Annotated in this window: 56 protein-coding genes, 1 pseudogene and 1 other annotated feature (2 of these 58 running past the window's edge); of the genes and pseudogenes, 32 read left to right on the plus strand and 25 right to left on the minus strand. The window is 55.7% G+C overall.

Annotation, left to right across the window (positions count from 1 at the left end; translation table 11 throughout):
• Positions 1 to 696, plus strand: partial view of a helix-turn-helix domain-containing protein gene (locus tag CRO87_RS01020; RefSeq protein WP_097161067.1) — the end only. It extends 1,623 nt beyond the left edge of the window; 696 of the gene's 2,319 nt are visible here — the last part of the coding sequence; its start codon lies off the left edge, out of view; its stop codon occupies positions 694 to 696.
• Positions 697 to 698: 2 nt separating this feature from the next.
• On the opposite strand, the gene CRO87_RS01025 is transcribed toward CRO87_RS01020, so the two are convergent.
• Positions 699 to 1,496, minus strand: coding sequence for an MBL fold metallo-hydrolase (locus CRO87_RS01025; protein ID WP_097161068.1), 798 nt, complete (start codon positions 1,494 to 1,496; stop codon positions 699 to 701).
• Positions 1,497 to 1,761: 265 nt separating this feature from the next.
• Here CRO87_RS01025 and sapA point away from each other — a divergent pair, with 265 nt between their 5' ends.
• The 12 genes from sapA to osmB all read left to right on the plus strand — a co-directional run bounded on the left by sapA (position 1,762) and on the right by osmB (position 15,151).
• Complete coding sequence (gene sapA, locus CRO87_RS01030) at positions 1,762 to 3,411, plus strand: ABC transporter substrate-binding protein SapA (RefSeq protein ID WP_097161300.1); 1,650 nt, start codon at positions 1,762 to 1,764, stop codon at positions 3,409 to 3,411.
• Positions 3,408 to 4,373, plus strand: a complete 966-nt coding sequence (gene sapB, locus CRO87_RS01035; RefSeq protein WP_097161069.1) for a putrescine export ABC transporter permease SapB — start codon at positions 3,408 to 3,410, stop codon at positions 4,371 to 4,373. The genes sapA and sapB overlap by 4 nt, the downstream gene beginning before the upstream one ends.
• Positions 4,360 to 5,250 (plus strand): putrescine export ABC transporter permease SapC, encoded by an 891-nt coding sequence (gene sapC, locus CRO87_RS01040; RefSeq protein WP_097161070.1) that lies wholly within the window; start codon positions 4,360 to 4,362, stop codon positions 5,248 to 5,250. Before sapB ends, sapC begins: the two co-directional genes overlap by 14 nt.
• Positions 5,250 to 6,242, plus strand: coding sequence for a putrescine export ABC transporter ATP-binding protein SapD (gene sapD / locus CRO87_RS01045; protein WP_097161071.1), 993 nt, complete (start codon positions 5,250 to 5,252; stop codon positions 6,240 to 6,242). Before sapC ends, sapD begins: the two co-directional genes overlap by 1 nt.
• Position 6,243: 1 nt before the next feature.
• A complete protein-coding gene (gene sapF / locus CRO87_RS01050; RefSeq protein ID WP_097161072.1) occupies positions 6,244 to 7,050 on the plus strand; it encodes a peptide ABC transporter ATP-binding protein SapF in 807 nt (268 codons plus the stop codon).
• Between the two features lie 122 nt (positions 7,051 to 7,172).
• Complete coding sequence (gene fabI, locus CRO87_RS01055; protein WP_097161073.1) at positions 7,173 to 7,961, plus strand: enoyl-ACP reductase FabI; 789 nt, start codon at positions 7,173 to 7,175, stop codon at positions 7,959 to 7,961.
• 143 nt (positions 7,962 to 8,104) lie between these two features.
• Positions 8,105 to 9,208 carry a carboxymuconolactone decarboxylase family protein gene (locus CRO87_RS01060; protein WP_097161074.1) on the plus strand — a complete coding sequence of 368 codons (1,104 nt, stop codon included), beginning with the start codon at positions 8,105 to 8,107 and terminating at the stop codon, positions 9,206 to 9,208.
• Between the two features lie 81 nt (positions 9,209 to 9,289).
• Entirely contained in the window at positions 9,290 to 11,227 is a 1,938-nt protein-coding gene (locus CRO87_RS01065; protein WP_097161075.1) for an exoribonuclease II, read from the plus strand.
• A 292-nt stretch (positions 11,228 to 11,519) separates the two neighbouring features.
• A complete protein-coding gene (pdeR, locus tag CRO87_RS01070; RefSeq protein WP_097161076.1) occupies positions 11,520 to 13,511 on the plus strand; it encodes a cyclic di-GMP phosphodiesterase in 1,992 nt (663 codons plus the stop codon).
• 196 nt (positions 13,512 to 13,707) lie between these two features.
• Entirely contained in the window at positions 13,708 to 13,890 is a 183-nt protein-coding gene (locus tag CRO87_RS01075; RefSeq protein WP_097161077.1) for a hypothetical protein, read from the plus strand.
• A gap of 18 nt (positions 13,891 to 13,908) precedes the next feature.
• Complete coding sequence (locus tag CRO87_RS01080) at positions 13,909 to 14,658, plus strand: DNA-binding transcriptional regulator YciT (protein WP_097161078.1); 750 nt, start codon at positions 13,909 to 13,911, stop codon at positions 14,656 to 14,658.
• Positions 14,659 to 14,932: 274 nt separating this feature from the next.
• Positions 14,933 to 15,151 (plus strand): osmotically-inducible lipoprotein OsmB, encoded by a 219-nt coding sequence (osmB, locus tag CRO87_RS01085; protein WP_097161079.1) that lies wholly within the window; start codon positions 14,933 to 14,935, stop codon positions 15,149 to 15,151.
• 118 nt (positions 15,152 to 15,269) lie between these two features.
• Here osmB and yciH read toward each other — a convergent pair whose 3' ends face one another.
• The 5 genes from yciH to pgpB all read right to left on the minus strand — a co-directional run bounded on the left by yciH (position 15,270) and on the right by pgpB (position 18,913).
• Positions 15,270 to 15,596, minus strand: a complete 327-nt coding sequence (gene yciH / locus CRO87_RS01090) for a stress response translation initiation inhibitor YciH (RefSeq protein WP_097161080.1) — start codon at positions 15,594 to 15,596, stop codon at positions 15,270 to 15,272.
• Entirely contained in the window at positions 15,596 to 16,321 is a 726-nt protein-coding gene (pyrF, locus tag CRO87_RS01095) for an orotidine-5'-phosphate decarboxylase (protein ID WP_097161081.1), read from the minus strand. The genes yciH and pyrF overlap by 1 nt, the downstream gene beginning before the upstream one ends.
• Before the next feature lie 191 nt (positions 16,322 to 16,512).
• Positions 16,513 to 17,682: a lipopolysaccharide assembly protein LapB gene (gene lapB / locus CRO87_RS01100; protein WP_097161082.1), complete on the minus strand. Its 1,170-nt coding sequence runs from the start codon at positions 17,680 to 17,682 to the stop codon at positions 16,513 to 16,515.
• Between the two features lie 6 nt (positions 17,683 to 17,688).
• Positions 17,689 to 17,997, minus strand: coding sequence for a LapA family protein (locus CRO87_RS01105; protein WP_097161083.1), 309 nt, complete (start codon positions 17,995 to 17,997; stop codon positions 17,689 to 17,691).
• A gap of 148 nt (positions 17,998 to 18,145) precedes the next feature.
• A complete protein-coding gene (gene pgpB, locus CRO87_RS01110) occupies positions 18,146 to 18,913 on the minus strand; it encodes a phosphatidylglycerophosphatase B (RefSeq protein ID WP_097161084.1) in 768 nt (255 codons plus the stop codon).
• A 178-nt stretch (positions 18,914 to 19,091) separates the two neighbouring features.
• On the opposite strand from pgpB, the gene ribA reads away from it, so the two are divergent.
• The 3 genes from ribA (at position 19,092) to trpS (ending at position 21,656) form a co-directional block, all read left to right on the plus strand.
• Entirely contained in the window at positions 19,092 to 19,682 is a 591-nt protein-coding gene (gene ribA / locus CRO87_RS01115; protein WP_097161301.1) for a GTP cyclohydrolase II, read from the plus strand.
• 255 nt (positions 19,683 to 19,937) lie between these two features.
• On the plus strand, positions 19,938 to 20,423 hold the full coding sequence (locus tag CRO87_RS01120; protein ID WP_097161085.1) for a C40 family peptidase: 486 nt from the start codon (positions 19,938 to 19,940) through the stop codon (positions 20,421 to 20,423).
• Between the two features lie 213 nt (positions 20,424 to 20,636).
• Positions 20,637 to 21,656 carry a tryptophan--tRNA ligase gene (gene trpS, locus CRO87_RS01125; protein ID WP_097161086.1) on the plus strand — a complete coding sequence of 340 codons (1,020 nt, stop codon included), beginning with the start codon at positions 20,637 to 20,639 and terminating at the stop codon, positions 21,654 to 21,656.
• A 31-nt stretch (positions 21,657 to 21,687) separates the two neighbouring features.
• Here trpS and acnA read toward each other — a convergent pair whose 3' ends face one another.
• From acnA to topA, 6 genes are all read right to left on the minus strand, one after another.
• Positions 21,688 to 24,363 carry an aconitate hydratase AcnA gene (gene acnA, locus CRO87_RS01130; protein ID WP_097161087.1) on the minus strand — a complete coding sequence of 892 codons (2,676 nt, stop codon included), beginning with the start codon at positions 24,361 to 24,363 and terminating at the stop codon, positions 21,688 to 21,690.
• A gap of 173 nt (positions 24,364 to 24,536) precedes the next feature.
• The gene (gene ymiC / locus CRO87_RS22810; protein WP_255252466.1) at positions 24,537 to 24,635 is read right to left on the minus strand and encodes a small membrane protein YmiC; all 99 of its coding nucleotides are present in this window, start codon (positions 24,633 to 24,635) and stop codon (positions 24,537 to 24,539) included.
• A 127-nt stretch (positions 24,636 to 24,762) separates the two neighbouring features.
• Positions 24,763 to 24,906 (minus strand): hypothetical protein, encoded by a 144-nt coding sequence (locus CRO87_RS22660; RefSeq protein WP_176504236.1) that lies wholly within the window; start codon positions 24,904 to 24,906, stop codon positions 24,763 to 24,765.
• A gap of 29 nt (positions 24,907 to 24,935) precedes the next feature.
• Positions 24,936 to 25,076: a YmiA family putative membrane protein gene (locus tag CRO87_RS01140; protein ID WP_097161089.1), complete on the minus strand. Its 141-nt coding sequence runs from the start codon at positions 25,074 to 25,076 to the stop codon at positions 24,936 to 24,938.
• Between the two features lie 344 nt (positions 25,077 to 25,420).
• Positions 25,421 to 26,395: an HTH-type transcriptional regulator CysB gene (gene cysB / locus CRO87_RS01145; RefSeq protein WP_097161090.1), complete on the minus strand. Its 975-nt coding sequence runs from the start codon at positions 26,393 to 26,395 to the stop codon at positions 25,421 to 25,423.
• A gap of 192 nt (positions 26,396 to 26,587) precedes the next feature.
• On the minus strand, positions 26,588 to 29,200 hold the full coding sequence (gene topA, locus CRO87_RS01150; RefSeq protein ID WP_097161091.1) for a type I DNA topoisomerase: 2,613 nt from the start codon (positions 29,198 to 29,200) through the stop codon (positions 26,588 to 26,590).
• Positions 29,201 to 29,624: 424 nt separating this feature from the next.
• On the opposite strand from topA, the gene CRO87_RS01155 reads away from it, so the two are divergent.
• Entirely contained in the window at positions 29,625 to 29,876 is a 252-nt protein-coding gene (locus CRO87_RS01155) for a YciN family protein (protein WP_097161092.1), read from the plus strand.
• A 46-nt stretch (positions 29,877 to 29,922) separates the two neighbouring features.
• On the opposite strand, the gene sohB is transcribed toward CRO87_RS01155, so the two are convergent.
• A complete protein-coding gene (gene sohB, locus CRO87_RS01160; RefSeq protein ID WP_097161093.1) occupies positions 29,923 to 30,969 on the minus strand; it encodes a protease SohB in 1,047 nt (348 codons plus the stop codon).
• Between the two features lie 262 nt (positions 30,970 to 31,231).
• On the opposite strand from sohB, the gene CRO87_RS01165 reads away from it, so the two are divergent.
• Entirely contained in the window at positions 31,232 to 31,990 is a 759-nt protein-coding gene (locus tag CRO87_RS01165; RefSeq protein WP_097161094.1) for a YciK family oxidoreductase, read from the plus strand.
• Positions 31,987 to 32,577 (plus strand): cob(I)yrinic acid a,c-diamide adenosyltransferase, encoded by a 591-nt coding sequence (cobO, locus tag CRO87_RS01170; RefSeq protein ID WP_097161095.1) that lies wholly within the window; start codon positions 31,987 to 31,989, stop codon positions 32,575 to 32,577. The genes CRO87_RS01165 and cobO overlap by 4 nt, the downstream gene beginning before the upstream one ends.
• On the opposite strand, the gene CRO87_RS01175 is transcribed toward cobO, so the two are convergent.
• The 7 genes from CRO87_RS01175 to rnm all read right to left on the minus strand — a co-directional run bounded on the left by CRO87_RS01175 (position 32,549) and on the right by rnm (position 40,793).
• Entirely contained in the window at positions 32,549 to 33,523 is a 975-nt protein-coding gene (locus CRO87_RS01175) for an AraC family transcriptional regulator (RefSeq protein ID WP_097161096.1), read from the minus strand. The genes cobO and CRO87_RS01175 overlap by 29 nt on opposite strands.
• A 24-nt stretch (positions 33,524 to 33,547) precedes the next feature.
• Positions 33,548 to 35,899 (minus strand): beta-glucosidase, encoded by a 2,352-nt coding sequence (locus tag CRO87_RS01180; RefSeq protein WP_097161097.1) that lies wholly within the window; start codon positions 35,897 to 35,899, stop codon positions 33,548 to 33,550.
• Between the two features lie 18 nt (positions 35,900 to 35,917).
• Positions 35,918 to 37,279 carry an MFS transporter gene (locus CRO87_RS01185; protein WP_097161098.1) on the minus strand — a complete coding sequence of 454 codons (1,362 nt, stop codon included), beginning with the start codon at positions 37,277 to 37,279 and terminating at the stop codon, positions 35,918 to 35,920.
• A gap of 173 nt (positions 37,280 to 37,452) precedes the next feature.
• The gene (gene rluB / locus CRO87_RS01190) at positions 37,453 to 38,352 is read right to left on the minus strand and encodes a 23S rRNA pseudouridine(2605) synthase RluB (protein ID WP_097161099.1); all 900 of its coding nucleotides are present in this window, start codon (positions 38,350 to 38,352) and stop codon (positions 37,453 to 37,455) included.
• 245 nt (positions 38,353 to 38,597) lie between these two features.
• Positions 38,598 to 39,125: a DUF4136 domain-containing protein gene (locus tag CRO87_RS01195; RefSeq protein ID WP_097161100.1), complete on the minus strand. Its 528-nt coding sequence runs from the start codon at positions 39,123 to 39,125 to the stop codon at positions 38,598 to 38,600.
• Between the two features lie 172 nt (positions 39,126 to 39,297).
• On the minus strand, positions 39,298 to 39,918 hold the full coding sequence (locus CRO87_RS01200; protein ID WP_097161101.1) for an L-threonylcarbamoyladenylate synthase: 621 nt from the start codon (positions 39,916 to 39,918) through the stop codon (positions 39,298 to 39,300).
• Positions 39,915 to 40,793, minus strand: a complete 879-nt coding sequence (gene rnm / locus CRO87_RS01205; RefSeq protein ID WP_097161102.1) for an RNase AM — start codon at positions 40,791 to 40,793, stop codon at positions 39,915 to 39,917. Before rnm ends, CRO87_RS01200 begins: the two co-directional genes overlap by 4 nt.
• Before the next feature lie 173 nt (positions 40,794 to 40,966).
• Positions 40,967 to 41,061, plus strand: a sequence feature (Trp leader region).
• A gap of 32 nt (positions 41,062 to 41,093) precedes the next feature.
• On the opposite strand from rnm, the gene CRO87_RS01210 reads away from it, so the two are divergent.
• From CRO87_RS01210 to trpA, 5 genes are read left to right on the plus strand one after another with little or no spacing between them, the layout of a single operon-like run.
• Positions 41,094 to 42,656 (plus strand): anthranilate synthase component 1, encoded by a 1,563-nt coding sequence (locus CRO87_RS01210; RefSeq protein WP_097161103.1) that lies wholly within the window; start codon positions 41,094 to 41,096, stop codon positions 42,654 to 42,656.
• Positions 42,656 to 44,251, plus strand: coding sequence for a bifunctional anthranilate synthase glutamate amidotransferase component TrpG/anthranilate phosphoribosyltransferase TrpD (gene trpD / locus CRO87_RS01215; RefSeq protein WP_097161104.1), 1,596 nt, complete (start codon positions 42,656 to 42,658; stop codon positions 44,249 to 44,251). Before CRO87_RS01210 ends, trpD begins: the two co-directional genes overlap by 1 nt.
• Before the next feature lie 3 nt (positions 44,252 to 44,254).
• Complete coding sequence (trpCF, locus tag CRO87_RS01220; protein WP_097161105.1) at positions 44,255 to 45,613, plus strand: bifunctional indole-3-glycerol-phosphate synthase TrpC/phosphoribosylanthranilate isomerase TrpF; 1,359 nt, start codon at positions 44,255 to 44,257, stop codon at positions 45,611 to 45,613.
• 10 nt (positions 45,614 to 45,623) lie between these two features.
• Complete coding sequence (gene trpB / locus CRO87_RS01225; protein ID WP_097161106.1) at positions 45,624 to 46,817, plus strand: tryptophan synthase subunit beta; 1,194 nt, start codon at positions 45,624 to 45,626, stop codon at positions 46,815 to 46,817.
• Positions 46,817 to 47,626 carry a tryptophan synthase subunit alpha gene (trpA, locus tag CRO87_RS01230; RefSeq protein WP_097161107.1) on the plus strand — a complete coding sequence of 270 codons (810 nt, stop codon included), beginning with the start codon at positions 46,817 to 46,819 and terminating at the stop codon, positions 47,624 to 47,626. Before trpB ends, trpA begins: the two co-directional genes overlap by 1 nt.
• 16 nt (positions 47,627 to 47,642) lie before the next feature.
• On the opposite strand, the gene CRO87_RS01235 is transcribed toward trpA, so the two are convergent.
• Positions 47,643 to 48,113: a MarR family winged helix-turn-helix transcriptional regulator gene (locus CRO87_RS01235; RefSeq protein WP_097161108.1), complete on the minus strand. Its 471-nt coding sequence runs from the start codon at positions 48,111 to 48,113 to the stop codon at positions 47,643 to 47,645.
• A 77-nt stretch (positions 48,114 to 48,190) separates the two neighbouring features.
• Here CRO87_RS01235 and CRO87_RS01240 point away from each other — a divergent pair, with 77 nt between their 5' ends.
• Complete coding sequence (locus tag CRO87_RS01240; RefSeq protein WP_097161109.1) at positions 48,191 to 49,138, plus strand: zinc-binding alcohol dehydrogenase family protein; 948 nt, start codon at positions 48,191 to 48,193, stop codon at positions 49,136 to 49,138.
• A gap of 155 nt (positions 49,139 to 49,293) precedes the next feature.
• Here the strand turns inward: CRO87_RS01240 and CRO87_RS01245 are convergent, their stop codons facing one another.
• From CRO87_RS01245 to ompW, 3 genes are all read right to left on the minus strand, one after another.
• Positions 49,294 to 50,190, minus strand: a complete 897-nt coding sequence (locus CRO87_RS01245; protein WP_097161110.1) for a diguanylate cyclase — start codon at positions 50,188 to 50,190, stop codon at positions 49,294 to 49,296.
• A 160-nt stretch (positions 50,191 to 50,350) separates the two neighbouring features.
• A complete protein-coding gene (locus CRO87_RS01250) occupies positions 50,351 to 50,935 on the minus strand; it encodes a YSC84-related protein (RefSeq protein WP_097161111.1) in 585 nt (194 codons plus the stop codon).
• A gap of 155 nt (positions 50,936 to 51,090) precedes the next feature.
• Complete coding sequence (gene ompW, locus CRO87_RS01255) at positions 51,091 to 51,741, minus strand: outer membrane protein OmpW (RefSeq protein ID WP_097161112.1); 651 nt, start codon at positions 51,739 to 51,741, stop codon at positions 51,091 to 51,093.
• A 230-nt stretch (positions 51,742 to 51,971) separates the two neighbouring features.
• On the opposite strand from ompW, the pseudogene CRO87_RS22815 reads away from it, so the two are divergent.
• From CRO87_RS22815 to yciA, 4 genes and pseudogenes are all read left to right on the plus strand, one after another.
• Positions 51,972 to 52,112: pseudogene (locus CRO87_RS22815) on the plus strand (hypothetical protein); the annotation flags it as partial.
• The gene (locus tag CRO87_RS01260; protein WP_097161113.1) at positions 52,096 to 52,839 is read left to right on the plus strand and encodes a YciC family protein; all 744 of its coding nucleotides are present in this window, start codon (positions 52,096 to 52,098) and stop codon (positions 52,837 to 52,839) included. The pseudogene CRO87_RS22815 and the gene CRO87_RS01260, both read left to right, overlap by 17 nt.
• A gap of 52 nt (positions 52,840 to 52,891) precedes the next feature.
• Positions 52,892 to 53,431, plus strand: coding sequence for a septation protein A (locus CRO87_RS01265; RefSeq protein ID WP_097161114.1), 540 nt, complete (start codon positions 52,892 to 52,894; stop codon positions 53,429 to 53,431).
• Positions 53,428 to 53,826: an acyl-CoA thioester hydrolase YciA gene (yciA, locus tag CRO87_RS01270; RefSeq protein ID WP_097161115.1), complete on the plus strand. Its 399-nt coding sequence runs from the start codon at positions 53,428 to 53,430 to the stop codon at positions 53,824 to 53,826. Before CRO87_RS01265 ends, yciA begins: the two co-directional genes overlap by 4 nt.
• Positions 53,827 to 53,862: 36 nt before the next feature.
• Here the strand turns inward: yciA and CRO87_RS01275 are convergent, their stop codons facing one another.
• Positions 53,863 to 54,399, minus strand: coding sequence for a YniB family protein (locus tag CRO87_RS01275; RefSeq protein WP_097161116.1), 537 nt, complete (start codon positions 54,397 to 54,399; stop codon positions 53,863 to 53,865).
• A 136-nt stretch (positions 54,400 to 54,535) separates the two neighbouring features.
• Between CRO87_RS01275 and hxpB the strand changes: the two genes are divergently transcribed.
• The 3 genes from hxpB to CRO87_RS01290 form a co-directional block, all read left to right on the plus strand.
• Positions 54,536 to 55,204, plus strand: a complete 669-nt coding sequence (hxpB, locus tag CRO87_RS01280; protein ID WP_097161117.1) for a hexitol phosphatase HxpB — start codon at positions 54,536 to 54,538, stop codon at positions 55,202 to 55,204.
• A 125-nt stretch (positions 55,205 to 55,329) separates the two neighbouring features.
• Complete coding sequence (locus CRO87_RS01285) at positions 55,330 to 55,920, plus strand: metal-dependent hydrolase (protein ID WP_097161118.1); 591 nt, start codon at positions 55,330 to 55,332, stop codon at positions 55,918 to 55,920.
• 131 nt (positions 55,921 to 56,051) lie between these two features.
• Positions 56,052 to 56,713, plus strand: partial view of an L-cystine transporter gene (locus CRO87_RS01290; protein ID WP_097161119.1) — the 5' end (the start) only. 730 nt of this gene lie beyond the right edge of the window; the window shows 662 of its 1,392 coding nt (coding positions 1-662); the start codon lies at positions 56,052 to 56,054; its stop codon lies off the right edge, out of view.

Below are 56,713 nucleotides of genomic sequence, written 5' to 3' on the forward strand. Positions count from 1 at the left end.
CAGGCCGCGCTTCGCCAACAGCAGCTCGCTTTGCCGCTCTGGCTGCTCTCCTGGAACACGCTGACCGGCAACACCCGTTCGACGAATGGGTGGTTTTTCCGCGGGGCGCTGCTGATGCACACGCTGCTGGGGCTCTCCGGGCAGGTGTGGCTGGCAGGATTCTGGCTCAATTCGGGGTTACAGGGCGAAGCCCGGGCCAATGACACGATTGACACCTCAAGCCTGGCATTGCAGTACCATCACGGTTTGCCGCGCCCGATTTACTGGGTGCTGTGGCTGTGGCGCAGGCTGCGCGGCGAAGTGTTGGTCAACGACAAAAACCTGCTGCTGTTGCACCATGAAGGCCGCTATCAGGTGCTGCTGCGCAACACCGTGGTGTTCAACCCCTGGCTTTCCAGTGAAGAGGCGTTTATTCAGCGTTTTCGCCAGCAGTATCGCATCGAACTTCAGGGGCTGAGCGGGCCGTGGCGTATCAAATCGCATCTCTACGATCAGCACAACGGCGCGCTCTTCCCGTTGCTGGATGCCTTCACCGTCGCCAGCGGCCCCGATGAGGAGATCTGGCGCTGGGTGCGTCACAGGGCCCGCCCGACGCTTGCCGTGCGCGACGAACAGCTGCACGACAGCTGGCAGATTGCCGATTCGCTGGAAAGCAACGCGCTGGTGCTTTATGAGCTGACGCCGCTGCGTGAATGACGTCAGCGCCGCTCAATACACTCGATGTATTTGCGCGCTGACTGCCGGACGATATCTGCGGCGTTTTCAGGAATATTTTTTCCCTCGAACGCGCCGTACAGCGCATTAAAGCGAACGTCTTTCAGCCGATGAGCGATAGCCGCCACGGTTGGCGCAGAAAGCGGCAGCATATTGGGGTAGCTCCACATAAAGGAGACGCTGCCGGCGCCTGGTGCGACCTGAATAATGTCGCCGCTGAGCAGCACGCCATTCTCAGCTTTATGAAGCAGAACGCTGCCGCCCGCGAAATGACCGCCAAGCCGCAGGAGCTGAACATGGCTGTTGAGGTCGAGGGTTTCCCCTTCCCACAAATGAATGTAAGGGCTGTCGCGCTGGATCCACTTTTTATCGTCGGCGTGCAGATAAATCGGGGCGTCGAACGCCGCCGCCCAGTCCTGCATGGTGCTGTAATAATGCGGGTGCGAAATCGCTATCGCCTTCAGCCCGCCCAGGGCGGTGATTATCGCCTGTGTGGCGTCATCAAAATGAGGAATGCAGTCCCAGAGAATATTTCCCTCTTCGCTTTGCACAATAATCGCGCGCTGCCCGATGGCAAAATTGGGCACGGTTTCGACGCTGAGCAGCCCAGGTGCGAGCTGTCGCCATTTATTTGTGTGCCCCGCGCGAAGTTCGGAAGGTGTGATCCAAGCCTGCCCGCTTGCCGGAACATATTGTCGCTCGTCCTCACAAATCGGGCAGCTTTGCGGATGCCCTGCCGTAACTTCATAAGAAGTCCCGCACGCTTTGCATAACGTTATCATCATCTTCCTCGCGTCTGCCTGTATGCTTCGAGTGATAATCGAGCATGGCACAGCGCTGTGGCGGGATGTGGTGGAAAGTGCTTAACGGTTGAATCAAGGTCCGAAGTGGAAACCTTCGGGCCTTAATTTATACCCGGGCTGACGTGTAACCTGCTTCCATACCCCCACAAAACTGATGACATTTGCAGCGGTCAGTCGCGAAGTTTGTACGAGGCCGCCCCAAGTGCGATACACTTTGCAGATCGGTCTGAAATTTGAAGAAATTATGCGCCTGAAATTCTCCTCTTTACTGGCACTCCTGGGTTGCCTGTGCGGCCATGCGATGGCGGAAACGCCCCCTGCGCTCGCCCCGAATGCCGACATTCGCGACAGCGGTTTTGTTTACTGCGTCAGCGGCCAGGTGAACACCTTTAACCCGCAGAAAGCGGGCAGCGGCCTGATTGTCGACACCCTCGCGGCACAAATTTATGACCGCCTGCTGGACGTCGATCCTTATACCTACCGGCTGGTGCCGGAGCTGGCGGAAAGCTGGGAAGTGCTCGACAACGGCGCAACTTACCGCTTCCACCTTCGCAACGGCGTGCAGTTCCAAAAAACCGCCTGGTTCAAACCCACCCGGACGCTGAACGCCGACGATGTGGTCTTTACCTTCCAGCGCATTTTCAATCGCGATCATCCGTGGCACAACGTTAACGGGCCGAATTTTCCCTACTTCGACAGCTTACAGTTTGCCGACAGCGTGGAGAGCGTGCGCAAGCTCGACGGAAACACCGTTGAATTCCGCCTGAAGCGCCCGGATGCTTCCTTCCTCTGGCATCTGGCGACGCACTACGCGTCGGTGATGTCTGCGGAATACGCGGCAAATCTCACTAAAATCGACAAACAGGAACAGCTCGATCGCCAGCCTGTTGGCACCGGGCCGTATCAGCTCGATGAGTATCGCGCCGGGCAGTATGTGCGTCTGCAGCGCCATCCGCATTTCTGGCGCGGTGAGCCGCTGATGCCGCAGGTTGTGGTTGATCTGGGCTCCGGCGGCACAGGGCGTTTATCAAAACTGCTGACCGGCGAATGCGACGTGCTCGCCTGGCCTGCTGCCAGCCAGCTCTCCATTCTGCGCGACGATCCGCGCCTGCGCCTGACGCTGCGTCCGGGCATGAACATCGCCTATCTGGCCTTCAACACCGACAAGCCGCCGCTGAATAACCCCGCCGTTCGCCACGCGCTGGCGCTGTCGATCAACAACCAGCGCCTGATGCAGTCCATTTATTACGGCACCGCCGAAACCGCCGCATCGATTCTGCCGCGCGCATCCTGGGCCTACGATAGCGAGGCTAAGATTACCGAATACGACCCGGCGAAATCACGCGAGCAGCTGAAAGCGCTGGGCCTTGAGAACATGACGCTGCGCCTGTGGGTGCCAACCAGCTCTCAGGCGTGGAACCCGAGTCCGCTTAAAACCGCCGAGCTGATTCAGGCGGATATGGCGCAGGTGGGCGTGAAGGTGATCATCGTCCCGGTTGAAGGCCGTTTTCAGGAAGCTCGCCTGATGGACATGAATCACGACCTGACCCTCACCGGCTGGGCAACGGACAGTAACGATCCTGACAGCTTCTTCCGCCCGCTGCTCAGCTGCGCGGCCATTGGCTCACAGACTAACTTTGCGCACTGGTGTAACCGTGAGTTCGACGATGTGCTGCGAAAAGCACTCTCGTCGCAGCAGCTGGCCTCGCGGATTGATGCTTATGACGAAGCTCAGCAGATCCTCGCGAAAGATCTGCCCGTGCTGCCGCTGGCCTCCTCGCTGCGGCTTCAGGCGTACCGGTATGACATCAAAGGGCTGGTGCTCAGCCCGTTCGGCAATGCGTCGTTCGCGGGCGTGTCCCGTGAAAAAGAGGAAGAGGTGAAAAAACCATGATCATTTTTACCCTCCGCCGTCTGCTTTTACTGCTGGTGACGCTGTTTCTGCTGACGTTTGTTGGCTTCAGCCTGAGCTACTTCACGCCGCACGCCCCGTTGCAGGGCGCTTCCCTCTGGAACGCCTGGCTGTTCTGGTTTAAGGGCCTGCTGCACTGGGATTTCGGCGTGTCGAGCATCAATGGACAGCTCATTTCCGAACAGCTGAAGGAAGTCTTCCCGGCCACCATGGAGTTGTGCATCCTGGCCTTTGGCTTTGCGCTGCTGGTCGGCATTCCCGTTGGTATGCTGGCAGGGATTATGCGCAACAAATGGCAGGATAACGTTATCAGCGCCTTCGCCCTGCTCGGCTTCTCGATCCCCGTCTTCTGGCTGGCACTTTTACTGACGCTGTTCTTCTCGCTGACCCTCAGCTGGCTGCCGGTGTCCGGGCGGTTTGACCTGCTGTATGAAGTGAAAAGCGTAACTGGTTTTGCGCTGATTGATGCCTGGCTCTCCGATTCGCCGTGGCGCGATGAGATGATCATGAGCGCCGCACGCCATATGATCCTGCCGGTGCTGACGCTCGCCGTTGCACCGACCACCGAAGTCGTGCGCCTGATGCGCCTGAGCACCATCGACGTGTACGACACCAACTACGTCAAGGCGGCGGCCACGCGTGGCGTATCGCGCCTGACGATTCTGCGTCGCCACGTGCTGCACAACGCTCTGCCACCGGTAATCCCACGTCTTGGCCTGCAGTTTTCTACCATGCTGACGCTCGCCATGATCACCGAGATGGTGTTCAGTTGGCCAGGCCTGGGGCGCTGGATGATCAATGCCATTCGTCAGCAGGACTACGCGGCGATTTCTGCCGGGGTGATGGTGATCGGCGCGCTGGTGATTATTGTGAACGTGATTTCTGACATTCTGGGTGCCATGGCTAACCCGCTGAAACATAAGGAATGGTATGCCCTACGATAGCGTCTATCTCGAGAAGCGCCCGCCCGGTGTGATGCGCACCGTGTGGCGTAAATTCTACGGCGATACCACCGCGATGATCGGCCTGTACGGCTGTATCGGCCTTGCTGCACTGTGCATTTTTGGCGGCTGGTTCGCGCCTTATGGCCTCGATCAGCAGTTCCTTGGCTACCAGCTGCTGCCACCATCGTGGTCGCGCTACGGCGAAGTTTCCTTCTTCCTCGGCACCGACGACCTCGGGCGAGATGTGCTGAGCCGCCTTCTGAGCGGCGCGGCGCCAACTGTGGGCGGTGCGTTTGTGGTAACGCTGGGTGCCACGCTATTCGGCCTGGTGCTGGGCGCTTTCGCAGGCTCCACGCGTGGCCTGCGTTCGGCGGTGCTTAACCACATTCTCGACACCCTGCTCTCTATTCCGTCGCTGCTGCTGGCGATTATCGTGGTCGCCTTCTCCGGGCCGCATCTGCTGCACGCGATGTTTGCCGTCTGGCTGGCGCTGCTGCCGCGCATGGTGCGCTCGGTCTACAGCATGGTGCATGACGAATTAGAAAAAGATTACGTCACCGCCGCACGTCTCGACGGCGCAACAACGCTCAATATTTTGTGGTTCGCCGTGCTGCCAAATATCGCCGCCGGACTGGTGACGGAAATCACCCGCGCGCTGTCGATGGCGATTCTGGATATTGCCGCGCTAGGCTTCCTCGACCTCGGCGCGCAGCTCCCTTCCCCGGAATGGGGCGCAATGCTCGGCGATGCGCTGGAGCTGATTTATGTCGCACCCTGGACCGTCATGCTGCCAGGTGCCGCCATCATGGTAAGCGTGCTGCTGGTGAACCTGCTTGGCGACGGCGTACGCCGCGCCATCAATGCGGGGGTGCAATAATGCCGTTACTGGATATCCGTAATCTGACCATCGAGTTTCACACCAGCGAAGGCTGGGTGAAGGCCGTCGATCGCGTCAGCATGACCCTCGCCGAAGGGGAAATTCGTGGCCTGGTGGGCGAATCAGGCTCGGGAAAAAGCCTCATCGCCAAAGCGATTTGCGGCGTCACCAAAGACAACTGGCGCGTGACTGCCGACCGCATGCGCTTTGATGATATCGACCTCCTGCGCCTGTCGAACCGCGAAAGACGCAGGCTCGTCGGCCACAACGTGTCGATGATTTTCCAGGAGCCGCAGTCCTGTCTCGATCCATCGGAGCGCGTCGGCAAACAGCTGATGCAAAATATCCCCGGCTGGACCTATAAAGGCCGCTGGTGGCAGCGCTTCGGCTGGCGAAAACGCCGTGCCATTGAGCTACTGCACCGCGTGGGTATTAAAGATCATAAAGACGCGATGCGTAGCTTCCCCTACGAGCTGACGGACGGCGAGTGCCAGAAGGTGATGATTGCTATCGCGCTGGCCAACCAGCCGCGCCTGCTGATTGCCGATGAGCCGACCAACGCGATGGAGCCGACCACCCAGGCGCAGATTTTCCGCCTGCTCACCCGACTCAATCAGAACAACAACACCACCATTCTGCTTATCAGCCACGACCTGCAAATGCTGAGTCAGTGGGCCGATAAAATTAACGTGATGTACTGCGGGCAAACCGTGGAAAGCGCGCCGAGCGAAGATCTGGTCAGCACGCCTCACCACCCTTATACCCAGGCGCTAATCCGCGCAATGCCTGACTTTGGCCGCTCGATGCCGCACAAAAGTCGCCTCAACACCATGCCGGGCGCGATCCCGCTGCTGGAGTCGCTGCCGATTGGCTGCCGCCTGGGGCCGCGCTGCCCTTACGCCCAGCGTAAATGCATTGAAAGACCGTTGCTGACTGGCGCGAAAAACCATCTGTTCGCCTGTCATTTCCCGCTCAACATGGAGAAAGAGTGACATGGTCGAAACCCTGCTCGAAGTCCGCAACCTGAGTAAGACCTTCCGTTACCGTACCGGGCTCTTTCACCGTCAGACGGTCGAGGCCGTAAAGCCGCTGAGCTTTACGCTGCGCGAGCGTCAGACGCTGGCCATCATCGGCGAGAACGGCTCCGGTAAATCGACGCTGGCCAAGATGCTGGCGGGCATGATCGAGCCCACCACCGGCGAACTGCTGATTGACGATCACCCGCTGGAATTCGGTGACTACTCGTTTCGCAGCCAGCGCATCCGTATGATTTTTCAGGATCCCTCGACGTCGCTCAACCCGCGTCAGCGCATTTCGCAGATTCTGGATTTCCCGCTCCGCCTGAACACCGACCTTGAACCGGAAGCACGGCAAAAGCAGATCATCGAAACGCTGCGGCTGGTCGGCCTGCTGCCCGATCACGTCAGCTACTACCCGCACATGCTCGCGCCTGGACAAAAGCAGCGTCTGGGCCTGGCCCGTGCGCTGATCCTGCGCCCGAAGGTGATTATCTGCGACGAAGCGCTGGCCTCATTAGATATGTCGATGCGCTCGCAGCTCATCAACCTGATGCTGGAACTACAGGAAAAACAGGGCATTTCGTATATCTACGTGACGCAGCATTTGGGCATGATGAAGCACATTAGCGACCAGGTGTTGGTGATGCACCAGGGCGAGGTGGTCGAACGTGGCAGCACCGCCGACGTGCTCTCCTCCCCGCTTCACGATCTGACCAAACGCTTAATTGCCGGGCATTTTGGCGAGGCGTTAACCGCGGATGCGTGGCGAAAAGACCGATAAAAACGGACCTTAAGTGGTCGGATTAACTCTGCGGGCAAGCTATGCTAGAATCGCCCACGTTTAACGACGGACTGCCTATAATTGATGCAGCCGCTACAACAATGACATAAGGATTAAAAGCTATGGGTTTTCTTTCCGGTAAGCGCATTCTGGTAACTGGCGTTGCCAGCAAACTCTCCATCGCCTACGGTATCGCACAGGCTATGCACCGCGAAGGCGCAGAGCTCGCCTTCACCTATCAGAACGAAAAACTGAAAGGCCGCGTGGAAGAGTTCGCTGCACAGCTGGGTTCCAGCATTGTTCTGGAATGCGATGTTGCGCAGGACGAAAGCATCGATAGCCTGTTCACTGAACTGGGCAAAGTGTGGCCGAAATTTGATGGTTTCGTTCACTCCATCGGCTTCGCGCCGGGCGACCAGCTGGACGGTGACTACGTGAATGCCGTCACCCGTGAAGGCTTCAAAATCGCTCACGACATCAGCTCCTACAGCTTCGTTGCAATGGCGAAAGCCTGCCGCGAAATGCTGAACCCGGGCTCCGCGCTGCTGACGCTGTCTTACCTCGGCGCTGAGCGTGCTATCCCTAACTACAACGTTATGGGTCTGGCAAAAGCCTCTCTGGAAGCCAACGTACGCTACATGGCGAATGCGATGGGTCCTGAAGGCGTGCGCGTCAACGGTATCTCCGCGGGTCCAATCCGTACCCTGGCCGCATCCGGTATTAAAGACTTCCGTAAAATGCTGGCACACTGCGAAGCGGTTACCCCAATTCGTCGCACCGTGACCATCGAAGACGTGGGCAACAGCGCAGCGTTCCTGTGCTCTGACCTGTCTGCCGGTATCTCCGGTGAAGTCGTTCACGTTGACGGTGGCTTCAGCATCGCCGCAATGAACGAACTGGAACTGAAATAAGTTCTTTTCCGCCCTGCGCTCGCAGGGCGGATTTCCCACCGTTATTCCACTCCGTTATTTGTTATCACGCTTCAATATTTTTATCAGCTCCCGCCTTACGTCAGGATAGCGTTCTATCAATACGACATCCCGAAGGACACTCCATGGAGCAAAGCCGCGCTCACGGCAAAAGCCATTGGTATCATGAAACGCAGGCGAGAAATCAGGCAGCCGACGTGCTCCCCCTGGTTCCGGAAGCGGCCCACTTTGCAGACCGCTTTTTGCTGGATCTGACTCTTCCCCCCTTTTCTGCCCAAACGCGACGGTGGCTCGAGCTTTCACGGCAGATTTCGGCGCACCTGTTTCCGGATTCTGCGCCCGTCACTCGCCTGAACACCTTTAGCGCTTATGAACGTCTCAGCACCGCTTTGACCGTCGCGCAGGTGTTTGGCGTTCAGCGGTTGTGTAATCACTACGCCGCTCGTCTTGCGCCACTGCCCGGCCCGGATTCATCGCGCGAGAGCAATCACCGGCTGGCGCAGATCACTCAGTACGCCCGCCAGTTGGCCAGTTCGCCTTCGGTTATTTGTGCGCAGTCGCGCGAGCAGCTTGAAGCCGTTGGTCTGACCGCGCCCGACAGGGTGCTGATCACTCAAATTGTCGGCTTCATCAGCTATCAGGCGCGCGTTGTGGCCGCCGGACAAGCTTTGCTGGGGTTGCCGGTGCGTTGGATTCCAGGCATGCCCATGCAGGACGATGCACCCGCAGCCGCTTTCTCTCCATCAGCAGGCGACTGGCAGCCAGGAATTGCGTGTCGGGGTCTTACAGACAACCCCGAAGTTCCAGAGCCATTTGCCGCTTTGCTGGCGTGGGATGAGGTGCTGTCTGAAAAACAGGCCGAACTTTTGCAGTCGCTGGAGGTTGAAACAGAGCTGTCAGAATTGGCCGCCCTGCTCTGTGCCCGCATCAATGGCAGCCTCAGCTGTTTTCAGAAAAACGCGGCCGATGCGTCACTAAAAGCGGCAACGCTTCAGGGCGATCGGGCGTTACGGCTTTGGCAGGCGGATAACGCACTGACTCAGGCGACAATCCAGGCCGTGCAACTTGTTACCCGCGCGCCAGACCGCTTTAGCGCCGCCCAATTTTCGCCCCTCACCGAACAGGGGCTTTCCGTCGACCAGGCCTTCACGCTGCTGGCCTGGAGTGGTGCTTGTGGGTGGATAAACCGCCTTAAAATCGGCCTTGGCGAGGTGTCGCCGGATGCGTAAAAGGCCTAAAGTTCGCTTGCTGCGACAGGCATAATCGCGTAAAACTGTCAGCCGCTCTTTTGGCCACGAAAATACACCATTATGCTTCAGGACAACCCGCTGCTTGCGCAGCTAAAACAGCAACTTCATTCCCAGACCCCTCGCGCTGAAGGGGTGGTGAAAGGCACCGAAAAAGGCTTTGGTTTTCTCGAAGTCGATGCCCAGAAAAGCTACTTCATCTCCCCTCCGCAGATGAAAAAAGTGATGCATGGCGATCGGATTATCGCCACCATCCACAGCGATAAAGGAAAAGAAAGCGCCGAACCGGAAGAACTGGTTGAGCCTTTCCTGACCCGTTTTGTCGGCCGCGTGCAGAAAAAGGACGATCGCCTGTCGATCGTGCCTGACCATCCGCTGCTGAAAGACGCTATCCAGTGCCGCCCTGTGCGCAGCCTGGAACACGATTTTAAAGAGGGTGACTGGGCTGTGGCAGAAATGCGCCGTCATCCACTCAAAGGCGACCGCAGCTTCTACGCCGAGCTCACTCAGTTCATTACCTTCGGTGACGACCACTTTGTTCCGTGGTGGGTAACGCTTGCACGCCACAACCTTGAGAAAGTCGCCCCGGATGGCGCGGCTACCGAAATGCAGGACGAAGGCCTTGAGCGTCGCGATCTGACCGCGCTGAACTTCGTCACCATCGACAGCGCCAGCACCGAAGATATGGACGATGCGCTGTTTGCAGAGGAAGCCGCCGACGGCAAACTGCATCTGACTGTCGCCATCGCCGACCCGACCGCCTGGATCGTTGCAGGCAGCAAGCTGGACAACGCCGCGAAAATCCGTGCGTTCACCAACTATCTGCCGGGCTTCAACATTCCGATGCTCCCGCGCGAACTGTCTGACGACCTTTGCTCCCTGCGTGCCAACGTTGTACGTCCGGTTCTTGCGTGCCGGATGATCATCGCTTCCGACGGTGCCATCGAAGACAACATCGAGTTCTTCGCCGCGAACATTGAGTCAAAAGCGAAGCTCGCCTACGACGACATTTCCGACTGGCTGGAAGGCAACGGTAACTGGCAGCCGCAGAGCGAAGCCATCGCGGCACAAATTAAACTGCTGGAGCGCATCTGCGCCCTGCGCGGCGAGTGGCGTCACAACCACGCGCTGGTGTTCAAGGACCGTCCGGACTACCGCTTTGTGCTTGGTGAGAAAGGCGAGGTGCTGAACATCGTGGCTGAGCCGCGCCGCATTGCAAACCGCATCGTGGAAGAGTCCATGATTGCCGCCAACATCTGTGCGGCTCGTGTGCTGCGCGATAAGCTTGGCTTCGGCGTTTACAACGTGCACACCGGTTTCGACCCGGCGAAGACAGAGCAGCTGTCCGAGCTGATGAAAACCCACGATGTGCATGTCGATCCGCAGGAAGTGTTGACGCTGGAAGGCTTCTGCAAGCTGCGCCGCGAACTCGATGCGATGCCAACCAGCTTCCTCGACAGCCGTATTCGCCGCTTCCAGTCCTTCGCAGAAATCAGCATTGAACCTGGCCCGCATTTTGGCCTGGGCCTCGAAGCGTACGCCACCTGGACCTCCCCGATCCGTAAATACGGTGACATGGTGAACCATCGTCTGCTGAAGGCGATCATCAAAGGTGAAACCCCGGCACGACCTCAGGATGACGCGACTATCCAGATGGCCGAACGCCGCCGCCTGAACCGCATGGCTGAACGCGACGTTGCAGACTGGCTCTATGCCCGCTTCCTGAATGACAAGGCAGGCACGGATACCCGTTTTGCAGCGGAAATTATCGACATCAGCCGCGGCGGGATGCGCGTGCGTCTGGTGGATAACGGCGCTGTGGCCTTTATTCCTGCACCGTTCCTCCACGCCGTGCGTGATGAAATGGTTTGCAGCCAGGAAAACGGCACCGTGCAAATCAAAGGTGAAACCGTCTATAAAGTCACTGACGTCATCGACGTGACTATCGCCGAAGTGCGTATGGAAACCCGCAGCGTTATTGCTCGTCCGTTCCAGGCATAACACTTAAGGGCGGCTAATCATTAGCTGGCCGCCCTTCACTCTCCCGCAATGCGACTGCTTCCACAATTTTTTTCCTGTTTTTCACCACATTCCATCAAAAGCGATCACAATAAAGTGGTGTATCGCAACGCAAAAAAATCACATGCCTGGTCGGGGCTCTTTTTTGATACCCAAGGGCTAGTATACGATTGCAGGTAAATACACGCTGTCCGGTACTCAGACTTTCGGGTGAGCTGGCTCTACCGGTTTATTCATGATTTCAGGATGCGCTAAAGCAGGTTTGGGAGAACACATGGCTGAGGAACTGGAGCAGAACCTGCTCTTTCGGTATCTGGGGACCGTCAGCCCCTGGTGGCGGTTGTCGGGTGACAGCGATGATCTGCATCTTGCCGTCAGTGAAGACACCGACAAGAGTCAGGTCGTCACGCTGAGTGCCGAGCAGGCGAACAGCATTCGCGAAATGACGGTGATCACCTCCAGCCTGACGCTGAACCTCAATGTTGACGGCAGCACCGTGCCGGTGCATCTGGTTGGCCGCAAAATCAATAAAACGCAGTGGGCCGGCAGCGCTTCCGCCTGGGATGATACCGGCTCCGTCGCTCGTGACCTGCTACAGGGGCTCTCCTTCGCTGAACAGGTCGTCTCCGAAGCCAATTCCGTTATCGTTATCCTCGACAGGCACGGCAATATTCAGCGTTTTAACCGCCTGAGCGAAGAGTACACCGGGATGAAGGAGCACGAGGTCATTGGTCAGAACGTTTTTAAGCTGTTTATGAGCCCGGCTGAAGCGGCGGCCTCCCGACGCAACATCAGCGGCTTTTTCACCAACGGCAGCTCCTACGAAGTGGAACGCTGGATCAAGACCCGCAAAGGCCAGCGTCTGTTCTTGTTCCGCAATAAATTCGTCCACAGCGGCAGCGGAAAAAACGAAATCTATCTGATTTGCTCTGGCACCGACATCACCGAAGAACGGCGCGCCCAGGAGCGCCTGCGCGTGCTGGCCAATACCGACACCATCACCGGGTTGCCCAACCGTAACGCTATCAACGACATGATAAGCGACGCCATCAATGCGCGAGGTGAGAGCCAGGTCGGCATTGTTTATCTCGACCTCGACAATTTTAAGAAGGTCAACGACGCCTACGGGCATATGTTTGGCGATCAGTTATTGCAGTCTGTGGCCTTATCCATTTTAAGCTGTCTGGAAGAAGGCCAGACGCTGGCTCGCCTCGGCGGCGATGAGTTTATCGTCCTGGCGACAAACACCTCCCAGGGCGGCCTGGAAGCGATGGCTTCGCGCATTCTTACCCGCTTACGCGATCCTTTCCGCATCGGCCTTATCGAAGTCTATACCGGTTGCTCATTGGGGATTTCTCTCGCACCGCAGCATGGCATCGATCGTGAGAGTCTGATCCGTAATGCCGACACCGCGATGTACACCGCTAAAGAAGGCGGTCGGGGCAAATTCTGCGTCTTCTCTCCGGAGATGAATCTGCGGGTCTTTGAGTATCTCTGGCTCGACACTAACCTGCGTAAGGCGCTGGATAACAATCAATTAGTCATCCACTATCAGCCGAAAATCACCTGGCGCGGCGAAGTGCGCAGCCTGGAAGCGCTGGTACGTTGGGAGTCTCCGGAGCGTGGGCTGATAGCGCCGGGGGAGTTTATCTCCTATGCCGAGGAGTCGGGCCTGATTGTCCCGCTCGGACGCTGGATCATGCTCGACGTGGTGCGACAGGTGGCACAGTGGCGTGACAAAGGCATCAACCTGCGCGTGGCGGTGAACATCTCGGCACGTCAGTTAGCGGACCAAACGCTCTTCAGTGACCTGAAGCAGGTGCTGCGCGATTTGAATTTTGAATACTGCCCGATTGACGTTGAGCTGACGGAAAGCTGTCTGATTGAGAACGAAGAACTCGCTCAGTCGGTTATCCAGCAGTTCAGCGCGCTGGGCTCCCAGGTGCATCTTGACGACTTCGGCACCGGGTATTCATCCCTCTCTCAATTGGCCCGCTTCCCGATTGACGCCATAAAGCTCGACCAGGTATTCGTGCGTGACGTGCATAAACATTCGGTTGCTCAGTCTCTGGTGCGGGCGATCGTTGCCGTGGCGCAGGCACTTAATTTGCAGGTCATTGCTGAAGGCGTGGAAAGCGCGAAAGAAGACGCCTTTCTTACCAAGAACGGCGTCAACGAACGGCAGGGGTTCTTATTCGCCAGGCCGATGCCTGCCGCCGCATTCGAGCGATGGCTTAAGCGACGTCAGACACGCAAGCTGCGTTAGCTGGCCTTGCATTACCCTCCCAGCGTTTGCCGCTTCAGGAGCATCAACGGAGGGTGCTGCCCTTTTATCTCAGACAGGTAACAGGTGTAATTTATAATTTTATGTAATGTGTTTTAGCGCCCATTCAATTTCCTCTTCTCTTTTGTTTCTAATTTCTGCATCATTGATTTTCTTACTTTTCTTTCAGAGATAGCCTATGCCTAAGCTTGATGCGCGTCAGTTAGCTCAACGTATTGATACTGTGCTGGATATTTTGGTTGCAGGTGATGACACCTCCGCAATTAACAATCTGGAAATTCTGAAAGCAGAGCTGCTGGCTCAGGCGTCCGGCGAAGAGGACAGCTCCTCTTCTCAGCCAAAATCGCCCTGGGAAATTTAAAGATACGACGACTCTGATATGAACGCCCGACAACAATCTATTTTGCAAATGGTAATCGACCAAGGCCGTATGAGCGTTGGCGATCTTGCCCGTATGACCGGGGTCTCAGAAGTGACCATCCGTCAGGATCTGAACCTGCTCGAAAAACAAAGCTATTTACGCCGCATGCATGGTTTTGCCGTTCCGCTGGACAGCGAGGACGTGGAAACCCGCATGATGAACAACTTCTCCCTAAAGCGTGAACTGGCGGCGTTCGCAGCCAGTCTCGTGAGTCCGGGAGAAACGGTATTTATTGAGAACGGCAGCAGCAACGCCCTTCTCGCTCGCGCCCTCTCTGAACAGCCGGGCATCACAATCATCACCGTCAGCAGCTATATTGCACATTTGCTGAAAGAGACGCCCGGCGAAGTGATTCTGCTCGGCGGTATCTACCAAAAGAAAAGCGAAAGTATGGTCGGGCCGCTCACCCGTCAGTACATCCAGCAGGTGCATTTCAGTAAGGCTTTTATTGGTGTCGATGGCTGGCAGTATGAAACCGGATTTACCGGCCGCGATATGATGCGCGCCGACGTCGTTAGCGCGGTGCTGGACAAAGGTTGCGAGTCGATTGTACTCAGCGACAGCTCTAAGTTTGGCGCTGTTCACCCCTATCCGCTCGGCCCTTCTCACAAATTCAACCGTCTCATCACGGACGATGGCCTCGCCGCCGATCAACAGCGTCAGCTGGAGATGTCCGGGCTGACGGTGAATATTATCAAACGCCCTTAATGATGGCCCCTCCGGGGGCTTTCATTTTTATCACATTGATTTCGTATTATTTTTCAACATCCAGACACATTAAGACTGTTCCGATCTGCCAATTAAGACTATTTACCTGCCTCATTCCCTCCCGTGACGTAAAATTAATGTTAGCGATATAACAGGAAGTGACTATCACTTGCGTGATTTAAGTAACACCTGCGCAACATATTCCACGGATGCCACCTTTATTTCTACGAAATAATGACGCGCGGCGTGGACGAATTATTCAGGAGAACACTTTATGACTTCAATGAGCAAAAAAATGACTGCAGCCGTGCTGGCTGTCACCCTGGCCTTGTCCCTGAGCGCCTGTTCCAACTGGTCCAAACGCGACCGTAACACCGCTATTGGTGCCGGTGCCGGTGCTCTCGGCGGCGCTGTTCTGACGGATGGCAGCACCCTTGGCACGCTCGGCGGTGCAGCAGTTGGGGGTATTATCGGTCACCAGGTCGGTAAATAATTTCCCTGCCGAAAGATAACGATAAATAAGATACACAGCTGACATTTACACCAATAAAAAGGGCCCCGTTTTCACGGGGCCCTTTTATTAAGAATATATTTTCTGACTGCGTGAAATGTCAGCCGCCCGCCAGTTTTACCTTCATGCCTTTTGCTTCGAGCAGGCTTTTGATCAGGTCCCGTTTATCGCCCTGAATTTCAATCACGCCATCCTTTAGCGCCCCGCCGCAGCCGCATTTCTTTTTCAGCTCCGCCGCAATTTTTGCCAGTTCAGTATCGTCTGCATCAATGCCGGTGATCAGGCAGACACCTTTACCTTTGCGGCCGCTGGTTTGACGCTGGATACGCACGATACCGTCACCTTTTGGGCGTTCCGCCACGGTTTTCGGTTCATCAATGCGTCCGGTATCGGTGGAATACACCAGTCTGCTGTTTGAGTCGCTCATCAGACCCCCTTCGTAAGTGAGTCATTAATCTGACGCAGTGTCAGCGCGGGATCAGCGGACTGCGTAACCGGGCGGCCAATCACCATGTAATCTACGCCTGCCGCCTGAGCCTGCTCCGGCGTCATGATACGGCGTTGATCGCCTGCATCGCTGCCTGCAGGGCGAATGCCAGGCGTGATCAGTTTAAACCCCTGCCCCAATTCCTGCTTGAATCGGACAGCTTCCTGAGCGGAACATACCACGCCGTCAAGCCCACAGCGCTGAGTCAGGGCAGCAAGTTTTGCCGCATGATCTGCTGGAGAGAGCGTGATACCGAGATCCTGCAAATCACTCGCTTCCATGCTGGTCAGGACAGTAACCGCGATCAGCATCGGTGCATCTTTACCAAACGGCAGCAGCGCTTCTCGTGCTGCAGTCATCATCCTTGCACCACCGGAGGCGTGAACGTTTACCATCCAGACACCTAAATCCGCTGCTGCCGCGACCGCGTGCGCCGTGGTATTCGGGATGTCATGAAATTTCAGGTCGAGGAAGATGTCGAACCCACGTTGCTGCAAATCGCGAACCAGCTGTGGCCCGAACAGCGTGAACATCTCTTTTCCGACTTTCAGACGGCAGTCGCGCGGATCGATGCGGTCGACAAAGGCCAGTGCTTTATCACGATTATTATAATCAAGAGCAACAACGACGGGAGAGGAAGTAACACTACGGGATTCAGACGTCATGACCAGACCTTCTTGTTATGGGCCGCAACCGGCAAAAAATCGGTAAACGGCGTGCATTCTACCTGCGATATCCGCAAATTAACAGGCTGCATTTCCCCCGTTATTCCCTGCCAGGCGCGTCCGGGCACGGTGCCGAACAGAGGTATCAGAATCATATAGTATGTTGTAACTAATGTGCGCGTTTTTAAAAATTACTGGCCGTCGAGGCCACGGATAGGTTTAACAGTTGACCACGCACGGCAGGATGGGCAATGCCAGTAGAGGGTATAAGCCGTAAAACCGCATTTCTGGCAGCGATAGCGCGGTTTGCTGCGCACCTGTTCGCCAACCATATCACGCAGCACCATCAGGCTTTCCTTCGCGCGCCCTTCTTCTGCTTCGCTGAGGTGATAGTCCATCAGCTTGTGGAACACTCGCATGGTAGGGTGACGAGTAAGCTGGCGGGTAATATAGGTTTGTGCCGTATCGTTGCCTTCGCGCTGCTCCATTACCTGGGCAAGCATCAGTTCAGCCGTGGCGCCGGTATTCTCTTCTACCGCACGACGCAGGAAGTGTTCCCACTCTTCCTCTTTCCCCAGCTGCTGATAGCAGGTTTGCAGCATTTCGAGGGTTTCGCTGACCAGCTCGCGATCCTGATCGATGACGCGCTGCAGCGACTCTACAGCTTTCGCGTAATCGCCGTTAGCCATAAACACCCGGCCCATCATGATGGAGACACGTGCGCTGTTACGATCCGCCGCCGCGCCCTTTTTCAGCAACGTCATGGCTTTATCCATGTCGCCGTTGCCCATCTGCTGCAGGGCAAGCTCACACCAAAAATGGGCGATTTCAGGACGGTGCTTTTCTTTACCGAGTTTAACGAGGCGTTCGGCCACATCGATGGCCTTCTGCCAGTCGCTGGTTGCCTGGTAAATTTGTAGCAGTTGCTGGAGCGCGCTGATGCGGAAATCCGTTTCGTCCACCAGCTGGCTGAACATATCTTCGGCGCGGTCATACAGGCCCGCGGCCATGTAGTCACGGCCCAGTTGCTGAACGGCGAGAAGACGCTGTTCGTGGGTCAGCGATGCGCTTTCCATCAGCGTCTGGTGAATACGAATGGCGCGGTCAACTTCACCCCGGGAGCGGAACAGGTTGCCCAGCGTCAGGTGGGCTTCGACGGTGCCGGTGTCCTCTTTGAGCATATCGAGGAACAGATCCACCGCCTTATCCTGCTGATTACTGAGCAGGAAGTTAACGCCTGCAACGTAGTCACGGGAAAGTCGGTTCGCATCGTCCTGTTTGGACTGTTGTGCACTTCTGCGGCCCATGTACCAGCCATATGCGGCGGCAACAGGCAAAAGCAGAAACAACAACTCCTGCATAAAGTGTTATTCCTTCACGGCCGGCGCAACCGGCACAGACGTAGCGGGCGCCACCGGCACGAGTTGTTGTTCGAGACGCTTAATTTTACGTTCGGCACGCAGAAGCGAAACGCGCGTACGCAGCCAGAACATGCCACAAACCAGCCAGCCGATAGCAAACCCTGCAGCAAACAACACCGCCAGCAGCGTGGAGATGCGGAACTCGCCCTGCGCCAGCAGATAATTGAAGGTGACCTGCTGATCGTTCTGCGCACCGAGGGTAACGGAGAGGACGAAAATCGCCAGCACCAGTAAGAAAATGAGTAAATATTTCACATTACTTCCCGTCATGTGGTTTATCTGAATAAATCATGTTCGATCTTTCGCTTCCAGCCTTATAAAGTACCATCTTCCCCGCAGCGGCGAAACTGGCAACCCGGTTGCCCGATAAGGATTTGTGGGCAGAAAGCGCCGAAATCAAGCTTTACGTCTCATCAGACTGACGATTTCGGATATCCTGAGCCTCTTCACCCGGCGGCGTCAGCGGGCCACACACTTTCTGCGCAAGCCAGGTTGCAAACGTCACCAGCAGCCATGACATCAGCGTAGCAACCACCAAATCCCTCGGCCAGTGCATCCCCAGCAGCAATCGGCTACCCATTACCGCCGTGGCCCAGACCAGCAGAACGGCAATAGTCACCGTGCGCCGACGGGGCCAAAGGAGGCCTACCGCCAGTAGCGCCCAGCTGGCGGCAAACATGGTGTGGCCGGAAGGAAACGCAAAACCGGTCTCTTTTTGCCAGTGTTGGCGTAAAAACAGCGGCAAATCATCCTGGTGAGAGAGCTGTTCTTTCACCAGATGCGCGCGATCCTTGCGTTTTAAAGTGTAGAACGCCTCGACGGGCACCTGCTGCGTTTTTTCCAGCCAGACAACGAAAGGGCGCGGCTCCTGGACCCGCTCCTTCACCCAGGATTTCGCTGCCTGACCGATGAGAATCGCGCCGGCCAGAATGGCAAAAAGCATGATTGCCGCCCGCAGCCGAAAACGAAGACACCACAGAAACCAGCCGCAAAGCACGACGTGAGTAATAATGCCCCAGGGTTGGGTCACGGTTTCCGTCACCCAGTACATTGCCTTCAGCCACCAGGTGTTGTGGCCGGGCTGCCATACCCAGCCAGAAATCCATACCGCCAGCGGCATTATCAGTAGCAGCGAGGCGCCTGCCGCAGTTCGTCGCGCAATTGAAAGCATTGTCTCTCCTTTATCCTTAAGCATCACAATCATAACTGAAAAATGCCGGAACGGTGAAAGCGCCCGTATTGTGCGTTTAAGCAGCAGATACTCTTCCGCCATTAGGTGAAGTTTCACCGTTGTGGCAAAATAGAAAGAAACAGAAGGCATCTGGATGCCGAAGGATCTGGAGAATCACATGCAGCTTAAACGTGTGGCAGAAGCCAAACTGCCAACCCCCTGGGGCGATTTCCTGATGGTGGGTTTTGAAGAACTGGCAACCGGGCAGGATCACGTGGCCCTGGTGTTCGGCGATATTTCCGGCAAAACCCCCGTGCTGGCACGCGTCCACTCTGAATGCCTGACCGGCGACGCCCTGTTCAGCCTGCGCTGCGACTGTGGTTTTCAGCTTGAAGCGGCTCTCGCACACATTGCCGAAGAAGGGCGCGGGATCCTGCTTTACCACCGTCAGGAAGGCCGCAATATTGGTTTGCTGAATAAAATCCGCGCCTATGCGCTGCAGGACCAGGGTTACGACACCGTGGAAGCCAACCATCAGCTGGGCTTCGCCGCCGACGAGCGCGACTTTACCCTCTGTGCCGACATGTTCAAACTGCTGGGCGTGGACGAAGTGCGCCTGCTGACCAACAACCCTAAAAAGGTCGAAATTCTGACCGAAGCCGGGATCAACATTGTGGAACGCGTGCCGCTGATCGTGGGCCGTAACCCGAAAAACGAGCACTATCTCGATACCAAAGCCGCAAAAATGGGCCATCTGCTCGGCAACTAGCACTCTGGCGGCGCGATTCGACTGGCGCCGCCTCCCCCCTTCATTTGTTACTCCTCGGTTGCCAGTCTTATGTTTTTTTATCCGATATTTCCTGCCTGTTAATTCCCCGTAACCCCCCTGTTTCTGTACAAAGAATAACCGACATTATTGCCCGCTTATCTCCCTGAGCAAAAAACGATCAACTGTTAAGCTATGTTCACGCCTCGCAAGGAGTCACTTGTGAATTCTTTTTGTTGATAATGATGTTATTCCGTTATGTCCGTATTCAAAAAAATGTGCCCCACGCTGCTGTTGCTTGTCATCGTCCTGGCTGCTTTTTCTGCAAATGCCCTCAATCTTCCACAACGCTTCACAACGCTGCCATCCTCTTCCTCTCAGCAGTTAAAATCGTCCTTGCTGAAACAGTACGCACGCTGGGAAGGAACACCGTACAATTTCGGTGGCACGCGACGCAGCGGCATTGATTGCTCAGCGTTGATGCAGAAAATTTTTTCCCACCACATTGCGCTGCCTCGAACAACGCATCAGCAAAAAAAGCGTGGCAAACAAGTTGGCAAGCATGAGTTACGCATCGGTGACCTGGTGTTCTTTAAGTCTTCGCCACGCGTGCAGCATGTGGGGGTATACATTGGCGATAGCCAGTTTATACACGCCTCGCAGAAAGTGGGCGTCACCATTTCACGGCTGGATAATCCTTACTGGGCGCCGCGGTATGAAACCGCACGGCGAGTCATTCAGTAACCTGTTAGCTTTCGGTTTATTGTTTATGAGCGGCATTTACGCTATCGTCAGCCCATGAACAGCAATACCGTTTGCCCTTCTCACCTCTCTTTACGTTGGTGGCAGCCTTAATCAAGGCCGCCTGATTTCCCCTTTTTCTTTTTTATCTCAGGCCGCCGGAAGGCGTCCACTCTGTCTGCAGAACCGCTTTCTGGCGCACAACAGGAGCTTCTGATGACTGATTTGACTCGACAACCTCACGTTATCCTCACCGGCGACCGTCCAACTGGTCAGCTGCATTTAGGTCACTACGTCGGCTCGCTGCGCCAGCGCGTCGCGCTGCAGACGCAGCATCCGCAGTACATTCTTATCGCTGATTTACAAGGGCTGACCGACAACGGTTCGCAGCCGCAGAAAATTGCCAGCAACGTGCTGGAAGTGATGGCTGATTACCTCGCCGTTGGCATTGATCCTTCACACTCGACCATTTGCCTGCAGTCCGCCCTGCCTGCGCTGGCGGAGCTGACCATGCTGTATATGAATATCGTGACCGTCTCGCGAGTCGAACGTAACCCCACGGTCAAAAACGAAATTCAGCAAAAAGGTTTTGCTCGCTCACTGCCAACAGGATTTTTGGTCTATCCCATCAGCCAGGCGGCCGACATCACCGCTTTTGGCGCCAGCCTGGTGCCGGTGGGCGACGATCAGCTCCCTATGATCGAGCAGACCAATGAGATCGTCCATAAGATGAACAGCCTGCTTAGTGAACCGGTACTGCGCCGCTGTCAGGCCCTGCTGAGCCCGGTCAGTCGCCTGCCCGGCATTGACGGCAACGCAAAAATGTCAAAATCGTTGGGCAACACCCTGACGCTTTCCGCAACTGAAGAGCAGATCCATAAAGCCGTAGGGGCGATGTATACCGACCCACAGCATCTGCGCATCAGTGACCCGGGTCAGGTCGAAGGCAATGTCGTGTTTACCTACCTTGATGCGTTTCATCCTGATGCTGAAAAGGTCGCCGCGATGAAAGCGCATTACCGACAGGGAGGCCTGGGTGACCGGCAGTGCAAAATGGCGCTGGAGGAGTGCCTGCAGGCGCTGCTGGCGCCAATTCGCGAGCGACGTAAGGAAATGATTGCCGACAAAGGCGCGCTGCTGGCGTTGCTCAAGCAAGGCAGCGAGAAGGCGCATGACCATACGCAAAAAACGCTGCATGCGGTGAAACGTGGCTTAGGATTGCCGGTGATGTTCTGAATAAAAGGGCCTGCACGCAGGCCCTTACGTTTTAGTGGAGCATATTACGGATCACATAATGCAGGATCCCGTCATTCTGATAGTAGGTAAGCTCGGTAGTGGTATCGATCCGGCAGCGGCAGTCAATCACCTCTTTCTTGCCGTCGGCCCGGGTCAGCGTGACTGGAATCATCGCCCCCGGTTTCAGGCTTTGCAGATTAGCAATGTCGATCTGCTCTTCCCCCGTCAGCCCCAGTGTTTTTCGGGTGACGCCCTGAGGGAACTCCAGTGGCAGGATCCCCATGCCAATCAGGTTAGAACGGTGAATACGCTCGAAGGACTCAGAGATAACCACCCGCACGCCCAGCAAGCGCGGGCCTTTCGCTGCCCAATCACGACTGGAGCCTGAGCCATACTCTTTCCCGGCGATCACCGCCAGCGGCGTGCCCTGCTCCAGATAGCGCATCGCCGCATCGTAAATCGAAATGACTTCCGAGCCCGGCAGGTGTCGGGTCATACCCCCTTCAACGCCAGGCACCATTTCGTTACGAATACGAATGTTGGCAAAGGTTCCGCGCATCATCACTTCGTGGTTACCGCGGCGGGAGCCATAGGAGTTGAAGTCCCGACGCTCAACGCCATGGTTTTGCAGATAGCGACCCGCCGGGCTGTCTGGCTTGATGCTGCCCGCAGGGGAAATATGGTCCGTTGTGACGGAGTCCCCGAGCATGGCGAGGATCCTGGCGCCATGAATATCCTCAACCGGGTCCGGCTGTACGCCCATCTCATCGAAGAATGGCGACAGGCGAATATAAGTGGAATCCTGCTGCCAGCCGTAGGTATCCGATTGTTCGGTTTTAATCGCTTTCCACTCCGGCGTGCCCTCAAACACTTCGGCATACTCTTTGTGGAACATTTCGGTAGAGACTTCTTCCACCGCACGGGCAATCTCCGCCCCGCTCGGCCAGATATCTTTGAGGTAGACCGGGTTTCCCTTCTGGTCATGCCCCAGCGGGTCGGTCATCAAATTGCTGTTCATATTTCCGGCCAGCGCATAGGCCACCACCAGCGGCGGCGAGGCCAGCCAGTTGGTTTTCACCAGCGGATGAATACGCCCCTCAAAGTTTCGGTTCCCTGAAAGCACCGCCCCGACGGTCAAATCACCTTTTTTAATGGCCGTTTCAATCGGATCGGGCAGCGGGCCAGAGTTACCAATACAGGTCGTACAACCGTAACCGACAAGGTTGAAGCCAAGCTCATCCAGGTAAGGCGTAAGCTTCGCATGAGCCAGGTAATCGGACACCACCTTTGAACCAGGCGCGAGCGAGGCTTTCACCCACGGCTGACGCTTCAGCCCAAGCTTGACGGCCTTTTTCGCCAGCAGCCCGGCGGCCATCAATACGCTGGGGTTAGAGGTATTGGTACAGGAAGTGATGGCGGCAATCACCACCGCGCCGTCCGGCAACTGATACTGATGCCCGTTCAGCGTATAGTCCACCGGGTTGCGGTCTTTCTGGGCGGTGTTCAGCTCCAGCTCCGCGCTCTGCGAGAAGACTTTGGGTACATCGCCCAGCGCCACGCGATCCTGCGGTCGTTTTGGCCCGGCGAGACTCGCTTCGACTTCACCCATATCCAGCGCAAGCGTGCTGGTAAAGACGGGTTCATCGCCGGTATTACGCCACATGCCCTGCGCTTTGGCATAGGCTTCGGTCAGCTCGACTTGCTCCTCGCTGCGTCCGCTGAGCCGCATATAGTCGAGCGTTACGCCATCAATCGGGAAGAAGCCGCAGGTTGCACCGTATTCAGGCGACATGTTGGCGATTGTCGCACGGTCTGCCAGCGGCAGTGAATCCAGGCCGTCGCCGTAAAATTCAACAAATTTGCCCACCACGCCGTGCTTGCGCAGCATCTGGGTGACCGTGAGCACCAGGTCAGTGGCGGTGATCCCTTCGCGCAGCTTGCCGGTCAGCTTAAAGCCCACCACGTCCGGAATCAGCATAGAAACAGGCTGGCCCAGCATCGCAGCTTCGGCTTCGATACCGCCCACGCCCCAGCCCAGGACGCCAAGACCGTTGATCATCGTGGTGTGGGAATCGGTGCCGACCAGCGTGTCCGGATAAGCAACCCACTCGCCGTTCAGCTGCTCGCTCCAGACGGCTTTACCCAGATACTCGAGGTTCACCTGATGACAAATGCCGGTTCCCGGCGGCACCACGCTGAAGCGGCTGAACGCCTGCTGACCCCAGCGCAGGAAGACATAACGCTCATGGTTGCGTTCCATTTCCAGGCGCACGTTTTCGGCGAAGGCATCATCATCGCCGAAATGATCGACGGTAACCGAGTGGTCAATCACCAGGTCGACCGGCGAGAGCGGATTCACCTTCGCCGTGTCACCTCCAAGGCGTTTCACTGCTTCTCGCATCGCAGCCAGATCGACCACAGCCGGAACACCAGTGAAATCCTGCATCAGCACGCGGGCGGGACGGTAAGCAATTTCGCGATCGGCATGGGCATTTTTCAGCCATCCGGCCAGGGCGTGAATATCCTCTTCGGTGACGGAATCACCGTCCTGCCAGCGCAGCAGGTTTTCGAGCAGGACTTTGAGCGACTTGGGCAGACGCGAGATATCGCCCAGGGTTTTTGCGGCGAGCGCCAGACTGTAGTAATGGTAGGTTTTGGCTTTGGTCTGTAGCTGGTCCTGACTCGCTTCTCGTAGGGTTGACGACATAGCTCCTCCTTAATGACAGGGAATTGCGATACCCTGACTCTCCTCAGGGTCTGTCTTTAAAGATAACACAGCCTTGCCGTAACGTTTTGATAACAACCCGAAATGCTAAATCCTGACGTTTATTTACTGATGAAAAAAGAAAACCCGGCGAGAATGCCGGGTTTATTGAAGACTTATTTGATGAGGACCCAGACCAGCTGGCACCAGAAAAGGAGTGAGAGTGAAAACGCCCCCATCCAGGACCAGTATTTCACGTTGCGGTTCGTATTCATTATTCAACACTCATAGTTATTCATTTTTATTGCCTGTTCAGGCAACGGTCTTATTGCTGTAGTGTCTTTATTAACGAGTACAAAACCCAATACAGGAACAGTTAACGGTAAGCATAAAGCGAATGAATTAGCGTTTTTTTTCGTCGGTATCAGCAAAGGAATCAATAAAGGCCTGCTGCTGCGTCGTCAGTTTCCAGGAGGCTGGCACTGAAGTCACCGCCCCCTTCTTACTGGCTTTGAGTTTGTCATGGGACTGACATGTTGGCTTCACCGGGAGACCCTGAGTAGAAACTGTCATCTTTAACCCCAAAATTTCCAGATAAGCAGAGCGACAACCACCCAAAACAGTACGGAGCCCAGGAATACCGCTCGCCAGGCTTTTCGCTTCAGCTCAGGATCCCTCTGCAATTCATCTCGTCCTGACGGCATTGCTAACCTCATACAATCGGCATCACTTATTGTTTGGCACCGAACAATCGGTACAATTAATCACCATTGAGATAAATCCTAATAAAAAATGTCCTGAAAATCCAGCGATTTTGTGAATCGTCCCGACTGGAATTCTGAATCTTTGACACAAAATAAATAATTGATAAGCAAAATTTGCGTAGCAGCAAAATAGTTTCTACTTTTGTCTTCATTTAACAGCAGATTAACAATCTGGCAGGATGGAAACGTGGGGAACAAAAATGCGCGGAATGCAAATGAGGCGAGTTTTAATTTACGTTAAGTGATCTATTTCACGATATCCCCGTGGCCGGGGATATCAGTAATTTCGGCAGGGATTATTTTTCAGGTAATTTAATATCCTTAAACATCTCTTCTATGTCTTCATTCGAGCGTAATGCCACTGCGGTATCCACCACATCACGCGTCAAATGTGGCGCAAAGCGCTGAATAAAATCATACATATAGCTGCGCAGGAAGGTGCTGCGGCGGAAGCCAATTTTAGTGGTACTGTGGCTAAAGATGTCGCCCGCTTCGAGCTTAATTAAATCCGGGTCGGACACCGGATCGACGGCCATACTGGCTATCACCCCAACACCTAACCCCAGGCGTACGTAGGTTTTGATCACATCGGCATCGGTGGCGGTGAAAACGATTCGCGGCGTCAGCCCGGCACGATTGAATGCGGTATCCAGCTCTGAGCGCCCGGTGAAGCCAAAGGTATAGGTCACGAGAGGATACTGCGCCAGCTCTTCAATTGTGACCGAACCTTTACCGGCCAGCGGATGATCTGGCGTCACGACGATTGAACGGTTCCAGTGGTAGCACGGCAGCATGACAAGGTCGTCATAAAGATGCAGCGCTTCGGTGGCAATAGCGAAATCAGCGTTGCCTTTGGATACGGCCTCAGCAATTTGCGTGGGCGATCCCTGATGCATGTGCAGCGAAACACGCGGGTAACGTTCGATAAAGCCTTTAATCACGCCTGGCAGCGCATAACGCGCCTGCGTATGCGTAGTGGCGACGTACAACGAGCCTTTGTCCGGCCAGGTGTGCTCCCCGGCAACAGATTTGATGGCATCCACTTTAGAGAGCACTTCGCGGGCGATACGGATAATTTCCTGCCCGGCTGGCGTCACCTGCGTCAGGTGCTTACCGCTGCGGGCAAAAATCTGGATACCCAGCTCATCCTCGAGCATACGCACCTGCTTACTGATGCCCGGTTGAGAGGTGTACAACCCTTCAGCGGTCGAGGAAACGTTGAGGTTATGGTTCACAACCTCAACGATGTAACGGAGTTGCTGTAGTTTCATGACCGGTATCCGATATGCGTACGGCGCCAATGCCTAATACGATTTAATAATAAGAAAGCAGTTAACTATAACCACTATATCATTTATACCGGAGGTGTATAGATGCGAAGAAAAAATAATAACGCCGGGTTTATGCCAAAGCAAAGGGCCGCATTGCGGCCCTTTTATCGTGTTCAGTAAGTCAAAAAAGCATTACTTTTTCGCGACTTCCTGCCACTTACCGTCGATGAAGAAGGCAGACCAGCCGGTAGCTTTGCCGTCTTTCTCCGAAGCCACGTACTGCTGCTTGGTTTTGCGACTGAAGCGAACCATCGTCTTGTTGCCCTGGCCATCTTCCTGTGGCGCATCGGCCAGATAGCGCAGTTTTTCCGGCAGACGATCGCGGAAGCGATACAGTTCTTCCACCAGCGGCGCACGGGTTTCGCGCGATTTCGGGAAGGTGTTCGCGGCAAGGAACACGCCTGCGGCGCCGTCACGCAGCACAAAGTACGCGTCTGACTTCTCGCACGGCAGTTCCGGCAACGGAACCGGGTCTTCCTTCGGCGGCGCGACTTCACCGTTACGCAGGATCTTACGGGTGTTCTTACAGTCGTCGTTGGTGCAGGCCATGTACTTACCGAAACGCCCCATTTTCAGATGCATTTCAGAGCCACACTTTTCACACTCAACGATCGGGCCGTCATAGCCTTTGATGCGGAATTCGCCTTCTTCGATCTCGTAGCCATCGCAGGTCGGGTTGTTACCGCAGACGTGCAGCTTGCGCTTTGGATCGATGAGGTAGCTGTCCATCGCCGTGCCGCACTTCGCGCAACGACGTTTAGCACGCAGCGCGTTCGTTTCCGCGTCGTCGCCTTCCAGCACGTTCAGCACTTCGTTTTCCGGCACCAGGTTGATGGTGGTTTTGCAGCGCTCTTTCGGCGGTAACGCATAGCCAGAGCAGCCGAGGAAGACGCCAGTACTGGCCGTACGAATCCCCATTTTACGACCGCAGGTTGGGCAGTCGATGCTGGTCAAGATCATCGGGTTAGGCTTCATGCCGCCCTCTTCCGGATCCTTATCGGCGGTTTCCAGCTGGCGGGTAAAATCGCCAAAGAAATCGTTCAGCACGTTTTTCCACTCGGCCTGATGGTTGGCCACCTTATCGAGGCTGCTTTCCATCTGTGCCGTGAAGTCGTAGTTCATTAGCTCGCGGAAGTTAGCTTCCAGACGGTCGGTGACAATCTCACCCATCTTTTCAGCGTAGAAACGACGGTTTTCCACACGAACGTAGCCGCGATCCTGAATGGTCGAAATGATCGACACGTAGGTCGATGGACGGCCGATACCGCGCTTCTCGAGCTCTTTCACCAACGAGGCTTCGCTGAAACGCGCTGGCGGCTTGGTGAAGTGCTGGGCAGGCAGAAGCTCAACCAGAGACAGCTCTTCACCTTTTTTCACCGGCGGCAGCGTGCGATCTTCATCGCCCTTGCGCAGCGCAGGCATCACTTTCGTCCAGCCGTCGAAGCGCAGCGTGCGGCCGCGAGCTTTCAGTTTGAAATCACCCGCGCCCACGGTCAGAGTCGTGGAATCGTACTGCGCTGGCGTCATCTGGCAGGCCACAAGCTGACGCCAGATCAGCTGATACAGCTTCTGCGCATCGGCTTCCATATCCTTCAGCGATTCCGCAAGGACGGTAACGTCGGAAGGACGAATCGCTTCGTGCGCTTCCTGAGAGTTCTCTTTGCTGGCGTACTGGTTCGGGTTTTCCGGCAGATATTTCTTACCGAAATTGTCACCAATATAGTCGCGCACCATCTTCACCGCGTCCTGGCTCAGGTTGGTGGAGTCAGTACGCATGTAGGTGATGTAACCTGCTTCGTAAAGACGCTGGGCCATCATCATGGTTTTCTTCACGCCGTAGCCCAGTCGGGTGCTCGCAGCCTGCTGCAAGGTTGAGGTCGTGAACGGCGCACCCGGCTTGCTGCTGGTTGGCTTATCTTCACGCTCAAGCACGCTGTAGCGCGCTTTTTCAAGCAGGCTGACCGCCGCCATGGTTTCGTCACGGGTGACCGGACGGAACGGCTTATCGTTATGATGGCTCACTTCCAGCGGCAGCGTTTCACCTGATGGCGTGGTGGTGCTGGCGTCGATTTCCCAGAACTCTTCCGGAACGAACGCTTTGATTTCACGTTCACGCTCAACCACCAGACGCACAGCAACGGACTGTACGCGGCCTGCAGACAGACCGCGGGCAATTTTTTTCCACAGCAGCGGAGAAACCATGTAACCCACAACGCGGTCAACAAAGCGACGCGCCTGCTGGGCGTTAACACGGTCGATATTCAGCTCGCCCGGCTTTTCGAATGCCTGACGAATCGCATTTTTGGTGATTTCGTTAAACACCACGCGGCTGTAGCGCGAGTCATCACCGCCGATCACTTCCCGCAGGTGCCAGGCAATGGCTTCCCCTTCGCGGTCAAGGTCGGTTGCGAGATAGATATGGTCAGCTTTTTCAGCTAACTGTTTGAGTTCCGCGACCACTTTTTCTTTGCCCGGCAGCACTTCGTACTGGGCAGCCCAGTCGTGCCACGGATCCACGCCCATACGGTTAACGAGGGCACCGCGCTCATCTTTCTTCGGCTTTTTGGCCGTTTTAGCGGCTGTTTTTGTGGACGTCGCTTCAGCGCTTTTTTTGCTGGCTGAACCGCTGGTGGGCAGATCGCGAATATGACCGACGCTGGATTTCACCACGTAGTCATTGCCGAGATATTTATTGATCGTTTTGGCTTTTGCCGGGGACTCAACGATAACGAGAGCTTTACCCATATTCACCTTTACCTAATTTGATTCTTCCAGGAATACGCGCCGATTAAAACTGAGCGGCGCATAGTTCGTACTTGAATTTACCTTCCACTGGCGACGTGTCTAATCTGGAGACGGCGTCAATGGAGTTCAACCCCTTCCCTGCATTGGCCCCAGAAGCCTTCACACAGCGGATTGAGTTTGCTGGCCTTTTCCTGCCAGGTGGTACAGCACGAAGAATTTTCGGTCGAATGTCAAGCAATTCTGTTGCCAGAATGCGAAAGCGTCACACTGTACCTGATAAAATCCGTTACGCAACTTTATTAGCATGCAAAAGTGATTCCCGCCAGCAGACAGCCCGGCGGGATGACCTTGTGTTTTTCAGGGAAAATTTGCCCCGACTTCGCGCCGGGCGTAGACTAGCGGCAGTGTTTTAGAGGAGTACGAGATGCAAGAAACATCCCAACCTATCGATCGCCAGTCCCTGCTGGTCGAAGCTAACCGTCTTATTCGTGAGCATGAAGATACAATGAAAGGTATCGAAGCCACCGGTGTGACTCAGCGTAACGGCGTGCTGGTGTTCAGCGGTGAGTTCTATCTTGATGAGCAAGGTTTGCCGACGCCCAAAAGTACCGCGGTCTTCAATATGTTTAAATATCTGGCCCACCAGCTGTCAGAGAAATACCACCTCGTCGATTAAAAAAATGCGAGGCTCAGGCCTCGCATTCTTTATACATCAACAGCGTTTACATCATCGGTTTTTGCCCGCGCTGCCACCAGCGCATCAGCAGATGGTCGGCACTTTCTGCCGCACTGCCAGTGAAGCGATCCATCAATTTCTTGCGTTGTAGATAGCGCACGCTCATCACGTCGTAGTCAGCCATCAGCCCCAACAGCAGGTCGTCGCTGGTGCCAATTTCATCCACCAGCCCTTTGGCTTTGGCCTGCTGCCCGTACCAGTGCTCACCCGTTGCCACCTCGTCGATATTCAGCTGCGGGCGCATCTGATGCACAAAATCTTTAAACAGCAGATGGGTTTCGTTCAGATCCTCGCGGAATTTCTGCCGACCTTCTTCCGTATTTTCGCCAAGCAGCGTCAGCGTGCGCTTGTACTGCCCGGCGGTGTGCAGCTCTATATCAATGTCCTTGTTTTTCAGGAAGCGATTGAAGTTCGGGATCTGCGCGACCACGCCAATGGAGCCAATAATCGCAAAAGGAGCAGAGACAATTTTATTGCCCACGCAGGCCATCATGTAGCCGCCGCTGGCCGCCACTTTATCCACGGCGATGGTCAGCGGGATGTTTTTCTCACGCAGGCGCTGCAGCTGCGAAGCAGCAAGACCGTAGCCATGTACCACGCCGCCAGGGCTTTCAAGACGCATCACCACCTGATCCTGTGGCTTGATAACCGCCAGCACGGCGGTCACTTCTTCGCGCAGAGCGGAAACCTCATGGGCGTCCATACTGCCTTTGAAATCAAGCACCCAAGCCTTCGGTTTTTCACCTGATTCCTTGACGCCTTTCTTCGCGTTAGCCTTCGCCGTTTTCGCTTCCTGCTTGTGCTTTTTCTTTTGCGCTTTGTGCCAGAGTTTTTGCTGCGGGCCATCGAGCAGCGCCACGCTCATCTCTTCCTGCATCTCTTTGTAGTGTTCACTGAGATTGGTGATCCGCAGCTCTCCACGCTGCCGCTTACGTTGGGTAAGATTCACAATAAGCGTTGCAACCACCGCTATCGCGACCACAACCGTGGCGATTTTCGCCAAAAACAACCCATATTGAGCAAGTAATTCCACGCTTCCACCTTGAAAAGAATCACACAGTTATCGCCCACAGTGTACAACAGCCCTGACGACGCGTCTTCCGCCTGAATTGTACGCTGCGAGCGCGCTTCCCGTTTTTTTCTCCCGCAGTGAAATGATTGCAAAATGTTAATTCTGCGCAGGCTTTCCGCCTGGCTGATTGAAATAGCCCGCCGTTTAGGGCATAAAGCCGAAAAGCGAACAAATTTAAGCAGAACAGACACGTGGCGCGGGCAAGCGCCACAGGAGAGAGGCCGTGCACTATCAGCCACAACGTGATTTGCTACAAAATCGCATCATTCTTGTTACCGGTGCCAGCGATGGCATCGGTCGCGAAGCCGCCCTGACCTACGCCCGCTATGGCGCAAACGTCATTCTGTCGGGGCGCAATGAAGAAAAACTGCGGGCCGTTGCCCGGCAGATTGAGCAGGAGAGCGGGATACTGCCGCCGTGGTTTGCTCTCGACCTGCTCACCTGCACGCCAAAGGCCTGCCAGCAGCTGGCGCAGCAGATTGCCATTCACTACCCACGGCTCGACGGCGTGCTGCACAACGCCGGGCTGTTAGGCGACGTGGTGCCGATGGCTCAGCAGAAACTCGACGTCTGGCAGGATGTCATGCAGGTGAACGTCAATGGCACCTTTATGCTGACCCAGGCATTGCTTCCTTTATTACTCAGGTCCGATTCAGGCTCCCTGGTCTTCACCTCCTCGAGCGTCGGGCAGCAGGGCCGGGCCAACTGGGGAGCCTATGCGGTGTCGAAATTCGCCACCGAAGGCATGATGCAGGTGCTGGCGGAAGAGTATCAGGGTCAGCTGCGCGTCAACTGCATCAACCCGGGCGGGACGCGCACTGGCATGCGCGCCAGCGCCTTCCCGACAGAAGATCCGCTGAAGCTGAAAACCCCTGCCGACATTATGCCGCTCTATCTGTGGCTGATGGGCGACGACAGCCGTCGCAAAACCGGAATGACTTTCGACGCCCAGCCGGGCCGCAAACCAGGAATTTCCCAATGAGTGAAGAAAGGCACCGCGAGCGCCAGCAGCGGCTCAAAGAGAAAGTCGACGCCCGCATTAACGAGGCACAGGAGGAGCGCGGCATCCTGCTGGTTCTTACCGGCAACGGCAAAGGGAAAACCACTGCGGCGTTTGGCACCGCTACCCGCGCCGTTGGGCACGGTAAAAAAGTGGGCGTGATCCAGTTTATCAAGGGCGAATGGCCAAACGGCGAACGTAACCTGTTAGAACCGCACGGCGTAGAATTTCAGGTCATGGCGACAGGTTTTACCTGGGATACTCAGGACAAATCGGGCGATACCGCCGCCTGCCTGGCCGTCTGGCAACATGCCAGGCGCATGATGGCCGATGAGAGTCTGGACCTGGTGATCCTCGATGAACTCACCTACATGGTGGCGTACGATTACCTGCCGCTGGAAGAGGTGCTGACAGCGCTGGAACAGCGTCCTGGCTCCCAGACGGTGATCATCACCGGGCGAGGCTGCCACAGGGATATTCTGGAGATGGCGGACACGGTAAGCGAACTGCGTCCAGTGAAGCACGCCTTTGACGCGGGCATTAAAGCGCAGATCGGTATCGATTACTGAGTGCCAGAAGTTCAATAAGTTTTGGGTTCAGCGGCAGACACAGACAGTCCTCTCCCGGCGCAAGCTCCGCGTCGGGACTATTTTGCCTCGAGAAATAGCATTTTCGGTACTCCGTTGGCGTCAGCCCGCAGTATTTGTTGAAAGCGGCGATCAGGTATTTGTGCTCCTGAAATCCGCAGCTGTGGCTTATTTCAGTAATCGGAATTCGGGTATCGCGCAGCAGCGTTCGGGCCTTATTCAGCCGAACCAGCGTCAGATATTCTTTGAAGTTGTAGCGGCTGACCTTCTTGAACAGCCGTGAAAACCACGAATAGCTCATGCCGCTGTGGCTGGCAACCTCGCTCAGGCTCAGCGGCTGATCAAAGTGTTGATTAATAAAGTCAATTCCCTTCTTTATCATTGCTTCTTCACGCAATGAGCTCTCTGCCCGCTGGTCGGGCTCGCCGGCCTCGGTCAGGGCATCAAGCAGCATATAGGTTGCGGCAATGCGTTTGAACGGGGCGTGGTGCTCGACAAGCGTTGTCAACAAATGCGTCAGCCGTTGCATCACCTGTCGATGATTTTCATCCACCGCCCTGCCCTGGGTGCACCAGTTCAGGCCAGGAATGGGATGAAGTTCATCGAAGAGGCCCGGGGAGAACTGCACGGTGACGAGCGAGCTGCCCTCGACTTCCGCCCTCAGGGAATGGACTTCTTCTGCATTTATGTACAGCATATCTCCCTGAGCCAACTCCACGCTACGCTGACCCAACGCCAGTGAAAAACAGCCGTTGAGCACCGTAATCAACTCCGGCGCAGGATGCCAATGTGGCTCACAGTAGCGCACCTGGGCTGCGAACACATTCAGCTTCTCGGCGTCAAAAGCGATCAGCTCATAGCCACTGTTATGAGCCTGCCGCGCGACATCCGGGTTCTGGCGCGGGTGAGTCAGGGAAAAAGGAAACACACATTATCTCCTGTGAAACAGGGGCTATTCGCCCCCGGTAAGCACCGTATTCAGTTCTTCGCGGGTGATATCCAGCGAGAGAAATTCGGTCAGGGCTATCAGCAACCCACAGAACAAGTCTGGCGCAAGACGAATGAGCTTCTCACGAATCTGTTCCGGACTCAGCGGACTTTTGCTGGCAATCAGCGCCACCACCCGGGCGAAAGCCTCCGGCTGCTGAATAAGCTGCTGCAGTGAATTGTCATCCCGCAGCGGTACAAAACGTTCAGGGCACACGACCTCAAGGGGAGACTCAAGCTCAATGTGACGGGAAGATCCCCCCAGGCGGATTTGCCATTGGCCCGGCGTCACCACCCACGCTTTTAGTCCAGGGTGATAACAGGCAAGTTCGGCAACGGGCAGTGACAGCGACACCCGTCGGGTTTCACCCACCTCAAGGCCAACTTTGCAGAACGCCTTCAGCGCCTGCTCTTCGCGGATAAGCTCGCCCTTAGGTGCGCTGACATACAGCTGAACCACCTCTTTTCCTGCACGCTCGCCGATGTTGGTCAGTTCAAACGATACGGTGACAGTATCCGCCTCACCCACCTCAGACGCTGAAAGCGCAAGATTGCTCCAGGCAAATCGCGTATAGCTTAAGCCAAAACCAAACGGGAACAACGGCGTCATGCGGCGTTTATCGTAATAGCGATAGCCGACGAACAGCCCTTCGCTATAGGCGTGTCGCAGGTTCTCACCAGGATAATGCAGCCAGGCGGGCGTTTCCTCCAGCGAATTCGGAACCGTCACCGTCAGCTTGCCACTCGGGTTACGTTTGCCAAATAAAATATCCGCCACCGCTCGTCCCATTCCCTGCCCGGCAAAGAAAGTCTCGAGCAACGCTTTACAGTGTGGCAGCCACGGCATTACAACCGCATCACTGTTGGCCAGCACAACCACCACATTCGGCTGTACCGCCGAAACCTCCCGGATAAGGCGTTCGTGCGTCGCCAGAATGTTCAGATCCTGGCGATCCCCGTTCTCACCGTCTTCACCCACGGCGGTGCTGACAAAAACTATTGCCACATCAGCCTGGCTTGCCACTTCTCGTGCCTGCGCAAGGGCCCGTTCATCGCTCTGCATATCATCGGGTGCCCCTATGGCCCAGGTGACGGTGAAATCATCCCCGGCCTGATCAAAGATCTCATCCAGTGGACGATCCAGCAAATACGGCACGGTCGTCGCACAGCCTGAGCCCTGAATTACCGGCTCCTGAGCGGGTTTACCCAGCACCGCGATGTTCGGTGTTTTCGCCGCGCTGAGCGGCAGGAGATCGGCTTCATTCTTCAGCAGCACAATAGATTCCGCCGCCAGGTGCTGCGCCAGCGTGTGATGTGCTGCGAAATCGGCCTGCGTGCCTGGACGGCGATGACGCTGTACTTTCTCCAGCAGTTCAAGCATGCGCAGGCAGGCGGTATCTACCACTGCCATCGGCACCTCTTTGGACCTGATGGCCGACAGCAAAGTTTGCTTATCGCGGCGGGTCTCCGGCATCGCGAGATCGTTGCCTGCCATCAGCGAGGCCGGGCGATCCTTTATGCCGTACCAGTCAGACATCACCAGCCCGTCATAGCCCCATTCATCACGCAATACCTGCGTAAGCAGGAACGGATCCTGCGAAGTCTGAACGCCGTTGAGGCGATTGTAGGAAGACATCACGGTCCAGGGATGAGACTTGTCGATAGCCCGCCTGAAACCGGCAAGATAGATTTCCCGCAGCGCGCGCTCTTCGACGATGGAATCCATCTCAGTGCGGCGATACTCAGAGTTGTTGGCGGCGAAGTGCTTCAGGCTTGCGCCAACCCCTTCCTGCTGCAAACCGTTAATCAGCGCGGCGGCGATTTCCCCACTGACTACCGGATCTTCGGCGTAATACTCATATCCACGTCCGGCAAGCGGGGTGCGACGAATGTTAATGCCGGGACCCAGCAGGATACCCACACCCATATGCTGACATTCCCTGCCAAGAGCCTGACCCATCTGCTGCACCAGGTTGATGTCCCAGCTGCAGGCCAGCGTCGAGCCGTTTGGAAAACAGGTGGCCGGAAGCGAGGTGCTGAACAGGGCTTCACTCCCGCCTTTCGCAGCAGGCTCTTCCCCGTTAGCTTTATCGGCCGTCTGCGTGATAACGGAAATAAAATCGTCCATGCTCCATTTCTCACTGCCGTCGATTTGAGCGCTGCTGTAGCGCACCCCGTAGGTGCCATCAGTCATGACGATCCCATCAATCCCGTGCTGCGGCAAAGACGCCGTTCGCCACAGGCCGCTGCCGGTCAGAAGATCCACTTTCTCTTCAGCGGTCATGGCGGCGATAATGCGGATAAATTCACTTTTCATTTTCTCTGACTCCCTGAGTTACAGCGCATTCTGCTTACGCAGGCTAATTTTTTGCACGATATCGCGATAGGTTTTTTCATCCAGCGAGTAGCAGGCTACAAATATTGCACTCAATGCAAACATGCCACCTGGGAATAATGTCATCAGAAGATTGATACCCTCAATTGCGCTGGCGGTAATATTTCCCGCATCGTAATGATAATAATCAAGCATCCATCCTGCACAGCCGCCACCAATCGCCATCGCTATTTTTGTGATGAAATTAAAGAACCCATATATCGCGCCTTCAGTACGCACGCCGTGATGCCACTCAGCATATTCCACGGTATCGGCAATCATCGACCACATCGCGACAAACCCCATGCCTAAAGTAATACTGTAGAGGCACACGCCAGTCATAATTAACCAGATGTTATTGCCAGCAATAAAGTATTGCATCAACACCCCCAGCACGCCGATAAGCAATGCCAGCAGGGTCATTCTCTTTTTACCCATCAGGGCGATAATTTTTTGCGAAATCACCGTGCCAATGATGTAGGCCGCAGACTGAATCATAAAGAAAGTCGCGGTAAATCCTTCACTGCCGATGATGTACTTGATGAAATAGATAGCAATCGCCATCCACACGGTATAGGCGATATAAAAGAAAATGGTAAACATTGAGAGATTAATCAGAGGTGCATTACCAATCACCGCGCGCAGCATTTCACGCAGCGTCGGCGCTGGCATCTCCTCTTCTTCTCCCACCCGCTCCCGGGTCATGCCAAAGCAGGCAAGAAACAGGAACGTAGCCAGCAGTGCAAAACAGGAGACGGCAAACACATAGCCCAGCTGTTTGTCATTGAAAGGTGAAATCAGCAGGTCGGCGGTGGTAGAGACAATCAGATAGCCAACAATTGCCAGCACAAAGCGATAGACCGAAAGCGATGAACGCGAGGCTTCATGCTGCGTCAGGCGGTTGGTCAACGCAGAATAGGGGGTATTCACTGCGGTGTAAGCCAGGCAATAGAGAGTATAAGAGAAGAGCGCGAAATAGAATTTCGCTTCGCCGCCAAAGGGAACAAAACATAAAACCGTTAAAAAGCCCAGTGGGATTGAGCCATATAATAACCAGGGGCGTAGTTTCCCGTAACGGCTGTGGGTTTTATCAATCGCAAAACCAAGCAGGATATTAAAAACAGCATCGACAACCCGGGCAATAACAAATATCAGACTTGCCTGCACCGCACTGATGCCATAAATATTGGTGTAGAAGAACAATAAAAAAAGAGAGACAAAACCAAAAGACAAGTTAGAGGCAAAATCGCCAAAGCCATAACCTATTTTTTCTTTGACGCCGATGACGACATAGCTTTCCGATAATTTATGAGTTGCATCCATTTTCCGCTACCTGTTTGGATAATCAATACAGACAGTATATGGCGCTGGCGAATGCACGACTTTGCATTATTTGTCCGGGCATTTCCTGTTTTTTGTCTTTATGCAGAAGTGTGAAAAACATCACATCATGGGGAAAGAAAAATCCGGCGAATGCTCGCCGGATTATCGAAATACTAGCCCTGGCCGTTGTTGCGGCTGCTGGAGCGACGTGCCCCACCGCTTTTGGCGGGCTTACCGCTCACCTGAGTGTGACGCTTCACCGCGCGACGAATCTGATTCGCCTTCATGCGACGACGATCTTTCTCAACGGCCACTTTGGATTCAGTTTCTGGTTTCAGTTCTACCAGTTCACGCAGGTAGTTGGTCTGCGCCAGATCCAGTTCAGTGTAACCCCCGCGCGGCAGGCCTTTTGGCAGTGGGATATCGCCATAGCGAACGCGAATCAGACGGCTCACCTGCACGCCTACCGCTTCCCACAGACGACGCACTTCACGGTTACGGCCTTCGGTCAGGGTCACGTTGTACCACTGGTTGATGCCTTCCCCGCCGGTAAACTTGATGGTTTTGAACGCCGCCGGGCCATCTTCCAGCTGCACGCCACGCGAGAGCTGTTTCACTTTGTTGTCGTCTACTTCGCCAAACACGCGCACGGCGTATTCACGCTCAACTTCGCGGCTCGGGTGCATCAGACGGTTTGCCAGTTCGCCATCGGTGGTGAACAGCAGTAAACCGCAGGTGTTCACGTCCAGACGCCCAACGGCAATCCAGCGTGCGCCACGCAGTTTTGGCAGACGATCAAACACCGTTGGACGCCCTTCCGGGTCGCTGCGGGTACAGAGTTCGCCTTCCGGCTTGTAGTACGCCAGCACGCGGCAAATCTGCTCCACGGACTCTTTAACGGAGATCAGGTGTCCGTCGATACGAATTTTAAGGCCCGGGATCACTTCAACGCGATCGCCCAGTGTGGCAACTTTGCCATCAACACTGACGCGACCAGCCTGAATCATGGTTTCGATTTCACGGCGGGAGCCGTGGCCGGCGCGGGCCAGCACTTTCTGTAATTTCTCGCTCATCGAGCTTCCTTAAGGTGTCGCCTTCCCAGGCGTCTGATATATATGCAAAATCAACACGTTAGCAGAGGCATAACCTGTCGACATAGTGATTCTTGCGCCGTCAGCGGCATGCTTTCAACCCGCCCGGCGCTGCGTGACCGCACATCTTACATGAATTTTAGGTGAAAAGGTTCATCTCATTAACGCCGTAAACCCGTGCAGCACGCTGACAGCACATCTTTAAACCGTCAGCGCACACAATTGGGCTATTTTCCTGCCGTCCAGGGGTACTGCGCAAACATCTGCATAACCGCCTGGTTGAGCTTGTCCGCGCTCAGCGCCTCTCCGGAAGAGGGAATAGTTCCAGTAGCAGTCCCGCGCCACGCCAGCTGCTTTTTCTTACTATCCACCACATCGACCGTCAGCGTTCCTTCGTTCGTCGTCCAGACGGTCTGATCGTAACCCATCCAGCCTCCATAACCGCCCCAGCCAATCAGTGAAGGCGACCCCTCCACGTGGGTCTGCTGCTGCGTTTTGGTGCTGATGTACACCAGAAGGTCGGCATTATTATTTTGACGGTAGCCGCGATTTTCCAGCTGCTGAGCAATGTCCGTCCTCAGCGTTTTTTCCGTCAGCGTCAGGTAGGTTTGTGGTGATTTTTCAGCAAATGCGTAAGTTCGGTACTGGGCACTGTTTACGGTTTTATCGTAGTCGCTGTGAACAGTAGCCTGACTTGCGCATCCGGCGAGAGCGAGCGCAACGCTCAGAGTGGCGAAAGAGGAGATCGGGCGCATAAAGTATCCTTATCAAACAGTACGTTCAGGGGTGATATCCCTAAGCGGGACGTTACTGTCAATGATAGACAACAGGACTACAGACAAGGGCCTTATTCGGCATTATTTGCGTTTTACTAAAGACTTAATGCAGGGGAAATCAGGGAACAGCCTGCCGCTGTTCCCCTCGGCGTTACAGGAATGGCTTCACATCGCCCACGCCTTCGCGCAGCACCACCGGGGAATCCTCGGTAATGTCGATAACCGTGGTCGGCTGCTGGCCGAGGTAGCCGCCGTGAATGATCAAATCGACCTGCTTCTCCAAACGGTCTTTGATCTCTTCCGGGTCGGACTCGGTAAACTCGCTGCCAGGCAGCATCAGAGAAGTCGACAGCATTGGCTCACCGAGCGCTTCCAGCAGCATCTGCGCAATCGGGTTCGACGGCACGCGCATGCCGATGGTTTTACGCTTTTCCTGCAGCAGGCGACGCGGCACTTCTTTCGTGCCTTTGAGGATAAACGTGTAGTTACCCGGCGTGTTGTTTTTGATCAGTCTGAATGCCACGTTGTCCACGTAGGCATACGTCGACAGCTCAGAGAGGTCACGACACATCAGGGTGAAGTTGTGACCATCGGGCAGCTGACGAATGCGGCAGATCCGCTCCATCGCGCCTTTATCTTCAATTTTGCAGCCCAGCGCATAGCCGGAATCGGTGGGATAGACGATCACGCCACCTTTACGCACGATTTCCACCGCCTGATTAATCAGGCGCGCCTGCGGGTTGTCCGGATGGACATAAAAAAACTGACTCATACTTCCTCTCGTTTATCCTGGGGCTGTTCCCAACTCTGCCACACGCCTTCCACGCCGGCGGGAAGCCACAGCTTCCGGCCAAGCTCGATCCACGGGCAAGGCTGATGAAAATCAGAACCCTGTGACGCCAGTAATCCATACTGACGCGCATAGGTGGCGAGCTGCGAGCGCTCGTGGGGGGCCTGCTGGCACTGGGCAACTTCCATGGCGTCGCCGCCGCATTCACTAAAGAAGGCCAACAGCCGTTTCAGCCACTTGGCGGAGAGCTGATAACGCCCCGGATGGGCGATCACCGCTTTGCCACCAGAATGGTGAATCACATCAACAGCTTGATCTATTGTACACCACTGTGGCGGAACGTATCCGGTTTTACCGCGGGCGAGATATTTTTTAAAAACGTCGTTGAAGTTCGTGGCTTTCCCCGCCTCAACCAGAAAACGCGCGAAATGGCCGCGCGTAACCACTCCGCCGTCGGCAAAGGCCAGTGCGCCTTCCCATGCGCCAGGAATTTGTGCTTTTTCCAGCCGTTCAGCAATGAGCATCGCGCGCTGCTGACGACGTTCGGTCTGCTGCGCCAAAAACGCTGTCATCACCGGATGCTCAATATCAATATTAAGGCCAACAATGTGGATCTCGTGGTTTTCCCAGACGGTCGAAATTTCCACGCCTGAAATCAGATTCAACGGCAACCCGGCGCGGGCAATCTCTGCTCTTGCGGCAGGAATGGCGGCAACGGTGTCGTGATCGGTTATCGCAAGTGTACCCACGCGCATTTCCAGTGCACGGTGCACCAGTTCCTCGGGCGTCAGACGGCCGTCAGAGGCGGTGGTATGGCTGTGCAGATCGTATATCGTGGCGTACGAATGGTCGGTCAAAATCGCTCCGGTAATCAGTTGTCACTTACGTTTTCGCTTAATGCGGCGCCCATCATAGCCGTTGTGCATCAATTTCTGAAATCGGGGGTTGACTTTACCCCATTGAACTAGTTAACTAGTACGCAAGTTCACACTCCGAGGTATCTGCGATGACCCACTTTACCGTTACTTTTCACAGCTGGTGGCGTACAACCTGATAACGGGCTGTACGATCGCGTCTGCATAAGACCAACAGATACCAGGCCCGCCAGTAAGCGGGCTTTTTTATGAACCACAGATAACAGATTGAGCGAGAAAAGAATGCAAACCTCAAAACCGACACTCGAGCTTCTGACCACTGATGCTATCTACCGCGAAAACCCGACGGCGCTGTTTCATCAGCTGTGCGGCGCGCGTCCAGCAACGCTGCTGCTGGAATCCGCAGATATCGACAGTAAAGATGATTTAAAGAGCCTGCTGTTAGTCGACAGCGCGCTGCGCATTACCGCTTTAGGTGACACTGTCACTATTCAGGCACTGTCTGATAACGGTGCTGCCCTGCTGGATCTCCTCGATGGCGCCCTGCCCGCAGGCATTGAGAACCAGCGCCAGCCTAACGGGCGTGTTCTTCACTTCCCTGCGGTAAGTACCCTGCTGGATGAAGATGCGCGTCTGTGCTCTCTGTCCGTTTTCGATGCTTTCCGCCTGCTGCAAACCCTGGTCTGCGTGCCGGAAGCGGAACGAGAAGCGATGTTCTTCGGCGGCCTGTTCGCCTATGACCTGGTCGCAGGTTTCGAAGATTTGCCGCAGCTGGAAAGCGACACCGCCTGCCCTGACTACTGCTTCTACCTGGCCGAAACGCTGCTGGTCATCGACCACCAGACTAAATCTTCCCGCATTCAGGCGAGCCTGTTCACGCCGCTGGAATCAGAAAAACAGCGTCTGACGCAGCGCCTCGCGCAGATTCGCCAGCAGATGAACGAGCCACCAATGCCGTTGCCTGTCACCAAAGTGGAAAAAATGCACACTGAGGTGAATCAGAGCGACGACGAGTACGGTGCTGTAGTGCGCAAAATGCAGCGCGCCATTCGCGCCGGGGAGATTTTCCAGGTGGTGCCTTCCCGCCGCTTCTCGCTGCCTTGCCCTTCTCCGCTGGCGGCCTACGACGTGCTGAAGAAGAGCAACCCAAGCCCATACATGTTCTTTATGCAGGATAACGACTTCAGCCTGTTCGGCGCCTCGCCTGAAAGCTCACTGAAGTACGATGCCAGCAACCGCCAGATTGAAATCTACCCGATTGCTGGCACGCGCCCACGCGGTCGCCGTGCGGACGGTTCGCTGGATCGCGACCTCGACAGCCGCATCGAACTGGAAATGCGCACCGATCAGAAAGAGATGTCAGAGCACCTGATGCTGGTCGACCTGGCGCGTAACGATCTGGCGCGCATCTGCACGCCGGGCAGCCGCTACGTGGCAGACCTCACCAAAGTTGATCGCTACTCCTTCGTAATGCACTTAGTTTCCCGCGTGGTTGGCGAGCTGCGTAAGGATCTGGATGTGCTGCACGCCTACCGCGCCTGCATGAATATGGGCACGCTGAGCGGCGCGCCAAAAGTTCGTGCGATGCAGCTGATTGCCGCCGCGGAAGGCAAACGTCGCGGCAGCTACGGCGGCGCGGTCGGCTACTTCACCGCTCACGGCGACCTCGACACCTGCATTGTGATTCGCTCCGCCTTTGTTGAAAACGGCACTGCCACCGTTCAGGCCGGTGCTGGCGTGGTGCTCGACTCAGTACCGCAATCCGAAGCCGATGAAACCCGTAATAAAGCTCGCGCGGTGCTGCGCGCCATTGCTCAGGCCCACCACGCAGAGGAGATTTTCTGATGGCTGACATTCTGCTGCTCGACAATATTGATTCCTTTACCTACAACCTGGCCGATCAGCTGCGCGCCAGCGGGCATAACGTGGTCATCTACCGCAACCATGTTCCGGCGCAGACGCTGATTGAGCGACTGGCCACCATGGACAACCCGGTGCTGATGCTCTCCCCGGGCCCAGGCGCACCGTCCGAAGCAGGCTGCATGCCAGAGCTGCTGACCCGCATGCGCGGCAAGCTGCCGATTATCGGTATCTGCCTCGGTCACCAGGCGATTGTTGAAGCCTACGGCGGTTACGTCGGCCAGGCGGGCGAAATCCTGCACGGCAAGGCCTCGAGCATTGAGCACGACGGCCAGGCGATGTTTGCCGGTATGGCGAACCCGTTACCGGTGGCGCGCTATCACTCGCTGGTCGGCAGTAATATTCCGGCCGGCCTGACGGTAAACGCCAGCTTCAACGGGATGGTCATGGCAGTGCGTCACGATGCCGATCGCGTCGTGGGCTTCCAGTTCCACCCGGAATCCATCCTGACCAGCCACGGCGCACGCCTGCTGGAACAGACCCTCGAATGGGCGCTGAAAAAACTGGAACCGGCCAATCTGCTACAGCCGATCCTGGAAAAGCTGTATCAGGCGCAGACCCTGACCCAGCAGGAAAGCCACCAACTGTTCTCTGCGGTGGTGCGCGGCGAAGTGAAGCCAGAACAGCTGGCCGCGGCGTTGGTGAGCATGAAAGTACGTGGCGAACAGCCGCAGGAAATTGCCGGGGCCGCCACCGCGCTGCTGGAAAACGCCGCGCCGTTCCCGCGCCCTGAATACACATTTGCCGATATCGTCGGCACCGGCGGCGACGGCAGCAACAGCATTAATATTTCTACTGCCAGCGCCTTTGTGGCCGCCGCCTGTGGAATGAAAATAGCCAAACACGGTAACCGCAGCGTATCGAGCAAGTCCGGCTCTTCTGATTTGCTGGCCGCTTTCGGTATCAATCTCGATATGAACGCCGACAAATCGCGCGAAGCGCTGGACGAACTGGGCGTCTGCTTCCTGTTCGCACCGAAATACCACACCGGGTTCCGCCACGCGATGCCGGTTCGTCAGCAGCTGAAAACCCGCACGCTGTTCAACGTGCTGGGGCCGCTGATCAACCCGGCGCACCCGCCGCTGGCGCTGATTGGCGTTTACAGCCCGGAATTAGTGCTGCCGATTGCCGAAACGCTGCGCGTGCTGGGTTATCAGCGTGCCGCCGTGGTGCACAGCGGCGGGATGGATGAAGTTTCCCTGCATGCGCCAACCGTGGTTGCGGAGCTGAAAGACGGTGAAATTCACAGCTATCAGCTGAACGCCGAAGACTTCGGCCTGACGCCGTATCGTCAGGAACAGCTGGCGGGCGGCACGCCGGAAGAAAACCGTGACATTCTTACGCGCTTGCTACAAGGTAAAGGTGATACCGCCCACGAGGCCGCCGTCTCCGCCAACGTCGCCATGCTGATGCGCCTTCACGGCCATGAAGATTTGAAAGCCAACGTGCAACAGGTACTGGAAGTTCTGCACAGTGGTGCAGCCTACGATCGCGTGACCGCATTAGCGGCAAGAGGATAAGAAATGCAGACCGTTTTAGCCCAGATTGTTGCCGATAAGCGTCTGTGGGTCGAAGCCCGCAAGGAGCAGCAACCGTTAGCCAGTTTCCAGAACGATGTACAGCCAAGCAAGCGCCACTTCTATGATGCTTTGCAGGGCGCGCGCACCGCTTTCATTCTGGAATGCAAAAAAGCCTCTCCGTCCAAAGGCGTTATTCGTGATGATTTCGACCCGGCGCGCATCGCCGGGGTGTACAAACACTATGCGTCCGCCATTTCCGTGCTGACGGACGAGAAATATTTCCAGGGCAGCTTCGACTTTCTGCCCATCGTCAGCCAGATCGCGCCGCAGCCGATTCTGTGCAAAGACTTTATCGTCGAGCCCTATCAGATTTACCTGGCCCGCTACTACCAGGCCGACGCCTGCCTGCTGATGCTCTCCGTGCTGAACGATGAAGAGTATCGCCAGCTTTCAGCCGTGGCGCACAGCCTGAGCATGGGCGTGCTGACCGAAGTGAGCAATGAAGAAGAGCTGGAGCGCGCCATTGCGCTCGGCGCAAAAGTCGTCGGCATCAACAACCGTGACCTGCGCGACCTTTCCATCGACCTTAACCGCACCCGCCAGCTGGCGCCGCGTTTAGGCGCAGGTGTAACGGTGATCAGTGAATCCGGCATCAATACCTACGGTCAGGTACGTGAATTAAGCCATTTCGCCAACGGGTTCCTGATTGGTTCCGCCATGATGGCTTACGACGACCTCAATGCCGCCGTACGCCGCGTGCTGTTCGGTGAGAATAAAGTGTGCGGGCTGACCCGCGCTCAGGACGCCCAGGCAGCATTCGAAGCCGGGGCCGTTCATGGCGGGCTGATTTTTGTGTCTTCCTCGCCACGCTGCGTCAACGAGGCGCAGGCCCGCGACGTCATCGACAGCGCGCCGCTGAGCTACGTCGGCGTCTTCCGTGATGCCGAAATGGCGGATATCTCCGCCAAAGTGGAAAGCCTTGGCCTGGCGGCCGTTCAGCTGCACGGCAATGAAGATCAGGCGTATATCGATGCCCTGCGTGCGGCCTTGCCTGAGAAAGTACAAATCTGGAAAGCGCTGAGCGTGAAAGAGACGCTGCCTGAACGCACGCTCAATCACGTCGACAAATACGTGCTCGACAACGGCCAGGGCGGCACCGGCCAGCGTTTCGACTGGTCGCTGCTCAACGGACAGGACTTAAGCAACGTCCTGCTGGCAGGTGGCCTTAGCCCGGATAATTGCGTGGAAGCGGCGAAAAGCGGCTGCGCGGGGCTCGATTTCAATTCAGGCGTAGAATCTGAACCGGGTATCAAAGACGCCAACAAACTGGCCTCGGTCTTTCAGACGCTGCGTGCATATTAAGGAAATGGACATGAAGACATTACTGAACCCCTATTTTGGCGAATTTGGCGGCATGTACGTCCCGCAAATTCTGATGCCTGCCCTGCGCCAGCTGGAAGAAGCTTTCGTCAGCGCGCAGAAAGATCCTGAGTTCCAGGCCCAGTTCACCGATTTACTGAAGAACTACGCTGGCCGCCCGACGGCGTTGACCAAATGCCAGAACCTGACCGCTGGCACCAAAACCACGCTGTACCTCAAGCGTGAAGACCTGCTGCACGGCGGCGCGCACAAAACTAACCAGGTACTTGGCCAGGCGCTGCTGGCGAAACGCATGGGCAAAACTGAAATCATCGCCGAAACCGGCGCGGGTCAGCACGGCGTGGCGTCTGCCCTGGCGAGCGCCCTGCTCGGCCTGAAATGCCGTATCTATATGGGCGCGAAAGACGTAGAGCGCCAGTCGCCAAACGTGTTCCGTATGCGCCTGATGGGCGCGGAAGTGATCCCGGTACACAGCGGCTCCGCCACGCTGAAAGACGCCTGTAACGAAGCGCTGCGCGACTGGTCCGGCAGCTACGAGACCGCGCACTATATGCTCGGCACCGCGGCAGGCCCGCACCCGTTCCCGACCATCGTGCGTGAATTCCAGCGCATGATCGGCGAAGAAACCAAAGTGCAGATTCAGGAAAAAGAAGGCCGTCTGCCGGATGCGGTTATCGCCTGCGTCGGCGGCGGTTCCAACGCCATCGGCATGTTTGCCGACTTTATTGATGAAACCACCGTCGGCCTGATTGGCGTTGAGCCTGCCGGGCACGGGATTGAGTCCGGTGAACATGGCGCACCGCTGAAGCACGGCCGCGTTGGCATCTATTTCGGCATGAAATCGCCGATGATGCAGACCGATGAAGGCCAGATTGAAGAATCTTACTCCATCTCTGCGGGTCTGGATTTCCCCTCTGTCGGGCCACAGCACGCATTTTTAAACAGCACCGGCCGCGCGGAGTATGTGTCGATAACCGACAACGAAGCGCTGGACGCCTTCAAAGCACTCTGCCTCCACGAAGGGATCATCCCGGCGCTGGAGTCCTCTCACGCCCTGGCACATGCGCTGAGAATGATGCGTGAAAACCCGGAAAAAGAGCAGCTTCTGGTGGTAAACCTCTCCGGTCGCGGCGATAAAGACATCTTCACCGTACATGACATCCTGAAAGCACGAGGGGAAATCTGATGGAACGCTATGACAACCTGTTTACTGAGCTGAAAAACCGCAAGGAAGGCGCGTTTGTTCCCTTCGTGACCCTGGGCGATCCGAACCCGGAACAGTCGCTGAAAATCATTGATACGCTGATTGAAGCGGGCGCCGACGCGCTGGAGCTGGGTATTCCGTTCTCCGATCCGCTGGCCGACGGCCCGACCATCCAGAGCGCCACGCTGCGTGCGTTTGCCTCCGGCGTCACCGTGGCCCAGTGTTTTGAAATGCTGGCGACGATTCGCCAGAAGCACCCGACCATTCCCATTGGCCTGCTGATGTACGCCAACCTGGTCTTCAGCCGCGGCATTGACCACTTCTACGCCGAATGCGAGCGCGTGGGCGTGGATTCTGTACTGGTCGCTGACGTCCCGGTGGAAGAGTCCGCCGAATTCCGTCAGGCGGCAATGCGCCATAACATCGCGCCGATCTTCATCTGCCCGCCAAACGCCGATGATGAACTGCTGCGCCAGATTGCCTCTCACGGTCGCGGTTACACCTACCTGCTTTCGCGTGCTGGCGTGACGGGAGCAGAAAACAAGGCTGCCCTTCCACTGCATCATCTGATTGAAAAACTGAGCGAATACAATGCCGCCCCGCCGCTTCAGGGCTTTGGTATTTCCGCGCCGGACCAGGTGACCGCCGCCATTGGCGCAGGTGCCGCTGGGGCGATCTCCGGCTCAGCCATCGTCAAAATTATTGAGAAGAACGTCGATAATCACCCGGCCATGCTGGCCGAGCTGAAAACCTTCGTGCAGAACATGAAAGCCGCGACCCGCAGCGCATAACTCGCCGCCGTCTGGCTTAGCGGTCAGACGGCGCTTTTCTCTTCACGCTTTCAGCGTATTGCCGCACCAGGCGAAAAAGAGCCTTCACATCCTGTTCCTGCCAGTCGGCAAAAATAGCATTCATCAGCCTCTGCCTTGCACCGTCAATAGCGGCCGTCAGCGCTTTGCCCTGTTCAGATAGCGTCACTTCGCTGATTCGCTTATCCCGCTCGGCAGGCTGCTTCTGCGCCAGCCCCTGCTCCTGTAATTTCTTCACCTGTCGGCTGACCGTGGTGTAGTCTCGCCCGAGACTTTCTGCCAGTTCCACCACGCCAACCGGGCCGTAGCGGCCAATCGCCACCAGCAGCGGAAAAAGCGCCTGATCCAGCTTCACACCTGCTGCCGTCAGCAGCGTTTCATCGCGCTTCGGCTGATTCATCACGCTCAGGACGTCTAACAGCGCGCCATGAAAATCGGTCACGTCATATTTATTATGTGCATCTTGCATGTATTTTCTCACTGGCGTAGAGTGGCCCCAATTAATTATGTGCATTTTACACATAAAAAGCCTTCCGGAGAAATCAGATGAAAGCAGCCGTCGTATTTGACCCTTCACGGGCCCCCGTTTATGCAGATTTTGCCGAGCCCGTCGCCGCTGAAAATCAGCGGCTGATTCAGGTCACCGCCTCGGCGATTAGCCACGTGGTGAAAAGCCGTGCTTCAGGTAAGCACTACAGCTTTGACGGCACGCTGCCGTTTATTGCCGGTATTGACGGCACTGGCGTGACTGACGGCGGGCAGCGCGTCTATTTCGTGTTCCCGCCAACGCCCTGGGGAAGCATGGCACAATACGCTGCGGTCGATGTCGCCCACTGCCTGCCGCTGCCTGAAGGGCTGGATGATGCCACCGCCGCCGCAATGGCGAATCCAGGCATGTCGGCCTGGGCCGCGCTGGTCCATCGCGCCGGGTTTAAGGCAGGCGAAACCGTGCTGATCAACGGTGCCACCGGCAGCGCCGGGCGGTTGGCAGCGCAAATTGCCCGCTATCTTGGCGCGAAAAAAATCATCGCAACCGGGCGCAATGCCCAGGCGCTGGCCTCACTTAACGTAGATGCTGCCGTCCTGCTGACGGCGGATGACAGTAAACTGACGCAAACCCTGGCGGCACATGCCGCGAAACAGATTGATGTGGTGATTGATTATCTGTGGGGGAACAGCGCCGAAAAGCTGCTGAAAGCCCTGGCGAAGCATTCGCCAGGCACCACGCCGGTACGCTATGTTCAGGTAGGATCGCTGTCCGCTCAGGAAATTTCTCTGCCGGGCGCCGTGCTGCGCTCCTCGCCCATTCAGCTGATGGGGAGCGGGATCGGCAGCCTTTCACTGCCCGCGCTGGTGCAGGCCACCGGTGAGATGCTCAACGCCGCCGTTGCAGGCCACTTTACGGTTGCCCATCGCGCTGTGCCACTGGCCGACGTGGCTCAGGCCTGGACACAGGATGACAGCCAGAACCGGACCGTTTTTATGGTGAGCTAACATCCCCAAAAAAGAAGGGGTTGAACTTCTTAATGAGAAGTATTATCTTTCTCAACACCGAATAGTTGAGCAAATCACTCAGGTATTCGGTACGACATTGCTCACATTGCTTCCAGTATTATTTGCCCGCCTTGCGCGGGCTTTTTTTTTGCACTTCAGCATCGCACCTGGCTCACGTTCAGGCTTTGATCGACAAACATGCAGCGATTTCTGCCACTCTGCTTGCCACGATACATAGCGGAATCTGCGCGTTCCAGGACCCGATGCAACGTTTCCCCCTGATGCGCTCGTGTCAGGCCTGATGTGACGGTGATCGACAGGTGTTCATTGCCCAGCCTGATACGGTGAGAGGCAATGGCCTCATTAATACGAAGCCCTGCACGGCAGGCATCCCGATCGTTTCTCGCCTTAAGCACGGTGATGAACTCCTCGCCACCAAAACGGTAGGACGGCTCATAGCTGCGGGTACTTTCACGCAGCTTCAGGGCCAGCGCTCGCAGCACAGAATCCCCCGCCAAATGCCCCCAGGTATCGTTCACGCGCTTAAAATGATCGACATCCATAATCAGCACATAGATATGGTCGCCATCCTCTTCCGGGATATGGCGGCCGAAGGATTCATCGAGAATACGGCGCAGCGGCAGGCCCGTCAGCGCATCGTAGCCGCTGCGCAGCTGTAGCAGGTGCCGCTGCCAGGCGGTAATGGCCTCACTCAGTCCCTGCAGCGCCTGGCTGAACGCGTCGAACAGCGGCAGTTTAACGTCACCGTCAATGATGGAAGTAACCAGTTCACGGCAGATATCATGCATCTCTTCATGGCGCAGAGAAATGGCCAGAGAGAATCCCCTGTCCTCTGAGTTTTCACTCAGATAGCCGTTGATCCAGCGACCAAACCGACAAAAATTATGCGCCGACCTGCGGGTGATGTCCGGCTGTTCGCTTTCGCGCACGGAAATATAGCGAAAGACTTCCACCAGCCACTGATAATGCGCCTCCACGGCCCCATTAAGATCGGCGATCAAGGTATCGATCTCATGAAGTTTCTTGCTCATGGAACCTCCTGTTCCCTTCGCGAATAAGCCACCTGAGACTAGCAGGCAAAACTTACAGAAACGTAAAGTGAAGACAAATCAGAGGAACCACTGAGGCCTGATAATTGTGGGGAATGTTGCAGAGAAATAAACGCCGACAGGATGGTCGGCGTTAGCATGATTATTTATTGAGGTCGGCATCCGGCCAGTATTTATAGCCGTTGATCATTGCCTGGGCGGCCAGACCTTTTTCGGTCATTTCATAGACGCTGACCTTCGACGCCAGCGATTTAGTGTCCGTCGGAACGGCGCTTGCTGAAGCCCCGGTGCCCGCACCTTTGTCGTCATACTTCGCCGCAGCATTGGCGTCTGCGCCCACCACGTAGCCATCCGTCACAAACTTGTTCAGGGATTTTGCGTCGTGGAAGACAATTACCGTGCTGAGCTGTTTAATCCCAATGCCGAGGCCCGCACCGCCCTGCGCCATTTTCATATAAGTATCTTTGCCGCTGTGTGAATCCCTGACTACGCCATAACCGCTGCCCAGACCGAAGACAAAAATCTTGCTGCTGTTGCTGGAAAAGACCGCATAACCGGTTGAGTGCTGAATATCGCTGCGGGCTTCGGGGTGTAAATTATAGAGTTGCGACAGTGTGTCGGTGCGCATTTGTTTGATCGTGGCACGCTGTTCATTGGCGGTATCGCCTTTGGCACTACAGCCTGCAATCGCCAGAGCGGAAATAAGAAACAGGGATTTATAGTTCATCATCAGTATCTGCGTTTAATTATCGAGCGGCATATTCTAGGGAGAACGCAGAGAGATGCGAGAGACGTGGTCAGAACAACTGTAAGGAATTTATTTATAAATTTCCGTCGGTTACTTAATAAAGAGTGGCCGACACACGGCCACTCTGTGCAGACTCAGAAACGGTAACCCGCAGAGAACATAAACACCCACGGATCGATACGCACTTTATCATTATAGTTCTGCGCCGGGAGCACCGAGCCATCAGACTTGTATCGCGCTTTGGTGTCGATATCCATATACCAGACGGAGGCGTTCAGCAGCCAGTCACGGTTAATGAGATAATCCACGCCCACCTGCCCGGCCACGCCCCAGGAATCCTTCAGGCTCAGATCGGAAAGGCCTGCGTCGTCGCCGGTGTCATTGAATTTCTCATCAAAGAAGGTGGTGTAGTTCACCCCGACGCCCACGTAAGGACGGAATTTACTGGTGGCCTCACCGAAGTACCACTGCGCCATTAATGTCGGCGGAAGCTGATGCACGGTGGCAATATCGCCCGTCGCGCCGGTGCCAATCTTATGGCGGAACGGCGTGGCGGCCAGCAACTCAACGCCGATATTATCGGTCGCCATGTAGGTAAAGGTCAGGCCTAACTGAGTGTTATTGCTGACGTTGAAGCCATTGAGGCTGCCGAGGGTGCCGTTGGCGCCTTCCGTTGGTCTGACGGTAGCCGTCCCCGCACGAATAAAGAATTCTCCCGCTTCATGCGCCCAGGCCCCGCCCGAGATACTGCCTAAAACCAGCGCTGCCAATGCTAACTTTTTCATATCCACTCCTTCGTTATGGTTTTATAAGCGCGCTGAATATACCCACAAAAGAGTAAAAACGATCCAACTCAGATCACATTCAACTCTGAGATTTAACATTTATTGATCTGGATTAATTTTTATCCTCTGACTTAACCACCTTAAAACATGCTCACATCAATTTTCGCCACTGGCTGCGCCCTTCGCAGTCATTTAACCTGCAGGGAATTGGGGCATGCCTTGCGGACCATCGTTTTGGCTTACCGCGCCTTTACAAAGATATGCTTTTCCATACAGGTGTTGATGCTGCCACTTTTGCGTTGGCTGAGTTACAATTGCCGGCTTATTCATACCAGCCAGACTCAAGGAGAGTGCATGTCTATCACGGCTAAGTCGGTTTACCGTGACACGGGTAATTTTTTTCGCAATCAGTTCGTTACGATCCTACTGATTGCACTGTTATGTGCGTTTATCACGGTGGTGCTTGGCCATGCGTTCTCACCGAGCGACGAGCAGTTAGCAATCCTGAAAGAAGGCGATAACCTCGCGGGCAGCGCGGGCCTGTTTGAACTGGTGCAAAACATGACGCCTGAGCAGCAGCAAATTCTGCTGCGGGCTTCTGCGGCATCCACATTTTCCGGGCTGATTGGCAACGCCATTCTCGCCGGTGGCGTACTGCTGTTGATTCAGATGATCTCCGCCGGGCAGCGCGTCAGTGCCCTGCGTGCGATTGGTGCCAGCGCACCGGTTCTGCCGAAACTGTTACTTCTCATCTTCATTACCACTTTCCTGGTACAGATGGGCGTGATGTTGGTGGTGGTGCCGGGCGTTCTGCTGGCTATCGTGCTGGCCTTTGCGCCGATCATGCTGGTGCAGGATAAAATGGGGATCTTCGCCTCAATGCGCAGCAGCATGCGTCTGGCGTGGAGCAATATGCGCCTGGTCGCCACCCCGGTAATGGCGTGGCTGCTGGCGAAAACCGCGCTGCTGATGTTCGCCCCGAACTTTGCCGTGTTGACGCCAAACGTTGGCGCGGTGGTGGTGAACTGCATCAGCAACCTCATTTCTGCGTTGTTGCTGATCTATTTATTCCGCCTGTATATGCTTATTCGTAACTGATCCCCTTAAGGCCCGGCGAACCCGGGCCGTTACTGAAAGACGGAACCAATGTATGAAGCAGTTTCTGGATTTTTTACCGCTGGTGGTCTTCTTTGCTTTCTATAAGCTTTACGACATCTACGCGGCCACTACAGCATTGATCGTTGCCACCGCCATCGTGCTGATTTATAGCTGGGTGCGCTATCGTAAGGTGGAGAAAATGGCGCTGATCACCTTTGTGATTGTCGCGCTGTTCGGGGGCCTGACGCTCTTCTTCCATAATGATGAATTTATCAAATGGAAAGTCACCGTGATTTATGGCCTGTTCGCCCTCGCCCTGCTGTTCAGCCAGTGGGTGATGAAGAAGCCGTTGATTCAGCGCATGCTGGGCAAAGAGCTCACGCTGCCGCAGTTCGTGTGGTCGCGCCTTAACGTCGCGTGGGCGCTGTTCTTTATTGTGTGCGGGCTGGCGAATATCTACATCGCCTTCTGGCTGCCGCAGAACATCTGGGTCAACTTCAAAGTGTTCGGCCTGACCGCCCTGACCCTGATTTTCACGCTGCTAAGCGGCGTGTATATCTACCGCCATATGCCGCAGGACGACAGTAAATGAGTCACAGCAGTGAAGCACCGGTTGGTGATTTAGTTCTGCGTACGCTGGCTATGCCTGCGGACACCAACGCCAACGGTGATATTTTTGGCGGCTGGATCATGTCGCAGATGGATCTTGGCGGCGCAATTATGGCCAAAGAGATTGCTCAGGGTCGCGTCGTTACGGTGCGAGTAGACGGTATGACCTTCCTGCGCCCGGTCGCAGTGGGTGACGTAGTGTGCTGCTATGCCCGCTGCACAAAACGTGGCACATCGTCGATCACGGTCAATATTGAAGTGTGGGTGAAGAAAGTGTCGTCCGAGCCTATCGGCCAGCGCTATAAGGCTACAGAAGCGCTGTTTATCTATGTCGCGGTAGACAGCGAAGGCAAACCAAGGCCTTTCCCTAAGCCCTGAAAACACGGCCCGGCCAGCAATGACCGGGCTTTTTTATTACAGAAAGCCCAGCAGCTTAAAGAAGAAGTATCCCGCCACTATCACAATCACCGGCAGCACGTAGAGAGGGAAAATCTGCAAAAAAATGGTGTGGCGTGGCACGACAATTTTCGCGTCAATCTGCTCTTTCGTCAGACCTTCCGGCCCCTTCGCCTGCTCCAGAATCAGCTGATCCTGCACACCTTCACGTAAATACTTGGCCTGGCGGCTCATCCGCGCCCCGGAAGCTTGTAGCGCAAGGCCGACAAACACCAGCGCGAAGATTATCCAGAAGCCAATATTCAGGCTGTGGTGAAAGTCCGGCAGCGGTGAGTTGTACCAGAAGAAGTTCAGAAACGGCGTGTTGAAGCGGATCATTTCGATCATCACGTGGGCGAAATCAAGAAGCACGGCGTCGATGCCCGGCTGCTTTTCGCTGTGCTCAAACATAAATTTGAACAGTGAGATAAGTGTTGAAATCACGGCAGGAATGAAGATAACCCAGCCTAAAATGCGTTTCAGTATGGCAATGCGTCCAGCTTGTTGATACGTCATGGATTCCCCTTGTTCAGACGCGCTGATGATACGCTGTAAGTCTACCCTGAGATACGCCTTTTCGCCTGCGCTTTAAAAGCGATATGGTGTAGGATGAAGCCGTATCTCTGGCCTCTAACTTTACAGGAGTTGCATTATGTCAGCCTCGCGACAAATCGTTGCCGCTATCTTTGATATGGATGGATTATTGATTGACTCTGAGCCGTTGTGGGATCGCGCTGAGCTGGGCGTGTTAGCTGAAATCGGCGTCGATATCAGCCGCCGCAGCGAACTGCCGGACACGCTCGGCCTGCGCATTGATATGGTTGTCGAACTGTGGTTTGCCCATCAGCCGTGGAGCGGCCCGAGCCGCGCAGAAGTCACCGACCTTATCATCAACCGCGCCATTTCCCTGGTTGAAGCAGAGCGCCCGCTGCTGCCTGGCGTCCGTGAAGCCATTGCCCTGTGCAAAGCCCAGGGGCTGAAAGTGGGCGTGGCGTCGGCCTCTCCGCTGCACATGCTGGAAAAAGTGCTGGCCATGTTTGATTTGCGCGATCAATTCGATGCCCTCGCCTCCGCGGAAAAGCTGCCCTACAGCAAGCCGCATCCACAGGTGTATCTCGACTGCGCTGAAAAGCTTGGCGTTTCGCCGCTCAACTGCGTGGCGCTGGAAGACTCAGTCAATGGCATGATTGCCAGCAAAGCGGCGCGTATGCGCTCCATCGTCGTGCCTGAACACGAAAACGCTGCTGACCCGCGCTATGTTCTGGCGGACGTAAAACTATCCTCTCTTGCACAGCTGACTGCTGCACATTTGCTCGGCTGATTTTCACCTCCCGACTCGCAGCCCGAATAATCATCGGGCTGTGACAAAGAGTTACACCGTCACCTCTTCCGTCCACTGTATAAAAACCCTATACTGTATGAATTGACAGTTTTACGGGTGTTATCATGACGGCGGAAGGTCACCTGCTCTTTTCTGTAGCCTGCGCGGTGTTTGCCAAAAATGCCGAACTGACCCCGGTTCTTGCGCAGGGAGACTGGTGGCATATTGTTCCCGCCGCGGTGCTCACCTGCCTGCTGCCGGACATCGATCACCCCAAATCCTTCCTTGGCCAGCGGCTGAGCTGGATAGCCAAACCCATTGCGCGAATGTGTGGTCATCGTGGTTTCACCCACAGCCTGCTGGCGGTGTTCGGCGGCCTGACGCTGTTTTACCTCAAAGTGCCAGAGAGCTGGATTGTGCCTGCCGATGCCATTCAGGGGATGGTGCTCGGCTACCTGAGCCATATTCTCGCCGACATGCTCACCCCTGCGGGCGTGCCGCTGCTGTGGCCCTGCCGCTGGCGTTTCCGTTTGCCGATCCTCGCCCCGCGCAAAGGCAATCAGCTGGAACGCGTGCTCTGCATGGCGCTGTTCGTTTATGCAGTCTGGATGCCACAGTCGGTCACCGACAACAGCGCCGTGCGCTGGTCATCTGGCCTTATCAGTTCGCTGCAGTGGCGCTTCGATCGCTTTATAAATCAGCAAAGCGGCCACTAAACAGGCAATCATCGCCGTTTTGGTATAACCCATTCCATTTGGATATAAGAAGTGAATCACACTTCTGCTACTCTTTGCGCCATTACAGTCGGCCTGATTCTGGGCCGTATAATGACATCAGGAGAACGGGGATGAATTTTCCATTAATAGCGAACGTTGTGGTGTTCGCGGTATTGCTGTTTGCTCTGGCACAAACACGGCATAAAAACTGGAGCCTGGCGAAAAAAGTTTTAGTCGGCCTGGCGATGGGCGTGGTCTTCGGCCTTGCACTGCAGCTGGTGTACGGCGCAGACAGCGCTGTGCTGAAAGACTCTATCCAGTGGTTCAACATCGTCGGCAACGGCTACGTGCAACTGCTGCAAATGATCGTCATGCCGCTGGTGTTTGCTTCCATTCTGAGCGCAGTGGCTCGTCTGCATAATGCGTCACAGTTGGGTAAAATCAGCTTCCTGACCATCGGCACCCTGCTGTTCACCACGATGATTTCTGCGCTGGTCGGCGTGCTGGTGACCAATCTGTTCGGTTTAAGCGCTCAGGGCCTGGTCCAGGGCACTGCGGAAACCGCGCGTCTGGCCGCCATTCAGAGCAACTACGTTGGTAAAGTCGCAGACCTGAGCGTGCCGCAGCTGATCCTCTCCTTCGTACCGAAGAATCCGTTTGCCGACCTGACGGGTGCGAACCCGACGTCTATCATCAGCATCGTGATTTTCGCCGCCTTCCTGGGTGTGGCTGCTCTGAAGCTGCTGAAAGATGACGAGCCGAAAGGTAAACGCGTGCTGACCGCCATCGATAC

The sequence above is a fragment of the Enterobacter sp. CC120223-11 genome, from assembly GCF_900215375.1.
Classification (GTDB): Bacteria; Pseudomonadota; Gammaproteobacteria; order Enterobacterales; family Enterobacteriaceae; genus Scandinavium.

Bases quoted from the DNA above. Each gene is read 5' to 3' on its own strand.
- CRO87_RS01025 (WP_097161068.1), bottom strand. From the start codon at position 1,496: ATGATAACGTTATGCAAAGCGTGCGGGACTTCTTATGAAGTTACGGCA.
- sapA (WP_097161300.1), top strand. From the start codon at position 1,762: ATGCGCCTGAAATTCTCCTCTTTACTGGCACTCCTGGGTTGCCTGTGC.
- sapB (WP_097161069.1), top strand. From the start codon at position 3,408: ATGATCATTTTTACCCTCCGCCGTCTGCTTTTACTGCTGGTGACGCTG.
- sapC (WP_097161070.1), top strand. From the start codon at position 4,360: ATGCCCTACGATAGCGTCTATCTCGAGAAGCGCCCGCCCGGTGTGATG.
- sapD (WP_097161071.1), top strand. From the start codon at position 5,250: ATGCCGTTACTGGATATCCGTAATCTGACCATCGAGTTTCACACCAGC.
- sapF (WP_097161072.1), top strand. From the start codon at position 6,244: ATGGTCGAAACCCTGCTCGAAGTCCGCAACCTGAGTAAGACCTTCCGT.
- fabI (WP_097161073.1), top strand. From the start codon at position 7,173: ATGGGTTTTCTTTCCGGTAAGCGCATTCTGGTAACTGGCGTTGCCAGC.
- CRO87_RS01060 (WP_097161074.1), top strand. From the start codon at position 8,105: ATGGAGCAAAGCCGCGCTCACGGCAAAAGCCATTGGTATCATGAAACG.
- CRO87_RS01065 (WP_097161075.1), top strand. From the start codon at position 9,290: ATGCTTCAGGACAACCCGCTGCTTGCGCAGCTAAAACAGCAACTTCAT.
- pdeR (WP_097161076.1), top strand. From the start codon at position 11,520: ATGGCTGAGGAACTGGAGCAGAACCTGCTCTTTCGGTATCTGGGGACC.
- CRO87_RS01075 (WP_097161077.1), top strand. From the start codon at position 13,708: ATGCCTAAGCTTGATGCGCGTCAGTTAGCTCAACGTATTGATACTGTG.
- CRO87_RS01080 (WP_097161078.1), top strand. From the start codon at position 13,909: ATGAACGCCCGACAACAATCTATTTTGCAAATGGTAATCGACCAAGGC.
- osmB (WP_097161079.1), top strand. From the start codon at position 14,933: ATGACTTCAATGAGCAAAAAAATGACTGCAGCCGTGCTGGCTGTCACC.
- yciH (WP_097161080.1), bottom strand. From the start codon at position 15,596: ATGAGCGACTCAAACAGCAGACTGGTGTATTCCACCGATACCGGACGC.
- pyrF (WP_097161081.1), bottom strand. From the start codon at position 16,321: ATGACGTCTGAATCCCGTAGTGTTACTTCCTCTCCCGTCGTTGTTGCT.
- lapB (WP_097161082.1), bottom strand. From the start codon at position 17,682: ATGCAGGAGTTGTTGTTTCTGCTTTTGCCTGTTGCCGCCGCATATGGC.
- pgpB (WP_097161084.1), bottom strand. From the start codon at position 18,913: ATGCTTTCAATTGCGCGACGAACTGCGGCAGGCGCCTCGCTGCTACTG.
- ribA (WP_097161301.1), top strand. From the start codon at position 19,092: ATGCAGCTTAAACGTGTGGCAGAAGCCAAACTGCCAACCCCCTGGGGC.
- CRO87_RS01120 (WP_097161085.1), top strand. From the start codon at position 19,938: ATGTCCGTATTCAAAAAAATGTGCCCCACGCTGCTGTTGCTTGTCATC.
- trpS (WP_097161086.1), top strand. From the start codon at position 20,637: ATGACTGATTTGACTCGACAACCTCACGTTATCCTCACCGGCGACCGT.
- acnA (WP_097161087.1), bottom strand. From the start codon at position 24,363: ATGTCGTCAACCCTACGAGAAGCGAGTCAGGACCAGCTACAGACCAAA.
- ymiC (WP_255252466.1), bottom strand. From the start codon at position 24,635: ATGAATACGAACCGCAACGTGAAATACTGGTCCTGGATGGGGGCGTTT.
- CRO87_RS01140 (WP_097161089.1), bottom strand. From the start codon at position 25,076: ATGAGGTTAGCAATGCCGTCAGGACGAGATGAATTGCAGAGGGATCCT.
- cysB (WP_097161090.1), bottom strand. From the start codon at position 26,395: ATGAAACTACAGCAACTCCGTTACATCGTTGAGGTTGTGAACCATAAC.
- topA (WP_097161091.1), bottom strand. From the start codon at position 29,200: ATGGGTAAAGCTCTCGTTATCGTTGAGTCCCCGGCAAAAGCCAAAACG.
- CRO87_RS01155 (WP_097161092.1), top strand. From the start codon at position 29,625: ATGCAAGAAACATCCCAACCTATCGATCGCCAGTCCCTGCTGGTCGAA.
- cobO (WP_097161095.1), top strand. From the start codon at position 31,987: ATGAGTGAAGAAAGGCACCGCGAGCGCCAGCAGCGGCTCAAAGAGAAA.
- CRO87_RS01180 (WP_097161097.1), bottom strand. From the start codon at position 35,899: ATGAAAAGTGAATTTATCCGCATTATCGCCGCCATGACCGCTGAAGAG.
- CRO87_RS01185 (WP_097161098.1), bottom strand. From the start codon at position 37,279: ATGGATGCAACTCATAAATTATCGGAAAGCTATGTCGTCATCGGCGTC.
- rluB (WP_097161099.1), bottom strand. From the start codon at position 38,352: ATGAGCGAGAAATTACAGAAAGTGCTGGCCCGCGCCGGCCACGGCTCC.
- CRO87_RS01195 (WP_097161100.1), bottom strand. From the start codon at position 39,125: ATGCGCCCGATCTCCTCTTTCGCCACTCTGAGCGTTGCGCTCGCTCTC.
- CRO87_RS01200 (WP_097161101.1), bottom strand. From the start codon at position 39,918: ATGAGTCAGTTTTTTTATGTCCATCCGGACAACCCGCAGGCGCGCCTG.
- CRO87_RS01210 (WP_097161103.1), top strand. From the start codon at position 41,094: ATGCAAACCTCAAAACCGACACTCGAGCTTCTGACCACTGATGCTATC.
- trpD (WP_097161104.1), top strand. From the start codon at position 42,656: ATGGCTGACATTCTGCTGCTCGACAATATTGATTCCTTTACCTACAAC.
- trpCF (WP_097161105.1), top strand. From the start codon at position 44,255: ATGCAGACCGTTTTAGCCCAGATTGTTGCCGATAAGCGTCTGTGGGTC.
- trpB (WP_097161106.1), top strand. From the start codon at position 45,624: ATGAAGACATTACTGAACCCCTATTTTGGCGAATTTGGCGGCATGTAC.
- trpA (WP_097161107.1), top strand. From the start codon at position 46,817: ATGGAACGCTATGACAACCTGTTTACTGAGCTGAAAAACCGCAAGGAA.
- CRO87_RS01235 (WP_097161108.1), bottom strand. From the start codon at position 48,113: ATGCAAGATGCACATAATAAATATGACGTGACCGATTTTCATGGCGCG.
- CRO87_RS01240 (WP_097161109.1), top strand. From the start codon at position 48,191: ATGAAAGCAGCCGTCGTATTTGACCCTTCACGGGCCCCCGTTTATGCA.
- CRO87_RS01245 (WP_097161110.1), bottom strand. From the start codon at position 50,190: ATGAGCAAGAAACTTCATGAGATCGATACCTTGATCGCCGATCTTAAT.
- CRO87_RS01250 (WP_097161111.1), bottom strand. From the start codon at position 50,935: ATGAACTATAAATCCCTGTTTCTTATTTCCGCTCTGGCGATTGCAGGC.
- ompW (WP_097161112.1), bottom strand. From the start codon at position 51,741: ATGAAAAAGTTAGCATTGGCAGCGCTGGTTTTAGGCAGTATCTCGGGC.
- CRO87_RS01260 (WP_097161113.1), top strand. From the start codon at position 52,096: ATGTCTATCACGGCTAAGTCGGTTTACCGTGACACGGGTAATTTTTTT.
- CRO87_RS01265 (WP_097161114.1), top strand. From the start codon at position 52,892: ATGAAGCAGTTTCTGGATTTTTTACCGCTGGTGGTCTTCTTTGCTTTC.
- yciA (WP_097161115.1), top strand. From the start codon at position 53,428: ATGAGTCACAGCAGTGAAGCACCGGTTGGTGATTTAGTTCTGCGTACG.
- CRO87_RS01275 (WP_097161116.1), bottom strand. From the start codon at position 54,399: ATGACGTATCAACAAGCTGGACGCATTGCCATACTGAAACGCATTTTA.
- hxpB (WP_097161117.1), top strand. From the start codon at position 54,536: ATGTCAGCCTCGCGACAAATCGTTGCCGCTATCTTTGATATGGATGGA.
- CRO87_RS01285 (WP_097161118.1), top strand. From the start codon at position 55,330: ATGACGGCGGAAGGTCACCTGCTCTTTTCTGTAGCCTGCGCGGTGTTT.